The organism is Butyricimonas sp. RTP31003st1_G1_RTP31003_210430 (assembly GCF_040920905.1).
GTDB classification, from domain to species: domain Bacteria; phylum Bacteroidota; class Bacteroidia; order Bacteroidales; family Marinifilaceae; genus Butyricimonas; species Butyricimonas paravirosa.
The window spans coordinates 4,280-61,950 of sequence record NZ_JBCOSQ010000016.1 but is presented as its reverse complement, the minus strand read 5'-3'; the positions used below and the strand labels follow the sequence as shown (position 1 = coordinate 61,950).

Genomic DNA, 57,671 nt, shown 5'->3' with positions numbered 1-57,671 from the left:
CTTTGATCCGTTTGTTTACATCAACATCCTGCAAATACACCACCTTCTTGCTCGAAGCACACGAAACAAACAATCCCGCAGCCCATATCAACATGATCACGTTCTTTATCAAATGCATATTTTAATTATTTACAGATACAACTTTTTATCTCACTCACAATATAAGCTACATCCTCATCCGTCACACAAGGCCCGGCTGGAATACACAATCCTTTCTCAAATAATTTCTCCGAAGTTCCGTCCACGTAACAAGGATTGCCCGCAAACACCGGCTGCAGATGCATTGGTTTCCAGAGTGGCCGGGTTTCAATCTCTTTACGATCCAAGAACACTCTCAATTCTTCACAATCCACTCCTGTCTCCTCCTTATCTATTAGTATTGTACATAACCAGTAATTTGCATTAAACCGCTCGTCTGGATTCGATTTCAACTCGATCCCTTTCACATTGGCAAATGCTTGTTCGTATAACTCATGTACACGACGGTGATGAGCTACATGCTCTTCCAATACAGTCATTTGTCCCAACCCGATCCCGGCACAAATATTACTCATCCGATAATTATAGCCTATCTTCTTGTGTTGATAGTAAGGATACGGTTCCCGTGCCTGCGTAGCGTAAAACATCGCAGCCTTTTGGGATTCTTCATTAGGCACTACCAACGCACCTCCCCCCGAGGTCGTAATCATCTTGTTCCCGTTAAAACTCAACGCCCCATATACCCCGAAAGTACCACATTTCTGCCCCTTATATTCCGATCCCAACGCCTCTGCAGCATCCTCTAATACGGGAATCTCATATTTCTCGGCCACGGCACAAATCTCGTCCATCTTGGCAGGCATCCCGTACAAATGCACCGGGATAATCGCTTTCGGCTTCCGTCCGGTTTTTGCCATCCGGTCTCGTATAGCTTCCTCCAGCAACACGGGATTCATGTTCCAAGTATCCTCTTCCGAATCCACGAAAACAGCCGTTGCCCCCAAGTAAGTCACCGGATTCGCTGAAGCACAAAACGTGAAACTCTGACAAATCACCTCGTCCCCCGCTTGCACCCCCAATAATATCAACCCCAAATGTAAAGCTGCCGTTCCCGCACTCAACGCCACCACCTGTTTCCCCTCATCTTCAACTTTCAATTTTCCATTTTCAATCAAGAAGCCCCGAAGGGATTTCTCGAAAGCGTTTACGTTCGGCCCCAATGGAACCACCCAATTCGTATCAAAAGCCTCTTTAATAAAGTCTTGTTCTTTGCCACTCATGTGTGCCAAGCAAAGATAAATTCGTTTTCGATCCATACATATAAACAGTAAACGTCCCACCACGGGCCATCACGAGATTTATTCATCCCGTCCCGCTTGAAACTCTATATTGAAAAATTTTTAATGATTATTCTACCTTCAACCCGCCGATCAAAATATAACGTTCCCGAACACGATGTCACCGTGCCCGGGATATATCCCCCGTCCCTTCGCAACCTTCGATATTACCTCCACAGATCGAACAGCCTCCTGCTTATCACTACGTGGGAAAGTAGTTATTACCTTCACTCCCGGTATAAAAGAATCTCCCGAGAACACCGCACTCTCCGTGTAATACGTCAAACAACTTTTATCATGGCCGGGAGTCTCCAATACCATCAAATACTCCCCCGGAAACAACTCGACACGATCTCCATCATGTAAAACGCCCACGTAATCTCCCTCGAAAACAATCGGGTCATCATGGTATCTCGAAAAATTCAACTTCTCCGAATACATTCCTTCTGTCCCTGCTTCCGACGTGTACACCACACATTGCGGGAACAAATCAACCATCCGGTTAATTCCGTACAAATGGTCATAATGCGTATGTGTTAGAAAAATACCCCGAATTGCTCCCTTTTCTCCTATATACTCCAACACCGGCTCAACATCTCCCACATCCACCAACCAACACCAATCCGCCCCTCCCTCTCGCAACACGTATGTATTAGAGCTAAAAACAGCATTTACAATTCGAATAATATCCATATTTACACAATACTAAGAGATGAATTTCTCAATTCGTTCCGTCAAAAGGAACAGTCGTTGCTTCCCCTTCTTTTGATATTCCTTCTCCCATGAAAACTTTCTTCACTGTCAAAAACAAAATTTTTAAATCTAACCAAAAAGAAACATGATCCACATACCACACATCATATTCAAATTTTTTTGTCCACGATATATTGTTCCTCCCATTAATCTGTGCCCAACCGGTAATACCGGGACGCACCTCATGACGCCGAAACTGTTCATCCGAATATAAGGGTAAATATTTCGGTAATAAAGGACGAGGCCCTACAAAGGCCATGTCTCCCTTTAACACATTTAGCAGTTGCGGTAATTCATCTATCGACAAGGAGCGAACCACCCTTCCAACCTTTGTTAGACGTTTCTCGTCAGGCAATAATTTTCCATCCTTATCACGCTCATCAGTCATCGTTTTAAATTTTATAACCTTGAATGTTTTAGCATTTCGTCCAGGACGTTCTTGGGTAAAAAATACACCAGAACCCCTATTGGCAAAATATAAGAACACAACAATAAGTAACAAAAATGGCCATATTAAGAATAACACACAAAGCGTTACTCCAAAATCAATAATTCGTTTAAAAAAATGACGATACATACATTTTCAATCTTTATTACAACTTTATATAAGGTTGTTGGTTCCAATCAAGTAATTTATCCGCTTGTTCCACGCTTACAAAATCAAATTGGGAAACTAAACGACAAAATTTGGGGAAACAATTCTTCAAGCCATAATATTTTTTTATATACCTAGACAAGGCTGATTCCCCTTCAAAAGACCGATATGTCTTTTTCTGGGCATAATCAAAATCCTTGATATGGAAATAAGTCATGACATAATCATTTTGTTCCACGAATGATTTTATTTTCATATAAGGGAATAAACGAAAATACCCACCCCCTGAATAGACAATCTCGTGGCCGAATATTTGAACCGGAGCGATAGGAAATTCTTTTATCATTTCTCCTTTCACTTCTATTATAGAAGGAACTTTAGTCTTGTAGCTAGGAAAGCCACCATAACTTCTTGTTGCAGGAAATATCGAGCAATCATATTTTATTCCATTTTCAAGCAATACTGACAATATCCAACTATTTTTCTCCGTAATAGAAAAAGCAGGAGCCCTATACGCATCAACCTTCCGACCTATAACATTTTCTATTGTCTCTATTGCCACCCGAGTATCTTCCTCCACCTCTTCAAAAGACATATCATTCAAAAACTTATGACTATATGAATGACACCCTATATGATGTTTTCCCGCATCTATTCGACGTATCACGTCCGGATTTCGTTTAGCAACTTCTCCCAAAACGAAAAAAGTTGCATGAATATCACGCTCCTCTAACAAATCCAAAATTCGATCCAAATAATTATTCAAGCGGTGCAACCACTCAGAACTATTACCAAGTTGATAATGCTCATAGACCCACCAATCTTCAATATCAAATGTTAATATATTCATAGTATCTATTTGTAATATACAAAATCTAAATCTGAATCTGCCGATGTGATTAAGATATTTGTATCTTCCCACATTTCCGGATCCCCCGTTGCCGTGTATAATTTTTTTGACATCTTAATTGTTAATGGTTGAAAAGAAATCAAAGCATAATTCCTTGAAGTTAATGTAATAACAGCTCCTATTTTATTCAATCTTGCCAATTTAACGACCGCATACATCATTCTTTTCTCCATTTCTAAATATTTACATCTAAAATCAACTAACGCCAACATCTTAATCTCACTAATACATGTCTTCCGCACAACCAAATACCCCTCACATTTACCTTTTACAAAATATGCATACAAACAATATTCTTTTCTTCTATAAATATCTACAAATCTCCTTTTTAGAAATTCCTTATCTCTAACCAATTCCACATTCTCTCCCATCCAATAACCATCTTTAGGAATATCAAATCGCTCTATATCTTTCACCTTCTCAAAAAGTTCGTTCTCAGTTAACCTAAAGGTTTCTGGATAGTTTTCCGTAGAATTATCTTTACAAAGCTTTAACTTCCTAAAAATAGAATTTATTACAAATCGATTCAAAGAAACATACACTCTCACGGGCGCTAGTTCAGTAAATACGTCCATAATCTTAGGTTGTATTTTCCATGCAATCTTTGTAAATCCTGTTGTATATCTGTTATTAAAACGATTTATTTCGCCATATAAGATTTTACTTAATCCCATTCCTCGTGCTTCCTTTACAATAATTGTATTACCCTCCCAGAATATTTTCTTCTCTTGATTGTTATTTAATATTTTTACAAAAAAAGCCGTAGTACAGCCAACAATTTCAGCCCGAAACAAAAGAAGTAACACTTTGTTCCAATCACCTGGTTCTTCCTTATCTAGATTCTTTAACCACCAATCTAAATAAAATATATTTCTTGTGGGAAATTCTTTCACCATAAAAGCTAAAAGCTTTTCATGCCATTCTGGAGTATAAAAAACCTTTTCAACCTCTTTTACATCTAAATTTTCCATGACTACAATCCAGCTTTTGATCTACGAAATGAAGAATTAAACATTTTTTTTATTCCACTGTAACCATTAAAACACATTGCTTTTACATCTTTATATCCCCCATCTTGATAATATAAATTTTTCCCTAAAAATTTAAACCAAGACGGTTTTACCTGAAAACGGCTAGAAGAAGCTAAAAACCACATAATATCTAATCCTAAAAATCTCAATTCTTTTCCCGGCTGATAGATGTATTCTCTTATTATATTACCTGTTAGATCCTGCACAATAATATTTGGAAAGTTTATGCCCGATACAGCTGCCGCCCTAAGTGAGGCTGGCACCCGAGGATTAATTTCTATTATTTTATATTCCCCCGTTTGAGTTCGTAAAACATCGAAATCTGCGAAACCGACCCATCGCAACTTCTCCAATGTCTTTACACAAATTGTTAGTAATTCGTCATTTTCTATCGTTCTTCCAAAAGAACTACTCCCCCCTTTTATCGGATAATAGCGTATAATTTCTAATATGGTATAATTAATTATTTTACCAACTGCATTCCGATAAATCATCACATTATAATAAGGTCGACCATCTTGTTCTATATATTCTTGTAATGTACACTCTCCAAAAACACCATAAATGTGTTGATATTTCTGCTTTAATTCCATCTCATCACGTACTAGCGTTATCCCTCTTGCACCAACGGAAATATTAGGTTTTATTAAAGCAGGGAAACCAACAAACCTCGCAACTTCATTCAAATTTTCTTGCGCCAAAGCTCTTGTTCTAGGATGAGGTAATCCATTTACCTCGCATAATTGAAGGAGTTTCCATTTATCATTTGCAATAGAAAAAACATCATAAGAAGGAATAGCACATTTAGTTATAGTTTTTGCCTCTATTTCTCGTTTATTTCTACTCAAAAACTCCGCCAAGCTATCACTCATCGGAATTATCACTTCACATTGGCTCTCAATAAGAAGCGTACAAATATATTTTAAATAGTCCGTTGTAGAAATATCTACATGAGACGGTATAAATTTATCAACAAATTTCGAATGTGAAATGGCTTCATTTTTAGATGACAAACAAAAAACATCATATCCTACCTCTTTCAAAGAACGGGCTACAGACAGCGCTTGTAAACCACCACCTAAAATAAAAACATTCATTACGCACTATTTAAAATACTTTCTATAAATATTCATTCCAGGCTCATTCACTTGAGCATCCACGACATGCCAATCATCATTCCCTTCAATAAAACAGACTCCCTCATCTGTCACGCAAATATCCCAACCTATAGAATGAATATTATAAAAATACCTGTGCAAAATAATCGCATTCTCTATCATTTCATCCCACTTCGGAATCTTTACCCCTCCAAACGCTATATTAGAATTAGGATGAACCCGTGTCTTTTTTTTCTGAACAGGCATAAATCCGAATTCATTCATAATCCCTGTTTTTATATCAACAGGTACAATGATTCCACCACTAAACCCATTATCTTTTACTCTTCCATTTTGCCCAAACCTTGCTAATGCTGCGATAGGAACTATTTCCGTTCCGTCACAAACAGTCACCAAACGTATTGTATTTATAGAATATTCATGATATTTAGCTATATCTATAAATTGTCGTTCTATTTTATCTTGTACAATCCACGTTCCATTTTGAATTTTATGTTTAAAATCTCCAATATGTACTTGTTCATCTAAAATAAATATTTTACCATTTTCGATTTTAAGAATAAAATTATCAGCATCTTTACCTCCTACAGCATTTTTACAAAAGCACGAGAAATTATTTTTAAGAAATTCATCATAACCAATAATCTCTTTCTTTTCTAAATCTGTTACAATTCCATTATTGATTAAATACCTATTATGAGGAGTAGCAAATCCCAGTGTTTCTAATAAATTTCCAAAATAAAATTTATTCATCAATAAGCAAGAAGCATTATAAAACTTCCACTGTTTTTTTACTTCATTCTTTTTACGTCGGGCATTCGTCCAAGTCACTTCTCCCACAAAATCATACATTTGTTTAACCTCACGTCGATCAAACCCCCACATATAATAGAAATTATTTAGTTCTCCTTTACGAAGTATCCATAGTAAATGATCAAGAAATATCCTATATTTCTTTTTCCGTTTACATTCCGGATAAAAAGATTGTCCACAACAATATTCTCGAAAACGCATCATTAACACAATCGGAAAAACCAAACGTCCCCCTAGTTGCATTACTTTGTAAAAAAAGAATCTTGCTGATGAATAATAATAATCAAAATAAAGAACTATTTTCTTTATACCACCAAAACTTCGTATGTTTCCCATTTCTTATTAACCTAAAAACACTCCGACTTATTTTATAACAACCATCTCTGAAATGACCATCGGCTTCGTTTTTATCCACATTGTTCCCCAAGTCAACCCCAAACCAAAAGATGACATTAACAAACTCTTTTCTCCTGTCATCAACTGTTCCCGTAAACGAGTCACCATTAACGAAGGAATTGAAGCTCCTCCCAAATTCCCGAATTCCTCCAAGTTATAAGGAACCTTCTCCAAGGGTAACTTCAATTTCTTTACAATCCGATCCACAATCATTTTATTCGCTTGATGAATCAAAAAATAATCCACATCACGTTCCTTGTCTATCCCGTAATCTGTCATGAAAGTTTCTATCGACCTGGGCGGTTTGGAAATAGCGAAAGAGAATACATTCATTCCATTAATCAGAGTATGTAACGGTGCTCTAACAATCCCGTTTCCGAAATCTTCATATTCGAAAGATTCTTTCGTGACCGGGTGACGAAATCCCCCGTGAGGAGTCATCAATGCCTCGTATCCTTTCCCGTATGTGTGAAAATCGACAACAATATCACTCGCCGTCGGATCGTACTCCAACGCCATCGCCGTGCCACAATCCCCAAACAACGGCACTCGACTTTTATCTTTCATCGACCCCATTCGCAATGCAGTGTCACCAATCAACAACAAAGCACGTTTCACGTTACCCGAAGATAACAAATTGCCTCCCGTCGTTATCGCATACATACAACCACAGCATCCCATGGGAATATCCATAGCAAAACAATCTTCCGAAAGTCCCAACCGATCTTGCAACAAACAAGACGTGGGAGGGGTCTTATAATCACCCGTTACCGACTCGAATATCAAAATATCCACGCTCTCCCGTTCCCATTTAAGGTCGGCCAATAGTTGTTCTGCAGCAGCAAAACACAAATCCGAGGCACAAACATCCTCCGGTGCTATATGCCTCTGTTTAATACCAACTGTATTATTAAACACCCCGGCCTCTTCTGGGGTAAAAAAGTCAAAATCCGTCGTGTAAACTACGTTTCGGGGGACAGCAGCTGCCACCCCGGTAACCCTCACGTTTTTTATCTCCCATCTTGCCATAAATTTCAACGTGTTTAAATTTCTACTCCGTATTTCTTCAATATCTCTTTACCCGCCTTATAGGATGTGAATCCCATGATGTCTTCCGGCTCGAACATAACATCAAACGCTTCTTCCAACAAGGCCACTATATTCAATTGATGCACAGAATCCCATTCTTTCACGTTATCTTTTGAAAAATCATCATTTAACGCACCTTCAAGTACACCGAAAACTTCAATAAAAACCTGTTTATATTTCTGTTCCATCACTCTCTTCAATTTAATTATTTAACACCTTATATAATATTTTCCCCACATTATTCCTTGGTATCTCCGGGATCACCCGAACCTCGAAAGCAGAAGCCACAATACCGGTTTTATCAATCAGCTCCCCTTTCACCTGTTCTTGATATCGGAGATCGGTTATATACACCATCATCTTTTCATCCGTCCCCACGCAGGCACACTCTATCGGATATTTCGACTTTACGATATATTCACATTCGTCCAATCCAACCCGCATCCCAAAAAGTTTCAAAAAACGTCCCGTACGTCCTACGATATAATAGAAACCATCCTCGTCCCGATAGGCCAAGTCTCCCGTTTTCAAACATCCATTTCTCGTATCCCCAAGTTTCAAATCTTCCTTACATGAGGCGTATCCTAATGTCACGTTTTTTCCCCGATAACATAATTCTCCTTCTTGATTATTCCCTTCAATCACATCTCCCAGATCATCTACTAGAAAGAGTTCTCCATTAGGTACCGCTTTACCGATACTACCACACTTCAATAAAGCATATTCCGGTGGTAAATATGCCATTCTAGCAGTACCCTCGGTCTGTCCGTAAGTGGCAATCCAGCGTTTTCCGGTCTTTTGTGCATACTCCACGAACTGAAGATTCAACTCTCGTGATAATTTTCCACCTCCCTGGGTTAACAGCTCCAAATCGGGTAAATCCATCTTGAAAAAACGCATCATTCGTAAAATCTCGAAACTGTAAGGAACCCCAGTAAAACTTGTCGCTTTTTCTTCCTTCAGAAATGTCCAGAACTCCCTCTGTGTCATGTTCAAATCTGTAGCAAGGATTGTTGCCCCCACGTATAAATGACTGAACACTATCGACAACCCCATAGTGTAATACAACGGCAATACAAGTAACGGCCGATCTTCACTTTTCAATTTAAAAAAAGTCGATATATTCAGAGCTGACGCTTCCACATTTTCGTAACTATGACGTACGAGCTTCGGACTCCCTGTTGACCCCGATGTGGGAAGAAGATGCGATAATTGCTCGTTAAGAGGGTAATTATTCTTACCCGTTTTCAATAGCGAATAATTAAAACAAATTAATTTTCGCTCAAAATCGAACCGCCCGGAATCCCGATTCGAAAGACACACGTATCCGGGTTCATAGATTTCATTCAACCTTTCCAGTAATTCTGGATCAATCTTCGGGTTTAACAGTAAAGGAACAAGTCCCGCCTCCAATAACCCTACACTCCAAGCAATTCCTCCCACATCATTACCAGCTAGAACGAACACAAGAGAACGACTCGGAAGTAGTCGCTTTAATTCTTTGGAAAATTCCGTCAGTTCACCATATGTCAACTTCTCCCCGGCTGAATCTATTACTGCCAAAGAATTTTCCTTATGCTTATCTATATTCAGTATCATAACTTTTAAATCGAAGCACAACCATCAACACCAAGCACTTGTCCTGAAATATAAGAAGCTCTTTCTGAAGCGAGAAAAGCACAAGCATTAGCCACATCTTCCGGTGTTCCCAATCGTCCTAGAGCGATTCTATTTATTCTTTCGTCTATCTTGTCTCCCGTGGCCTCGTACAATTCAGTAAACCGTTCTGTCTTCACGATCCCCGGAGCTACCGCATTTACTCGAATCCCTTGCGGAGCAAGCTCTTTAGCAGCCGATTTGGTCAAAGATATAATGGCTCCTTTCGTTGCTGAATAAGCAACCTGTCCCGGTGATCCCAATACAGCGGTCACGGAAGCAATATTCACGATCGAACCACATTCGTTTCTAGCCATAAAACGAGCGACCAACTGCATCAATTCTAACGCAGCAATCACATTCACCCGAAACATCAATTCAGTCTCCTCTCGAACGATCATCCCTATTTTCCGGTTAAATACCACCCCGGCATTATTCACTAACACATCTAATTTCCCCTCTTGCTTGTAAATTGCCATCAAGGCTTTTTTCACACCGCCACTATCTGTTATATCACAACAAACAGGTATTACTCTTGTTGCGTAACGCTCGGAACAAATCTCTGCCCATTGATCCATTACCCCCTCCCGCCGATCAAAAGCGTAAACAACAGCACCATCCTCTGCAAAACGTTCCACGATCGCTTTCCCGATACCTTGAGCAGCTCCCGTGATTATACAAACCTTACCTTGCAATAATCTTTCCATTCAATACAATGTTTTTCCGCCATCAATAATTAACGAATGTCCAGTAACAAAAGATGAGGCATCCGACAACAAATAAACAATCCCGAGAGCAACCTCTTCTGGTTTTCCATACCGTTTCAATGGATAAGTTTTCATATCCTTCTCCCGATCCTCTTCTGAATATTGCTTACCCGCAACCAAATTAGTTTCTATCATACCAGGATTAACACTATTACAGCGAATCCCCATGGAAGCCAACTCTAAAGCCGCATTTTTCATGAACACATGCAAAGCACCCTTGGAAACGCCATACATAGTATTTCCATGAGCCACGGTATAAACCCCTCCAATAGAAACAGTAAAAACAATAGATGCACCTCTCCCCAGTTTTTTCTTCCTCAACAATTTTTGCGTTAAATATATTGGGGCAAGAGCATTAATAGAAAGAATCTTTTCAATATCTACCCGGTTTATAAATTTTACTGGTAACGGTTTTGTTATCCCTGCATTATTTACCATTCCATCCAAAACAGGAAGAAATGTCATCATTCTTTCCAAATCCTCATCTATCGTCAAATCACAAGTAATCATCCGGTGCTCTCCATCTCCCTTTTCCAGCAAATGCAAGGTTTCCGCCAATCCGTCTTCCCGAATATCTGTAATAATCACGGAGGCTCCCATTTTAGAACACTCTATTGCGGTCGCCCTTCCGATACCGGAAGCCGCTCCCGTTACTAAAATAATCTTACCGGAAAGTGAAAACGGGTTATATGACATATCCACTATTGTTTTATCTTCACGTTATTAAAAAGATCAGCTATCGTATTAGCATTTCTGATATCCTCTCCTTGAATAGTTATTCCATATTCTTCATCCACCATAGCAATAACTGAAAGTGCTATCAATGAGGACCATTCGTCTAACTTTTTAAATTCAGTCTCCACAGTAAACACGGTCACATCCGTCTCATCAAACAATTCTGCAAAAAGTTCAATAAACTTAGAAATCTCCATAACTAAATATTTTATATTATTAATCTATTTTAAACTTCAATCCTTTTTGCAGGATTCCCCATCACGGTCGTTCCTGCTTTTACCTTTTTTATCACAAAACTACACGCACCTACCTTCGCTCCTGTTTCAACGATCACCTTATGATTGATTACCGCAGAAGTATGAATCACGGTTTCATCCTCAATTTTTATTCCTCCCACACAAGTAACATGCGTATCTATTCGGTTCCAATTCCCGACAACAGCATCATGCCCGATAACACTATAACTTTGGATCAAATTATGATCTCCGATTTTAACATCTGCACCCAACGCCACATAAGCTCCTATCACATTACCCGTGCCTAATTTTACATTCGTTCCAACACGAGCCGTAGAATGGATAATATTAATAAACTCCCCTCTCCGACTCAAAATTTTCTCACAACACATCTTCTTCACATTCCCTCCCATTGAGCAAGTAAAGACATCGTCTTCTTCCGGACAATATTCTTCAATAGTACCTAACATCGGTGGATACCCCTCAAAACCCTCTAACGCATTAATATTGTCATCAATAAAGCCTTTTATCACAAACCTCTCTCCATACCCTACGCATTCTCTCACCCAGTCATAAAAAGTTCGTCCCATTCCACCGGCACCAATGATTATTAAGTTTTCCATTATTTACTATTTCTCATTAAGAAGTTAAGAAAAAAAATTACTATGATATGTCGTCAACATTACTATCAAACAACGAAGCACATCCGAACAAATTCAAGACCCCCTCTCTGTCAAATGGCGAATATATCTGACTCATTTTTTCTTTTTGAGACTCACTCAATTCTGCCTCCAAGAAAAGACCAAATTCCTCTATATCATGAACATAATAGAATCCATCATTATAATTATCAATTAATGACTTGGGATGTAAATCAGCAAAACATATTTTAGCAACTTTTTTACCCAAACTCATCGCTTCATATAGAACAGTTGAATGTTCGCCCGCAACATAATCATACTGCATAAGTGTTACAAACGAGCCAATTTTGTTATCTACAACTCTGACATTGGGAATTGTTTCAATCATAGCACTTTGCTCTGACGTAAATCGCTCATGCGGATGGAGACGTATGTCAAAAAAATAATCGGGGAAGGCTTTTGCTAATTCAGAGACAGCCGCTATTATCTTGTCCGATATTTCGGGTTCCGATGCAAATAAGATATGCATATACTTTTTGGGTATAACAGAAAGTGTTTTACGAAGATAGTCTCGATAAGCCCATCCTATTACTTTTATTCTTTTACAATCAATTCCAAATTGAGATCCGACCCACATCTTTCCAAAAGCCAGAAAATAGTCAGGAACAAACATTTCATCAACAGAGCCAGAATAAAGAACAGTCTCACTCACGGTAATACCATGTTGAAACTCAAACACCGGTATTCCAAGTTCTTTACATGCCACCATTTGCGAATAAAAAGTCAACCTAGCAACCCCGAAAAAATATTTCACACGTTTTTTCCTAAAAATTCTTTTGTATATTCTTCTCTTGATATCAAATCTAGTAAACAAACGAACAATTTGCCAAAAATCTTTCCGCTGCATAAAAAATGATTTTTGAGCCGCATCAAAAAGTTCCAAATAAACTTTTCGATACCTCACATAATAAAACGGAGAAATTAAAATCTCCAACAAATTAATTGAAAAGTCTATCGCTTCCGTGTACACAATTGAATCTTGATGCAAGCGCGGTTTCTGGTGTACACCTGAATTTCCACGTTCAAAACATATATAATTGTCCAACTCTAACTTATCAATGACTGGATCAATAAATTTATCCACCCATATTCCATCCACACAATCCAATCGCGTAAAATTTGAGAACCATATATCCACTTGTTTCCGTCTTAATGAAAAACTGATATACTGCCTTAGTGATGTGAAAAACGTCAATAATAATCTCTTGAAATTAAAATGGGCATGATTTGACATCGGGGCAATGCCACAAGTTTTTTCTATACGAAGATTCCTGTATCTTCTCCTTACTACACTCCATATGGATATTCCATGTATTTTATACTTATACAGCGATTTTTCATCTTCAACAATACGGAGTAATTCCTCACTTCCTTTTGATAACCGTGTCATATCCTCAGCTGAATCTCATTTATCATTTCTTGCTCGGCCGTCCATCATATAATCTACAAATCAATGATTTCCGGTTTATTAAAAATTCTCTTGAACGAATGAAAAATTTCTTTTATTGTCTTCCCATTTAAAGCAATATAAACAACAAAAGGTATACACAACAAATAGGTTATATTACAAAGAATCAGGATCACAGCTACAATAAATGGAAATAATAGTCGTAATGGGAAACAATCTTCAAAAACATTCATGATACTTCTATCCAATTTTAACTCTTTTCGACCATAATATACACATAAATAAGCATATAAAAAATAAGTCAAAAGCGTCGGCAATATCGTATATTGATAATTTACCTGTAAAAATTTCACAAAAAATACACCCAGTAAAACATTTATTCCCAAAGAAAATATTGCAATGAAAGCCAGTACTCTTTCTTTATTTCTTGCCATAAGAAATGTAGAGTAACCGAAGGAATTTGTGAAAAGCAACATTGTTAAACAGGCCAAATTAATCATCAACAATGTACCTGCGTATTTAGGTACAAAACGAATAAATACAGGAAAAACAATCATTGCCAAATACATAATCCCATGAAACAAAGCGACATAATTTACCCTTATCAGTCGAATGGTTGAAGAAACAACTTCTGCATTAGAAGAACGATATTTATTTAATAACTTTGCAGAAATCAAATAAGAAAAAGCCTCTAATAATTGTAAAACAGCATATCCTAACAAATAGGCAAATGTAAAATAACCAAATTCCATTACAGTATAATTAATACTAACTATTGTTTTGGTAGAAATCATAATAAAATAGAAACCAGAGTTATATAAAAATAGAAAGAATCCCTTATTAATTATTTTTTTGCAATCACAAAATCGAAACTCTCCTTTAAAAGTAATTCCTTCCCTAAAGGAATAAAATAAAAAAATAATGGAATAAGCAATGACGTATGCACCTAACATCCATTGTAATAATGGATAACCTTCTTTCAAAAAAACGACCACAAAAGTCAACAATACAACGAAGGTTTGATGAAAAGCTATTTCCAGTAATTTATTTTTAACCCGATAGACTTTACTATAATACAAGTTAAAATAATTTATTATGCCACATAAACAAATCCAATAAAATAAATTTCCAAGTTCATATTTTTCAAAAAAAGTTATTCCAACAATTCTCTCATACAAAGCAAAACAGATAATACCAACTCCTAATACTCCGGTCAACACAAATCCACTCTTTTCAAATGCATCTCGCCGATATAAGTTTTCCCTGTTCTGAATTTGAAAAATTTGAGCAGCTTGAGGTATTCCAAAATTAATTAAATTAAAATAATTCAATAGCAACATTAAATATCCCCAAACACCATAATAGTAAGGTCCCAGCCGATTAGCGGCATACATTGATACAAAAAAACTCATTCCATATGTAACATATCGCGTTAACATATAAAGCATCACCTTATTTTTCAATATTAACGTTACGCCTCTTAAAATTCTCATTTCAATTCATTCATACGATGAGACAAATGATAATTATAAACACAAACTGCTAGAAATACCAAAAAGTAAATATAAGGCTGCTGCATCATCCATGCTCTATGAAGATAAATCAAAATCATCGCACCAATAAGACAAATTCTAAGACGGAAAGGGGTATTTAATAACGATGTATAAGCCCATAAAAGTGACAAGAAGAATCCAATATACCCAAGTCTAAGCAACATCCCTCGATAATCAGAAAGGACAATTTCATCATTAGTAGTTCCGAATCCAAACAACAATTTTGATGAATGAAGAAATTGTTCATAGTAAAATGCACCTGTTTGATTAATTCTCTCATCTAACGCATTAGACAAAGAATTTGTTGATTGGTAGGCTTCAAAAACACGCTCTAAATTTCGTTCATAAAACAAATATATTAATTGCTCCTGTAACTCTTTACTCAAAAATAGGAACATAAGAAACATCATGAATAAAATTGAGATGTATATCCAAAGTTTTCTCAATCCGGCTTTATTATATACAAAATCATAAATTTCACCCAAAACTGCAAGTACGAAAAAATTCATCGAGAATGTCAAGATACCACACACTACAATTCCTATATTAACTTTCTGCTTCAAAAATCGGTCTATCAAAAAAACGAATCCCAAAATAATTGCAAAGTGTCCTGGCTCCTGCAAAGGCCCACAAGCCCTTGGTATCATCGAAGAAATGTAACTATGAATCGTTACAAAACAACCATATATATGATAATTTAGATCTGCCAATTCATGAACGTTAGAACGAGCTTCTACAACATAATAAGGAATATACTGTATTAAACCTGTTACAAAAAATAGGGTTATAAGGATAGAACCTATTGCAAAAAAAATAATGATTTTTCTAAATATCAAATACAGGTTATTCAAAGTATCATTTTTCCAAAAAACTAAAAGCATAAACGGAAAGACAGCAAAAAAACGTGCTAATATTCCCCATATTCCTATATCTATTCTAAAATTTAAATATATGAAAAATAAAAAGCTCGAAAACATCAACCACACTCTAGGAATTGTAAATATCATTTTTTTTCTATTGTACAAAAAAAACGATGCTATCACAACCACTCCCCCCGCAAATACTTTCAAAAAATTTTCGTATGAATTCCAAATAAAAAATGAGTCTAAAACGGTAAATAACCATAAAATACCTGCACCTACAGCAAATTTTTCAACAACACTTATTCGCATGCTATCTAATATCATCCTCGGTTAAAATATCTCCTCGTTGGAAATCGCGACGACTGATTTTTGTCATTACTACATCATAATATTTTGGAGAAAGCCCAAAACCCGGACGAAATGAACGTACGTTCTTTTCAGTAAAAGCTTCCCCCTTTTTTATGTCATGAAAAGCATATAAAGAACGACGTTTACGACGTTCCGTTTCCGAGATATCATATTTAACATTGCCCAGAACTTTTTCGACATTACGCACATTCTGTACCATTTGTTTAAACTCGTATGGTTCCATTGAAAATGCTGCATCTGGTCCCCCCACAGAACGAGAGAGAATAAAATGTTTTTCAACAATGGTTGCTCCTAAAGCAACCGCTACCATTGGCACTAAACTTCCCATTGAATGATCCGAGACTCCCACACGAACACCAAAACGATTTTTCATATCAGGTATTGTCTGCAAATTAGCTTTCTCATAAGAAGCCGGATAATCAGATGTACATTTTAGTAAAGAGATATCGTTATTCCCCTCTTCACGGCATACTTTCAAAGCTAAAGCAATATCTTCCTCATCTCCTACTCCCGTTGAAAGAATTATCGGTTTCTTTTTTTTTGCTATATAACGAATTAAAGGAACATCATTAATTTCAAAAGAGGCTATCTTATACAGCGGAATATTCATTTGATCTAAAAAATCAACTCCAGCACGATCAAAAGGTGTAGAAAAGAAAAGTAATCCTAATTTTTCAGCAAAAGCTTTCAATTTCGGTTGCCATTCATAAGGTAACATTCCTTGCTTATAAAGATCGTACCTCTTAATACCATCCCATAACCCTCCTCTTATCGGGCCAAAAAACTCATTATCAACATCCATAACGAGCGAATCCGGCGTATAAGTCTGAATTTTAACGGCATCTGCCCCAGCATCTGCCATTGCCTTTATCGTTTTTATCGCCAAATCATAATCATGATTATGATTCGCAGATAACTCTGCAATAATAAAGGCCTCTTTCTGATTTAAGAATTTCTCTATTCCCATTTTATAGGATTTTCCCTATTAAATTTCACAAATTGATTTATAAGTTTCTCTCTCCTAATTTTATTGAATCTAGATTTAGGAGTCCGTACTATAACATATTTCTCTCCATTAATATGTTCCTCCCCTTCCTTTTCCGCTCCAAAAAAGAGAGAGAGTTGATAGGCATTTGTATTACCGAACAAGATATGACTAACTAAACAATCAAAACCCAAATAATTAAATATTAACTGTTTATAGTGGTAGTGCATCTCTAAACCTAACCCTGTTCCATCTAAATCCGGAGCAAGATAATATCCTGGATCACATTCTAATCTTAAATAGTCAACATTTACAATACTTAGGACTCCAATAGGTTTATTTTCTCGAAACATCAACCAATAAAAAGCATCCTCTCGGATTTTCAATTTTCCAAGGAACGTTAAATGATTCTCCCAAGTAATCTTATTTTGATTTATCATCCATTTCCTCGTTTTATCATGATTTCTCCATTCCCAAACAAGTTTAATTTCTTCTTTAGAAAGAGAAACAAAGTTCTTATAAGAATAAATACCTACCGTATAGACTCGATCTCTATCTATCAGCATAATTTTTTAAACAAATTAATATAACGTTCTTTTATATCATAAAAATCTAATGATGCCTTATGCCTATTTTGCATATTATTTAACGTATCTTTTAATCTTATTTTCAAATCATTATCCAGCCAATATCCTATCCCATTCACTAGATTTTTCCCGACTAACAAATTATACAGTCTCATCTGATTATCGACATAATACCCCGCAATTACATTTACTCCCCTCGATAAAGCTTCTAAACATATCGTACTACTCGACAATATTGCCAAAGATACACGATCAAACAACATTGCAACTTGCTCTGCCGATAGATCTACATGAATAAAAACTTCTTTCTCTTGCAATGCCTTGATTCGAACCGATGAAAAAGAGGTTGTCAAAATGACATGAACTTCACAATTCGAAGCATACGATTTTAGATAATCTACAACTTTTTCAGTCATAAAATATTGATCCGTTCCACCAAAACAAATGACAATACCATTTCGATTTACAACTCTATCTGCAAATTTCTCCCTAAAAGGTTTCCTAAGAATCGCCCATTCTACTCCACAGAAAATTTTTGTATATGGTTCTACAGAAAAAATACAAGGATTGGTTTCTGCAAAATTAAATAACAAATCCGCATAATAATGTCGATCATTTGTCCCAAAACAAATTAACTTACATCCTTTCTCCTTTATTTGCTTTTGATACTCCGAAGTAAAAAAATAATTGTCTAAAAACACTATTTCATCTCCACACAAATAATCCAAAAAGATACTTAGTTTAGAATCATCACTAGGTAACGATATAAGTTTACAAACTTTTTCAACCTCATTTATCTGATACAATGTTGGCTCCTGTGTAAAAAACGTACATTCAAAAACATCTTTCAACATATCGGCAAGAGCCAAGGTGCGAATAAAATGTCCCCAACCAATTTTAATTCCAGCATCTGCCCTAAAGAAAAGTTTTCTCATACCCGCTCTCTACGCCTTAAGTGAAAAAAAGTTTTTAACAAAATAGCATATCTAGACTCTTGTGACAAATAAACAGAAACCATCGGATCAACATGATGATTAAATATTCCATAATCTCGTATAATACAAGATAAACGACTTGCTATTTTTTTTCGCTGAAATGCTTCTTTTGCTGTTTTTTTATTACCTCTTAATAAATTTACAACAGCACACAAACGATAATAAATACGTTGTCCAGCATGAGTTAAAAAAAAGTATTTTCGTATCAATTTATGATACTTGGAAAGTCCTTTAGGATCTTTCACTATTAATTTACTTTTAGGATCAAAAACTCGCCATTCACAACGAGAGAAAAATGGAATCTCTAAAATCGGAGGAAATAATCTTTCAAGTACCTTAATGATAAATATCGCATCTTTTTTACTATCTATTGGAATAAATGCTTTTTCTATTAGATTGGGTTCTGCCAGAATAGCAAATGAATATCGATGCTGATTTATATAGTTTATCATAGATGAATCAGATCCTTTTCTTTTCTCGAAACTTAAAATAGTGAAATAATCCTTATCTACCAATTCTTCCTCACTAGAAATATCATACAGTTTTAAGATATCATGAATTTTATTTTTCAAATGCAATCTATATTTATTACAATCATCAATTGTCGTATTTAGATTTTTTTCCATATAATAATTGTCTAAAAATGCATTTAAAGAAAAAGTATGCGATTTAAAGGAATCAATCCAATCAATATTCCGATATAACTCACCATAATAACCAACATTCAAAAACCTTTCCTCTAGATTTTCAAAAGCTGACATCACATGGTTCGAACTTGAATAAACACTTGCATAAAATCCATACTTATCAATATATTTATCCCAGTATAAATCCACAGGATCAGGAGTACTCCAATCCATTATTTTCAGAGGTAAATTAAACCTTTTCGAATAAATCTTATCTACTTCTAAATCTCCATTTTTAGTATTTGTCAATTGGCTATTACCTACTCCATAAGTCAATACAGGTTTACAATCATTCGATAAGAAAGCAGCTAATATCATTCTTGCATCAAGTCCCCCTGTCATACATACACCAATATCCCCGTCAAAACATTTGACAACCTTTCGTGTAATTTCTTGGAGATCCGAACAAAACTCATCAACTAATTCTTCTAAAGGTCGTTCACTTATCTTGTATGGACTACTGAGGTATAGTTGCTTTTTACAGAACGATCCTTTCTCAATATCTATTTCTAAATACTCATTACCTAATAATTTCTGAATCTCGTTAAATACTGTACCATTACCCAAAATATTATATTGAAAAATTTGCTCGATAACATTAAATTCATTTACTCCCAATTCTATCGGAAGAGCTAAAGCGATTTCATATAAACAATTACTTATACACCATTGCCCCTTATTCTCATAATAATACGCATTAAAAATATTATTAGCATCACAAAAAACATAAACTTTTTCAGACTTTTTTAATGCAAATAAATAATTCCCAATGAGATTTTTACGAATTTCCAAAAGATCTCCAGAAAAATCATTATAAATCTGTTTTAAAGCTATAGCCCCAATACTTTCTTTATAAATAAATGTACCGACACCTGATATAAAATCATTTCCAAATTCGCAATAATTTTCATTATCAATTTTCAGTTTTTTAAATGCAATAACAGATATATTATCCTTTTCAAAACTGGAATAATTATGAAATCCAATTTCCAAATTATGTTTCTTGAATTCAAGAAATACATCTTTATCATTTCCTAAAAATAATCTTGCCATAATTCAAAATTAATATACTCTTACAATATTGATCTGGATAATTTTTACAATTGCATTACAACAAAAACATACTTACATAACATTCAGAATATTACATGAGAAAATATTAATTTAAGCGATTAAAACCAGAATGACATACTGGTCCACTTAATTCCTTCATCACATCCCTTCCATCTTCAAACTCTCTAATATCAGCAAATAATTTATCTAATTCATAAAAATACCCTTCCAGTATCTCCGGTGTATGACAAAGACAAGTATACATACTATTCCCAACTAAATAACCCTTAGCTAACATTTGCTGAGTAATATAGGTCTTATAAGCAAGCTTTTTTTCACTATTAAACGAATATCCGGCAAGAGCAGGTATTCCCCACTGAGTAATGGATATTTCGTGTTTATCCGCAAGTTCTTGCCATCTTTTCTTGTTACTTTCTCCAATCTCCGTGATTTTTTCCCAAGATTTTTCTCTTTCCATAACATTCAATGTAGCCAAGGCTGCTGCAGGTCCAATCCGCTCTGTCCAAAATGTACTACTAATAAATGTTTTTCCATCTGCAACTTGCATTATCTCCTTTTTGCCAACAATCGCAGAGATTGCATATCCGTTACCTAAGGTTTTACTATAAATCGCCATGTCTGGTTCCACCCCATATTTTTTATAAAGTCCACCAAATGTCTCCCGAAAACCACTTGTACATTCATCAAAAATCAATATGATACCCCTTTCATCACAAAGTTCTCTAACCTTTTGAAGAAAATTATTCTCAGGTCCCATATTACGCTGTACTTCCATTTTAATTACGCCAATATCGTTTTTAGTAACAACATCCAACAATCCTTCAAAATTATTATAATAAAATGGGATAGTGTACCCTTTCAATACATCCGGGACCCCGGCTGTATCAAGTCCTGCCAAATGTAAATGATTCAAATTACTGTGATCCGCTATATTCGCAGAAAGATACCAATCATGCCAACCATGATAACCACAAACAGCAACTTTATCTTTTCCACTTGCGGCTCGAGCTATTCTAATCGCAATTGCATTTGCTTCTCCTCCTGTTCTCGCCAAACGCACCATATCTGCCCAAGGGTCTAAAGAAAGTAATCTTTCTGCCAATTGTACTTCCTCCGGACAATTAAATGTAGACATATTTCCATCACGAATAACTTTCATAACAGCTTCATCAACCTCATCATTTCCATACCCTAAAGTATTAGTTCCAATCCCCATTATCGTGACATCAATATATTCTTTACCATCCAAATCCCACACTTTACATCCTTTAGCTTTGCTAAAATATGATGGCCATTGTTCCGGTAAGAACATCTCCGGTCTTTTGGATAACAACATCGTTCCTCCAGGAATCAATGTCTTTGCTTTTTTGTAAAGCTCTTGTCCTTGTCCCATATAATTACTTTATTTTTTTATCGTTATTTATTGATTTCACATATCCTTCATTACGCTCATACATTGAATTTATCTTCAAAATTTCAGGATGTACTTGAAGATATTCAACATATTCCTCACAACTCTTATCATAACCAAGAGCTTCAATAAGCCTCTTCACTAATTCAAAATCTTCTGCAGTGTCAACAGTCATCCTATAAGTAGAATAATCTTCTTTGCAATACAATTTTTCTGATTTAAAAAGAGACCCTCCTTTTACCGTACCATTCTTCCATATATATGACGTAACATGTTCTCTTTCTGATTGCATTGTGGCCTCATCATATGCTTTTAACAATGCAGAAAACTTAAATACCTCCACATCCATACCATCTGGGAATGATTTTGTATCTGCAGATACATAATCAAAATTACCATTTATCGCTAATTCAATAACTCTGTCTACAATTAACGGATCAATCAAAGGGCAATCTGAGGTAATTCTCACTATATAATCAGGATCTTCCGGCAGAGCAGCGTGATAAAATCGATCAAGAACATCATTAATAGAACCTTGATAAACATCAATGTTCATCTTTTTTGCAATATCAACTATATATACTGCACCAGGTTCTGTTGTTGTTGCCACTTTAAGCTTCGTGATATTTTTTGATTGGAGTAATCTCAAAAGATGTATTTCAAGCAAAGTTCGATCATTAACTGTTTTTAATATTTTGGCTGGAAGACGAGTTGAACCATACCGAGCCTGAGTAATTGCTAATACTTTCATTTTATTTCCAATTTACAGGAGACAATAACTCCTTTTCCTTTATTTCTATCGAACGAACAAAATCAATATCCTTAGGTGAAATATTATAACCGAGATTTTTTATATTTGACTCCAATTGTTCTATAGTATCAACACCTATTAAAACCCCATTCGTGTATTCCGAAGAATACACATACCCTAAAGCCAATTCTTCTATTTTTAGACAATGAACTTTACAATAAGAATGTAAACTTTCAACATATTTCCTTAGAGGGAGTAATTTCCCCTCAAGATTCTTCAATGGTTTAAAAAATAACCCTTGAAGAAAAACAGATCGAACATGAGTTTCAACATTTCTTTCTTTTAATAATGGAAAAAATTTCTCAAACTGTCGATCAAAAATATTGTACGGGAATTGTAATATATCAAAAGCAATATCTCTATCAAGCAAGAACTTCAATTCATCTACATTATAAAGTGAAAAACCTATTTTTGTAACTTTTCCTTCTTCTTTCAATAACAAAAAATCTCTCCATATCTCTTGTTTCTTTCTAAAAAAATCAAAATGATGAATCAAATAACCATAAAGTTTTTTTTGATTCAAGGTATATAAAGATTCCTCAAAGATTGTCTTTACAGAGCGAGAAGATCGAGGATATTTAGATATAATACGAAATTTCATATCATTCTCGTTCAATACTTCACCAAGAACCTTTTCACTTGTTCCGTAAGCACTAGAGGTATCCAATATTTTAATTCCTTTATTGCTAGCTAATGACAAAATCGTTTCTACTGACTCTTTTGAAACTTGGCCAGACTGATTATTAACACCGTAATTCAATCCGAATTGAACCGTACCCAAAATTAATTTAGTTGAGCTATCCATATGCTTCTGCCAAATATTGTTTCATGATTTACTTTCTCACAAATTCTAGGACTCGGTCAATCACATATTCTTGTTCCTCTTCCGTCAATGTTGGGAACATCGGTAAACTCAAACAATGTTCGTAGTACTTCTCTGCCACAGGACAATCTTTTTTCTTACATCCCAATTGTTGATAATAAGGTTGCATATGTACCGGCACATAATGAACTTGAGCGTATACGTTATTTTTCCGCAGATGATTGTACAACCCAAACCGATCCTCAACTTGAATAATATAAAGATGGAAAGCGTGATACACATTCCCAAACACCTTAGGTGTAACAATACCTTCAACTGCCTGAAAAGCCTCATAATATCTATGAGCAATCTCTTGTCTACGAATCAAACCATCGTTTGCTCGCTTTAATTGCGAAATTCCCAAAGCTGCTTGAAAATCCGTCATCCGATAATTAAATCCCAGTTGTTGCATCTCGTAATACCATCCTCCATGATTCTCATGTAGGGAAGTTGGATCTTTCGTGATCCCATGCGTGCGGTACAAACACAATTTTTTATATAATTCCTCATCATTCGTCGTTACCATACCACCCTCTCCCGTGGCAATATGTTTTACCGGATGAAAAGAAAACACGCTGACATTCGCATATTGACCATTCCCACAATATTGCTTTTCTCCCCGTTCATCCATAAAATAACCTCCGGGAGCGTGACAAGCGTCTTCAAGTATCCATAAACCATATTCATCTGCAATCTCTCTCATCTCTTCTAAATTCTGGGGATAACCTGCGAAATCGACCGGAATAATTCCTTTAAACGTACCTTTAGGATTTTCAACCAACAATTGACGTAATTTGACAACATCCATCAAATAAGTATCCTTATCAATATCACAAAACACAACCTCTCCTCCACAATAACGAACACAATTGGCACTAGCTGCAAATGTCATTGGAGTCACGATCACTTTATCCCCCGGCTTAACTTCCAAAGAAAAAGCTGCCAAATGTAACCCGGCAGTAGCATTATTTACCGCTACTGCATATTTAGCCCCCACGTACCGGGCAAAAGCATACTCGAATTCCGTAACTTTCGGTCCTTGCGTCAAATAATCAGATCGCAAAGTTTCGACCACGGCCCGGATATCCTCATCTGTGATACATTGACGACCGTAAGGAATCACTTTATCTATCATCTTACCTCAAAATTAGGATCAACAAACCTTCTAATATTCTCACGCATACTCTCCACAGTCTCCCATTCTATATTGTTATCTGAACTATAATGAAATCCATCTGGAACATAAACAGCATGATGGTGTTTTATATATTCTTCTCTCGAATGATTGAACGAAACAGAGGGCATAATTACATAGTACTTACCCAAATCAATGGTATCCAAAGCATCCGTTACTGTTATCATCTCTTCATGCAATTTCTCTCCCGGCCGGATGCCGACCTCTACTTGCGGTAAAGTTGGTGCAATTGCAGTTGCAACATCCTTGATATGATAAGACGGAATTTTAGGAATAAAAATCTCTCCCCCCAGATGATGAGCGATAGCATACATTACCAAATCAACTCCCGCTTCTAATGATATATTAAAACGAGTCATCCGCATATCAGTAATTGGCAATTCTTTTGCCCCATTATTTCGTTTATTAATAAAAAACGGGATCACGGAGCCTCTGGACCCCATTACGTTTCCATAACGAACAACAGAAAATCGGATATCTCTACTCCCCTTTATATTATTAGCAGCTACAAATAGTTTATCAGATGTCAACTTGGTTGCCCCATATAAATTAATCGGTGCACAAGCCTTGTCCGTTGATAAAGCAACAACATGTTTTACACCCATCTGCAAAGCAGCATTAATCACATTCTGTGCTCCATGAACATTAGTCTTGATACATTCTTCCGGGTTATACTCCGCTGTATCAACTTGCTTGATTGCGGCCGCATGAATAATCACGTCGATTCCCTCACAAGCCCGTTTCAATCGTTCTCCATCACGTACATCTCCAATAAAAAAACGTAATTGAGGATAACTATTCTCTGGATACTTTTGTTTCAATTCAAACTGTTTCAACTCGTCACGCGAATAAATCACAATTCGTTTTACATTTGGATAATCTCTCAAAATCGTTTCAATAAATTTTTTTCCAAAAGATCCCGTTCCCCCGGTTATTAACACAGACTTATTATTCAACATAATACGCTAATTAATTATATTATTGTTATTTCTTATTTATCCAACCTTTCATACACCGAATTCTTCGACTTAAACTCCGGCACCACCTGTTTCATCAATCGCACGGAATCTTCCACCTTCACCGCCAACGCCAACTCAGCCAACTTATCATAAGTCTCTAACACCTCTTCTCGCTTGTACTCCCGAACCTTAGCCACCCGAATCTTATCATGTCCCGTAGGTACCGTATTTTCCTCGTTACTTAGTACTTCCTCGTACAGTTTCTCTCCCGGCCTCAGACCGATAAATTTGATCTCAATATCTTCATTTGGCGTATACCCGGCTAATCGAATCATTCTTTCTGCTAAATCCACAATCTTCACGGGATCCCCCATGTCAAAAACAAAGATCTGATTTCCTGTACTCATCGTCGCCGCATCCATCACCAGACGACATGCCTCCGGAATCGTCATGAAAAAACGAGTGATCCTCGGATCGGTTACCGTAACCGGCCCACCTTGTTCTATTTGTTTTCGAAAATACGGTATCACACTACCGTTACTTCCCAACACATTCCCGAATCGGGTGGTCACGAACCGGGTCTTTCCCCTGATCTCTCCTCGTTCCATCGCCAGCCCCAAACTCTGCACATATATCTCTGCCAAACGTTTCGATGCCCCCATCACGTTAGTCGGGTTTACCGCCTTGTCCGTCGAAATCATCACCATCATGTCCACCCCGTACTCCACACAAAAGTCTGCCACGAGTCTCGAACCAACCACGTTCACCCGAACGGCTTCGCAAGGATTCTCTTCCATCAACGGAACGTGTTTATAGGCCGCAGCATGAAACACTACCTGCGGATGAAATTTCTCAAAAGCTCCTTGCAAACGCTCTTTCTGCCGGACATCACCGATAAAAGGGGTAAATTTTAGGCTTGAAAAATTCCGTTCCAATTCAAGACGGAGTTCATGCATCGGGGTCTCGGCATTATCAAACAATACCAAATGAGCTACACCAAAAGTTGCCAGTTGACGACACAACTCGCTACCGATACTTCCGGCTGCCCCCGTTACCATCACGACCTTTCCGGCAAAATTCGCCTCAATCTCCTTTGTGTTTATCTCGATTTCCTCCCTACCAAGCAAATCCTCGATCCGGATTTCTCGGATAACAGTTTTCTTCAACCCGTCACCCAAAACGTTTATGGGTGGAGCCACCAAGTTTTTCACTCCATAAGCCTGACAGTAACATACCAACCCTTCAGCCTCCCGTTGAGCTGTTTCCGGAGAAGGAAATAGCAGACCATTTATATTGTATTTCTTCACGAAACAAGCAAAATTAGCCTCGTCTTCAAAATAATAAACCGGCAGTTCCGAAATGGAGTAAGACTTAAGTCGCTTATCCGGATTCACGAATCCCACCACGTGATAATGCTTACTCGTGTGCATCCTTTTCTTCAACGCCACACTTTTATCATCCGTCCCGTACACCAACACCCTCGTTTTACTTGAACGATACAGCGATATTACCAAATCATAAACAAGCACAAGCATCACCCGGAACCCGATAAGAACCACCGTTGTTACCAGAAAATCAACAAGAAAACACGCAAAAGCATGGTTATTGAACATCCGGGAAACAACAAGAGAAACTAATCCTAGTAAAAGCACCTCCTTAAAAAAGATCGCAACGCCCATCTTCCCGATACTTTTTATGGTGGCATGGCGAATTATATTTTTGTTCACTCCCAACGCCATAAACACGAGCAGACTGATCAAGAACGATCCCACAATAACGAACAAGTAAGCATTCCTTGACAAGTCGACAATAAAATTGTCTACAAAAAGAAGAGCCACGAATGAACTTCCCACGGACAACAAAATATCCACGAAAAGAACCGTCCAAGAATTAACGTACTTTTTTCTCTCGCACAAACGATCACAAATGGAATGAATGGAGTATCTCATTTATACCAAACTTCAAAAAGGAGCGTCCCCTCCGGTATTAATAGCTGATCCGGCTTAGAAGTACCGTTGAGGGAGACGCTATAACCGGGGGTTGCATCTCCCGGAATCTGAGATTTATATTGTGAATCACGTCTAAATTATTCCTTCTTACCATACAATTTGTCATGGATTGCAAACTCCCGCCTAGCCAAGATACAAAACACCCGGCCGAACAACTCCAGATCGTCACGAGTAGACAGGACAAAACGTTCTATCATTTCCTCCTCCTCCTGCTTTACACTGACGGCCAACCGAACTCGCTCTTCGGCCAATCGTACCCGTTCCGGTTCCGGCAACTCCATTGCCCCGACAACATCTTCATAAAAACAGAATGTATCCCACCATGCCATCAATCCCTGACGGCCCAAATCACGAATAGAGCCAAGCGCCTCGGAAATCAGGCTACCAGCCAAAACCCCGTTCTCCATTTCACCCGTGAAATAGTAACAATTACATAACAATCGGCAAATATTCGGAGTACGACACGGTAAAACAATTTTGTCACTTCCCCACGGGGTAAGTATGTCATAAGCCGCATCCAACGCCGTGTTTAAGAAATTCAAGTCTGAATATAACTGGTAAGCATCCATCAAATCCACCACGTAACCGGCCCGAACATCTGCAGGGAGGTTTTTGTTTCCAGCCAGAGGCTCTATAAACCGGGCGATCTCACGCACTCGTTCATGAATTTCATACGTCTCCCCGAAACTCTCTTCCAACCAAGGATAGACGCGAACCATCGAGTACACGGACAAGTAACCATGCAAGAATCCTGACAACGCCGGGGAGGGACAACGCCCCATTTCTAACTCACACGACCGTTTATACAATTCGTGAAATAAACCTTTTTCCATTTTTTTGTATCACTCTATTCTTTCAAGAAACGAACTTGGAATATAAGAAGTAGCAATAGAGGCTACCCCATCCAAACGAATAATTACACGTTTATGATTTTTCAAACGTACCAACTCACCTTCCAATCCTTGCAAGGGACCTTTAATAACTCTTACCCGATCACCCCGTTTGATTCCTTTGTTCAAAACCTCCACGCTACCAGTTGAGAAATCCAACAAAAACATGAAATCCTGCATTTGTTTATCCGGAACGATCAGCGAATGGCGTCCCTCAATATCTTTCAAATAAACAATATTCAACGAATGATCATTTATCAAGGAAAAACTTGTTGCCTTATCCGTCCGGATAAATATTAACCCATGAATCAAAAGTACCCGGATCTTTTTACGTCCAACGGGTGTTTCTCGCACCTGTTCTTCCTGGGGCAAAAAATTCTCGATCCCCAGTTCATCCAGCTTTCTTTTGATCAATAATTCCTGATTTACACGGGTATAAGCAGCATACCAGTTTAACTTGTTACACGCAACCATTATTTTTATTCTTTCCCTATTTTCTAGCGAACGATGATTTTCTCTGTCTCTGTAATCCCCGGACACACGAACCGCCCGGACGCGCTTCGCGCACTAACCCTGTCACGGGTCCTGATTTACGGCCATGTGTTCCACGCACTTCACTTTACACAGCAACAATGCATGAAAGCTGTCTGCACGAACGATTCATTTGAATTAAAAAACGATCGTTTAATGATATTAACAAAACAGATCTGTTAAATTGATAACCTAAAAGTGTAAATATCTAATTACAAGAATCCAAAAAAAATTGACAAATAGATGGTGATATTTAAAATTGATGTATATTTGCAGCGCATTAAACGATCGTTTTTCGATCTTTACAGCATACTAATAAACAACAAATTACCCTCTTTCCCTACCCAAAAATTCTTTACAAAAAACAAATAATATTTTCTTGAAAAAAAAATTATCCATTTAACACTATATGTTCTCCATAAAGGCATACAAAAGCCACCGTAATAATCTCCTCTCTCCCATCTCACGCCCTTTCATCGCCCTTTCATCGCCCATTGTCAATAGAACTACAAGTGCGAATGAACTCCCCTCAAAGACTTACATCAGATTATTACATGATTATTACTATCTTTTTACCAATAATGACATCAAAATAACCACGATGCAAAGGAACGTGTACTTTAAAGCAATAGATTGACCATTTTTCTCTACCTTTGTTCAGAATTAAAAGCAAACAAGATGCTAGACCACAAACTCACGATCTTTTATCACACGGCAAAACATTTGAACACGACAAAGGCCGCCGAGATATTACGGCTTTCCCAGCCGGCCATTTCCAAAAGTATCAAAGAACTGGAAAAGGGATTGGGGATCACTCTTTTTGATCGTGAGAAAGGGCGGTTGATGCTTACCCCTGCCGGAAAATACCTTTTGGAACAAAGCGAAGAACTGATTGAACGGGAACGCATCATCACCTTCAACCTGCAGCACATGAAAAAAGAGTTCTCCGGAACTTTACACATCGGAGCCAGTACCACGCTATCCCAGTACATTTTACCCGAATACTTGGCCCGTTTCCGGGAAACTCATCCCTATATCGAAATAAACCTGATCAGTGGTAACACCTACCAGATCGAGCAGGAATTGCTGGATAAAAACATCCAACTCGCCTTCATTGAAGGTGTACCCTCGCAAACGGACATTCACTACATCCCTTTTTTAAAAGATGAAATCGTCCTGGTTACCTCGGCCAAAAATGATTCCCCGGAATCGATCACGAAAGAACAATTGAAGACGTTAAAATTCGTCGTTCGGGAAGAAGGCTCCGGAACATATAATATTATCCAGCGCCAGCTATCCGCAGCCGGGATGTCTATCAACGAGCTAAACCAACAGATCGTTATCGGAAGTACCGAGGGAATCAAACAATACCTCAAACACTCCGATTGCTACGCCTTGGTCTCCGTGTTTTCCATCCAAGACGAATTGTCCTGTGGCCTGCTAAAAATCATCGACATCGACGACCTCGAAATCTCCCGCACGCTCTATGCCATTCACAAGCAGGGCACCATTGACCCCTACGCCGAATTACTCCTGAGATTCTGCGAATCCCGGAATCGAAAGTCGAAACGATGATAGACAATTTAGGTATTTACTGAATATACCTAATATTTTCGTTACCATATTGCTAACAATACAATTGATGTTTTAGTCACTTTTTTGTGTTTTCCCGCAATATATAACCTGTTTAATCAAATATATTCCTAAATAATTTGTACCTTCGTATTTATGTTGAATAGACACATGAATATGGAGCGTAAATTACTGAACCGAATCAAAGTCGTTCTCGCAGAGAAAAACAAGAGCAATAAGTGGCTCTCGGAACAATTGGATAAAGATCCTGCTATAATCTCCAAATGGGTTACCAATACAACACAACCCAATGTGGAGACGCTAATTCAAATATCCAAAATTTTGGGAGTAACTGTGGATGACTTATTGAGAACGGAACAATAAACTTATGGGAGCAATCAAATTATATAAGATTGATGTAAATGCTTTTAAGTTAAATGCAGAATTGATAAAAAAGTAAAATGGCTAAGAAACAAAATAAACCGGTAAAGGAAGAAAACCTTGAATCGATACTTTTCAGCTGTCGTAATAGTCTGCGTGGGCGTGCAGCAATGACAGATAAGCGTGACTTGCTGTTGACTCTTGTATTCCTGAAATTCATAGGAGAACGATTCAAACAGCAAAAGGAGAAAATCAGGCATGAAATAGTGGAAGTGCAGGGTATTAATGATACAGATTTCATCGAGTTGCAACTTTCGCGCCCTAACCAGTATATGCAGGATGGAGTGTTTTTCCTGACAGACGAAACATTTTGGGACGAACTGATTCTTACTTCGCCTACCAGTATGGCTATTGCTTTCGATACGGCTATAAAAACTTTGGATGACAACGAACCCAAGCTGAAAAATGCCCTCCCGCAGCAAATTTTCACGAAAACAGCCCTTGAACCGGGAGTTTTGAAAAGTGTAGTGGATGAAATAAACAAGATAGACCTACAAAAATTTAATGACCACGACCTCATAGGACGTGTATACGAGTATTTCTTACAGGCCTTTTCCATCAACGCAGACAAAGAGGAAGGAGAATTTTATACGCCACATTCTATCGTGGAACTTATCGCCTCTCTTATTGAACCTTTTGATGGAACGGTCTATGATCCTTGCTGTGGTTCGGGAGGTATGTTTGTTCAAGCGGCAAAGTTCATCGAGGCTCATGGTGGAAACACGAAAGCTGTCAATGTGTATGGGCAGGAATCAGAACCGGCAACCTATCGCCTTGCAAAGATGAATCTGGCTATCCGAGGCATCTCTTACCATTTGGGCGATAGAGCCGTGTCCACGTTCTCCGATGATCAGCATAAGGAACTCAAGTTTGATTACATCATGGCAAACCCGCCGTTCAATTTGAAGAAATACGCCGAATATGGAGGTTTTGAGACTGATCCTCGGTGGCAAGGCTATGGGGTTCCTCCTGCCAGCAATGCCAACTACGCATGGATTCTTCATATCCTAAACAAACTGAATGTCAGTCGTGGAATAGCCGGATTCCTGCTTGCCAACGGAGCTTTGGATGATAGCGATACGCGGGAAATACGCAAACAGCTAATCGAAAGCGACAAAATAGAAGCTATTATCGTTTTGCCGCGAAACATGTTCTATTCTACCGATATATCCGTCTCCCTTTGGATTTTGAACAATAACAAGAAAGGTGGCCCTTGGCATGGCAGGCAGCTTCGTAACCGTACCGGAGAGGTCTTGTTTATCGACTTGCGAACTTGGAACAATAATATATACGAAAAGAAATATGTCCGTCTGTCAGAAACGGAAATCAACAGAGTAAGTCAAATATATTTCAATTGGCAAACCGAGAATTTTGCCGAGTATGCCGAGCCAGAATTATACTATGCTGCGCATCACGACGAAATTCAAAAAAAGGGATATTCCCTCGTACCTTCCAGATATATTGAGTTTATTGACCGCGATACGGAAATAGACTATAAATCTGCTCTTTCTGAAATGAGTTATAAATTTGATGTGCTGAAGAAAAGATGGGATACAAACGAAACGGAACTCGTAAACGCTTTCAAAGTATTAGGGTATGGAAAAGAATAAGTTGCAACATCATGATATAGCAACCGATAAACTCTTTGATGATATTCGAGGCATCATAGAACAAGGTCGGGGGCGGGCATACGCAGCAGTCAATCAAATTGCGGTACTCACCTATTGGCACATCGGACGGCGGATAGTGGAGGAAGAACAGCATGGGAAGGCCCGTGCACAATATGGCACCCGGTTGATTAAAACATTGGCAGAGCAACTGATGCCTAAATACGGCAACACGTTCAACAAGCGAAATCTGGATTACTTTCGTCAATTCTATTCGTGTTTCGATAACTTGGAGATTGTGAACACGTGTGTTCACAATTTGACATGGTCGCATTTCCGCTCGATTATACAGGTTGCAGACCCAAAGGCCAGAGAGTGGTATGTAAAAGAAGCCTCAGAACAGATGTGGAGTGTGAGGACACTCAATCGCAATATCGGTACACAATACTATGGTCGCCGTATGGCTTGTGCAAGAGAAGGATTGACATTACCATCTCCCGATATTGAAGCCAGTGATCCATTGGAGTATATAAAGAATGATAACCCGACAATAGGCATACTGCTCTGCACTGAAACCGACAAGGTAATGGCAAAATATTCTGTCCTCAACGGTAGCGAGCAGCTTTTTGCCGCTAAATATATGGCATATATGCCGACAGAAGAAGAGTTAAGCAGGGAGATAGAACAGCAAAAACGTTTCTTTTTGGAACAACATGGAAAGGGAGAGTGATATGAGGACTGGTAATGTAAAATGGGTTAGGTTGGGAGAGTACATCAAGCAATGTGATAAAAGAAACTCCGCAGGTGGCAACTATCCTGTAATCGGTATAAATCGAGACAAAACATTTATGCCGACTGTTGCAAATTTGGACGGAGTTGATATAGCCAAATATAAAATTATTACAAAAGGAATGTTTGTGTTTAGTGGTATGCAGACAGGGCGAGACATCTGTATTCGCATTGGGCTATACGACAACGAACAACCTGCTTTAATTTCTCCTGCATATACAACTTTTGTCATCAACGACGAAAAGAAAGTCTTGCCAGAATACTTTTTCATATATTTTAATCGCACCGAAAGTGATCGTTATGGTTGGTTCATTAGCGATTCCAGTGTTCGAGCCAACTTGGACTGGCCACGTTTCCTTGATATTGAAATTCCGTTGCCATCTCCTGACGAACAGCAGAAGGTGGTGAATGCATGGAAAGCACTTCGGGAAATCAAAGAACAAAACGAGGCTAAGGCTGTTCCACTTATGCAAATTTGTCAAAGTTATATACACAAGGCAAAAAAGAATAATGTAGATAAGTATCGTATTGGTAATGCGATAAAAATTGTAGATACGATAAATAAAGAAGGGTATTCCTATGAGGTTTTGGGGTTGAATAATAATAAAACATTTATGCCAACAGTAGCCTCAATAGACACTATAAATACAAGCAAATATAAGGTTATTAGAAAAGGTGAGTTTGCATTTAGTGGTATGCAGACAGGCAGAGATAAATGTATTCGTATAGCATTGTATGATAAAGATCTTCCGGCTCTAATATCTCCTGCTTATACAATTTTCGCTCTTGATGAAAATGAACCAATTCTTCCAGAGTATTTCATGATGATATTCAAAAATCCGGAAATGGATAGATTAGGTTGGTTTTACAGTGATTCAAGTGTAAGAGCAAATTTGGATTGGAACAGATTTATTGATATTGAAATACCGAAACTTTCTATTGAGTTACAACGTGCAATCGTCAATATCTACAAATGCGCTAACGAAGCCAAACAAATAGCCGAAGAAGCAAACAGACTTTCTCGTGAGATTTGTTCTGCATTGCTTCAACATATCATACATTCTTAAATAGCAGCGGTCATGGCAAATAAAGGGAAATATTATGAAAGTCAATTCGAAGAAGCAACTATCGCTCTTCTACGAGAGGCACATTGGCAATATACATTCGGTGATGACATTCACAGGAAATATACCGACCCACTCATCGAAGAGGATCTTAGAAATTTTCTTGCCACTCAATACAAAAACAAGAAATTGACGGTTGCCGAAATTGACGGTATTGTCGCCAATCTACGCAATACAGGCGGGCAAAATGACTATTACGCTCTTCGGAATGCTTTTTTGCTATATCGTGATGGTTACGACTTTACATACAGCGATGGGCGGAATAATCCATTCCGCCTGGAATATATCGACTTCGAGCATCCCGACCATAATATTTTCCGTTGCGTCAATCAGTTTGTCATGGAGCAAGGCCGTGAGAACCGTCGCCCCGACATTTTGCTTTTCATAAACGGCATACCCGTCTGCATCATTGAACTGAAAAATCCGACCAAGCAGAATGCCACCATACGCGATGCTCATACGCAGATTTGCATTCGTTATACGCGAGATATTCCGACATTGCTGAAATATTGCGCATTGGCTGTAATCAGCGATGGTGCAAAGAACGCTTTGGGTACGACCTACACGCCATTTGAATTTTTCTACGAATGGAAAAAGATTGAGAATGAAGACAAAGCCGGAAAAGGACTTGACACACTTCGTACGCTCATTCGTGGAGCGCTTTCACCGGAACGTATATTGGAGATATTACGGGACTATGTCTATTTCCCCGATCCGGTAAAAGAAGACGACACGACTGAAATCGTATGCCGCTATCCGCAGTTCTTTGCTACACGCAAACTGCGAGACCACATCCTGAACCATTTACGTTCTATCGGAGGTGATGGCAAGGGTGGGACATATTTCGGAGCCACAGGGTGTGGGAAAACCTATACCATGTTGTTCCTTGCCCGCCAACTGGCTTTGCGATGCAGAAAACAACTAGGTAGCCCGACTATTCTCATCATAGTGGATCGGGAGGATTTGGAGACACAAAGCGGAAAACTGTTCTGTCGTTCGAAGCAATATCTTGAGGATGAAGCAGTAAAAGTCTTCGAGACAAGGCAAAAACTTGCAGAAGAGATGAGTATGCGCAAGACCGGAGGTGTTTATATTACTACCATCCAAAAATTCGCAGAAACTACAGGATTGCTGACAGAACGTTCCAATGTTATCTGTTTGAGTGACGAGGCTCACCGTTCCCAAAACAATATCGGCTCGAAACTGTCCATACAAACCGAAGGAGAGGCCGATAAGATCGGAGCGAAAATCACATACGGCTTTGCAAAATACTTGCGGGATGCGTTGCCGAATGCTACATACGTAGGTTTTACCGGAACACCTATTGATGAAACCATACATGTATTTGGAAAGGTAGTAGATCAATATACGATGAAAGAATCGGAGGATGACGGAATCACCGTCCCAATCAAATATGACCCTCGATTGGCTCGTGTGTTCCTTAATAAAGAACAAGCAGAGAAAGTAGAAGAGTATTATCGTCTATGTTCGGACGAGGGTGCAACACCGGAGAATATTGCCAAGAGCAAGGCCGCCATGTCAAGCATGGAGATGATTATCGGTGATGAAGATGTCCTGCACCGTGTTGCAAAAGACATTATCGAAGATTATAAGCGTCGGACTGAGACAACAGACCGTTTGCAAAAGGCTATGATTACTTGCGCTGACCGCAAGATCGCATTCAGACTGTATAAAATCATGCGAGAGATGCAGCCTGACTGGTTCAAGAAAAAGAAAGCATTGAACGAACTTGTATTGACAGCAGACGAAAAGAACAAACTGAACGACATCGCATTTGTCAATATGGTTATGACCAGAGATAAGGATGATGAAAAGGAACTTTACAATCTGCTTGGAGACAAGGAATATCGTAAATTTCTTGATACGGAGTTCAAATCGGAAAAGTCAAATTTCCATATTTCCATCAATGTAGATATGTGGATCACCGGATTCGATGTACCTTGTTTGACAATGCTTTATAACGACAAACCATTATCGAAACATTCGCTTATTCAGACCATTTCGCGTGTCAATCGTAAATTCGGCACAAAAGAATGTGGTTTTATTATCGACTACATAGGCATCCGCGAAGAGATGAAGAAGGCCATGAAAAAATATGGTGGAGAAGTCGGACCACAAGAAGATTTGGAGGTTGCACATGAAGTATTGCAGAACGAACTGCAACTTTTGCAAGAGCGATTGTCTGGAGTAGCATTTGACCGTTTTTTCGGGAACAATGACCTTGCCCGCCTTCAGTTTATTCAGGAAGCTGCTGAACATATCCTTGCAAACAGTGTTGAACGGAAAGGAGAGGTTTCCTTCCTCAAACTTTTCAAGGAACATGTCAAACGCCTGCGCTCAGCTTATAATATCTGTAACCCAGCCGGCATTCTGACTGAAGAGGAGGTTGCATGGAGCCAATGTTTCATGGGCATCTGCTCATACGTAAACAAAATGACCACTACAGAGCACGACACGGAAAGCATGAACAGGTATGTGGAACAGATGGTTCAGGAAGCAATTCTTGCAAGCGGTGTGGAACGAGTAATGAATGAAGGTGTTGAAGAAAATATTTTCAGTGACTCGTTTGCCAAAGAGGTGGATGAAATAAAAATGCCGTTCACCAAGTTCCAGATTCTCTGTAAACTTGTCGCCAAAGCCATCAGAGCATACAACCGGACAAACAAGATACAGGCCGAACATTTCCAGAAAATGCTTGAAGATACAATAGATGCCTATAACACACGGGACAGGTTGACATTTACCAATGATGTGACACAGAACGTCGTGGACGATGTATATGACATTGTTTCATACAAAATCAACGGGCTGTCGAACAAATTGATGAACATTCTGAAAGAACTTAAGGCTGATAGTGAGAAATTCAAGGAATTGGGTATCACTTTCGAAGAAAAAGCATTCTTTGATGTCCTTGTTGAAGTTCGAGATAAACACGGTTTTGAATATGCGGATAAACGTTGTATTGAGTTGGCAAAGAAAATCAAGACTCTGATTGATGATACCGCTGTTTATGCCGATTGGTTGAATAACGACAACCTGAAAAATAAGCTCGCTAGTCAACTCACCTACCTTCTCTACAAAGAGGATTATCCTCCTCAATGGGATGAAGAGGTCTTTCAAAAAGTATTGGAGCAGGTAGAAAATTATAAGAAGAATAATTAGTAACATTGCAATTATTGTTCATTGTGTCCATTGAGATTGATATGAAACTATTGAAAGAAGCCATATCACGTGCTAATAATTTGATAGATGAGATTATTAATGATGTAGAATGTTCTATTGTGCCAGACTTTCTATGAAACGGATAACTTTCCTATCTCAAATTTGCAAGGACGAATAATATATTACTTTTAGTTATACCATCTGAATATTTCTTATTTCCAAGATTCATATATTTGAGAGAATTTTGCACCGAACAAATAACTAAAGATTATGAGCAAAATTCAACTGAACAAAAATCAAAAGGAAGTACTTTTCATCGTAGCTTTATTTCTTGTACCATTTCTTGATCCGGGCTTTGCCCTTTTACTAGGTCTAATTTTATCGCTGACTATCGGTCACCCGTTCTTGGCAATTAATAGCCGGATCACCCATATACTTCTCCAGATTTCCGTTGTAGGACTAGGTTTCGGCATGAACGTGGAACAAGCCATCGAAGCCGGGAAAACAGGAATCCTGTTCACTATATTTTCCATTGTCGTTACCATCGGTTTGGGATTGTTCTTTACCAGCAAACTAAGAGTCAACCGGGACACCGGATTCCTCGTTTCCGGGGGAACCGCCATCTGCGGGGGAAGTGCCATTGCCGCCTTGGCTCCTGTCATTAAAGCCAAAGACAAGGACATCACCGTGGCCATGGGAACCATTTTCATGCTTAACGCCGTGGCACTATTCATATTCCCAATAATCGGACGCTGGCTGGAAATGGACGATCATCAATTCGGATACTGGTGCGCTATTGCCATCCACGACACGAGTTCCGTGGTCGGTGCAGCCAAAACATACAGCAACGAGGCTTTGGCTATCGCCACCACGACCAAACTGATTCGGGCACTTTGGATCATCCCGATCTCACTGATTGCCGCCTTCTTCTATAATAAAGGAACAAACACTAAATCAAAAATATCCATTCCTTACTTTATTTTCTTCTACATTGTCGCCATGATCATCGCTACCTACACGCCGCAATGGGGACATTTCTACACTCAGATTGTGGGATTCGCTAAAGTCGGAATGTTATTCACGCTATTCCTTATCGGTGCCGGACTCTCTAAAGATACCATCAAACAAGTAGGTTTCAAACCGATCCTGTTAGGCATCATCCTTTGGATTTGCATCAGCACACTATCGGCTAGCGTGATCATGCTACTATGATGGGGGTATAAAGTTCATAAGGTTTATAAGGTTCATAAAGTCAAAGCGTCCTTACAGGACGCTTTGTCTATTGCAGCTAGAACAACCATTAAACACGGTTCGAAGGACTCCCGTCACTTTACAAACCTTATAAACTTTACGAACCTTATGAACCAAAATAATTTTTTTTCAAATCTTTTAAAAATAAGTAATACAGATAGTATATATATTTGGGAACGTATTGAAAATCATATCAAAATTATCTAACGAAAATTTTTATGACAATGCGTGCAAATTATTTTAATCTATTACTGGTACTGCTGATGGGTGTTCTTCCCATACAATTGCAGGCCTCGGAATCCGACAAAAATGTGATTCTGTACACTCCCTACACGAAAATCGCTGTTCCACCGGGAGAATCTGTAAACTACAGTATTGACGTTATCAACAACTACGATGTAGTTAAAAACGTGAACTTATCCGTGAAAGGACTGCCACGAGGCTGGAATTACGAACTAAAGGCCGGCACGTGGACCATCAGTGAACTTGCAGTCCTACCCCACGAGAAAAAGAACGTTTCGTTAAAAGTGGACATCCCGCTAAAAGTCAACAAAGGGACTTACCGTTTCACGGTTGTTGCAGAGGGACTTGGAGAACTCCCCATCGCGATCACGGTCTCCAAACAGGGTACCTACCAAACCGATTTTACCACGAATCAACCCAACATGCAAGGGAACTCCAAATCCTCGTTTACCTTCAATGCCACGCTGAAAAACCAAACGGCAGAACAACAGCTCTACGCGCTGATGGCACAAGCACCCAGAGGCTGGAACGTGGTCTTCAAGGCAAACTACAAGCAAGCCACATCGGCCCAAGTTGAACCGAATGCCACACAGAGCATCACGATTGACATTAACCCTCCGGCCAACGTTGAAGCTGGAAGTTACAAAATTCCGGTACGAGCAACGACAAGCACCACCTCTGCCGAGCTGGAGCTGGAAGTTGTGATCACGGGAACCTACCAGATGGAACTGACAACACCCCGTGGCCTGCTCAGCAGCGAGATCACCGCGGGAGATAACAAGAATATAGATTTAATTGTCCGGAATACCGGATCGGCAGAACTAAAGGACATCCAGCTATCTGCCAACAAACCGGTTGACTGGGAAGTAACCTTCGAACCGGCAAAAATCAATCGCTTGAAAGCAGGTGAAACCGCTAACGTCACGGCCACGGTAAAAGCATCCAAAAAAGCTCTTCCGGGAGATTACGTGACTAAAATATCTGCCAAAACCCCGGAAGTAAACTCCTCGGCAGATTTCAGAATTGCGGTGAGAACACCCATGATCTGGGGTTGGATGGGCGTACTGGTCATCCTTGTCGCCTTGGGATGCGTGTACTACCTGTTCCGCAAATATGGAAGGAGGTAGATCATGAGCGAGCCTATCATCGAACTTCATGAACTGACGAAAAAGTACGGGAAATTCACCGCTGTTGATCACGTAAATCTATCCGTCCGGAAAGGGGAAATATTCGGGATTCTCGGCCCGAACGGGGCCGGTAAATCCACGACAATCCTAATGATGCTCGGATTGACGGATCCGACTTCCGGAACGGTACAGGTCTGCGGGATCAATTCAACCCGGAACCCGATACAGGTACGGGAAAAGGTGGGTTACCTGCCGGAAGACGTCGGATTCTATGATGACATGACAGGTATCGAGAACCTGTTGTACACGGCCCGCCTGAACCGGATCCCGGAAGCGGATGCAAGAACCAAGGCCAAGGAATTGCTCGAACGGGTAGGGCTACCGGTTGACACACAGAAGAGAGCCGGGAAATACTCCCGGGGTATGCGCCAACGTCTCGGACTGGCGGATGTGCTGATCAAGCAACCGGAAGTGATTATCCTTGACGAACCGACATCCGGTATTGACCCGGCAGGGGTTCAGGAATTCATGGATTTGATCCGGCAGTTAAGAGAAGAAAACGGACTGACCGTGCTATTCTCTTCCCATCATCTGGATCAAGTTCAGCAAATCTGTGACCGGGTAGGCCTGTTCGGGGGAGGTAAACTCTTGGCAGAGGTCAACGTCAACGAGTTACAAAACGAGGAACACGGGCTCGAAAATATGTATAACCGTTATTTCGGAGGAGGAAAAAGCCATGAATAAAATACAAAGTCCGTTCTGGGTTATTGTCCGTAAAGAAGTCGCCGACCATGTCAGAAGCTGGAAATTCATTATCCTGATAGCCATTATCGCGCTGACTTGCATGGGTTCCCTCTACACGGCATTAACCAATATCGGAGCAGCCATCAAACCCAATGATCCCGACGGTTCATTTTTGTTTTTGAAACTATTCACCGTATCCGACGGCACCCTGCCCTCGTTCGTGATCTTCATTAACTTTCTCGGACCGTTATTAGGCATCGCGCTCGGGTTTGATGCTATCAATTCCGAACAAAGTAAAGGAACGCTTAGTCGCATCCTGTCCCAACCCATTCATCGGGATTACCTGATCAACGCCAAATTCGTGGGAGCCTTGATCGTTATCGGGAGCATGTTACTAGCCCTGGCACTTCTGGTTATGGGATTCGGGCTAATAGCGATAGGAATACCGCCGACAGCGGAAGAGTTTTTACGCATTATAGCCTTTGTGGTGGTTAGTATTATTTACGTGGCCTTCTGGCTGAACTTATCCATTTTCTTTTCGATAAAGTTCAAGCAAGCCGCCACCTCGGCTCTGGCATGCGTGGCCGTATGGTTATTCTTCAGCGTCTTTTACAACATGATTATCAACTTGGTCGGTAAAGCCATCAGTCCCTCGGCCATGGCTAGCGCCTACCAAGTCATCAGTTATCAGAAATTCATGCTCAACCTGTTACGCTTTGCCCCGAGCATGCTCTTCAACGAGGCAACCACGACACTACTGATGCCCTCGGTTCGTAGCTTGGGCCCCTTGACCATGGAACAAGTTCATGGGGCAATCCCCAGCCCGCTACCACTGGGACAAAGTTTAATGGTTGTCTGGCCGCAACTCTCGGGACTGATTGCTGCCACCGTCATCTGTTTCGCACTCTCGTATGGTTCTTTCATGAGAAAGGAGATCAGATCCCGATAAAAAAGAGGTGTGTCAAAGGATTTTTGACACACCTCTAGTTTGTAAAGTTATAAAGTTGAACCTTCGGTTCTAAAAGTTCATAACGTCCGTTAACTTTAGCGGTTAGCTTTGTCGACGGCAGCCAGAGCTGCCGCTAAACATTGTTCGAAGGCCTCTATTAACTTTACAAACCTTATGAACTTTATAGACTTTACAAACTTTCTCCCCTCGAATTTGTGAATTCGTAAAAACCACATTATCTTCGCACGACTATAAAAAACGAGTATGATTAAAACTTTTATACTGGCAGTTCAAACTGCACCTACAAACAATGCTGGAATGAATCTATGGGATATGGTCGTGATGGGCGGCTGGTTGATGATCCCCATATTTATATTGTCTGTTATCATTATCTACATTGCTTGCGAAAGATTCTGGCTTATCCGCAAAACAGGGCTAACGGATGTCCCTTTCATGGAAAAAATACAAGAAACCTTGAAAACCGGAAACACACGTGTCGCACTCGAAGAATGTGAAAAAGAAGGCTCTCCACTGGCACACACTATCGCCAAGGGGATCAAAATAAGCAACGAAGACCCGCAAGAAATTCGCCAGGCCATGGAAGACACGGCCAATTACGAGGTCGCCAACTTGGAACGAGGTCTTCCGACCTTAGCCACTTGTGCCGGAACCGCTCCCATGATCGGATTCTTGGGAACCGTGGTCGGGATGGTACAATCTTTTTACGATATGTCCATGGCCGGAAACAGCATCGACATCGGCCTTCTCTCCCGGGGTATCTACACCGCCATGATCACCACCGTGGCCGGGCTGATCGTCGGAATCATCGGTCAATTGGCTTACAACTTTCTGGTTGCCCGTGTTGACAAAATCGTTTTCCGCATGGAACACTACTCCTCTGAACTTATCGAATACCTCCGTCCCAAAAAATAATTTTCAATTATTTCGTCATGGCAATAAAACGTAAAAGCAAGATCAACCCGAATTTCAACATGTCGTCCATGACCGACATATTCTTCCTATTGTTGCTATTCTTCATGATATCCTCGACGTTGATTAATCCCAACGCATTGAAATTATTATTACCCAAAAGCACGAATCAAACTTCGGACAAACCTGTCACGGTCGTGTCTATCGACAAAAACTACACGTTCTACCTGAACGAAAAAGTAATCCCTTTCTCCATGCTAGAGCGCCGACTCGTGGAAGAACTACGGGAATTGGAAGATCCGTGTATCTCTCTTCAAGCAGATAAATCTGTTCCCTTGGAACAAATCGTGAAAGTGATGAATATCGCCAAAGATCACAACTACCGCCTTATCCTAAGCACGGAACCCGAATAGCCTCTAAAAATTCATACTACCGGATTAACACAGAACAGGTTCACGAAAAAAAATAATCGTGTAGCTGAAACCTATCGTCCAAGTCGGCGTATACAACCTCACAAGTGAGCAAAACTTGACATTCATCGCTTGTAATGATTATCTCGTTGTAGATAAATATATTAGCAACAATTGTTAAACTAAAACTAACACAGTATGAAACGTTTATTATTTTTATCATTCATCGGGCTGTTTGCACAGTTTCTGGTATCATGCTATCCCGGAGGCGCTGACAACGTGGAGGAGATGGACGTTGCCATAACGAATTATGACAAAAATGCGGACTTCACCAAGTACACCACATTCTCGCTCCCCGACACTATTGTTTATTTCGTGGCAAAAGGAGAAACTCCGAACCACGAATTCGATGCCCAAATCTTACAACTGGTAAAAGACAATTTTACCCAACTCGGATACTCGTACATCGAACCGACTAGCGAGGAGGATCAACAACCGAGTTTCATTGTCACCGTATCAGCTTTCTCTAACGTGAACTACTATTATGGCTCTGACTACTGGTATAACTACTGGGGTTGGTATCCGGGCTGGAACTGGATCTGGGGTCCGACATGGGGTCCGGGTTGGGGTCCTTCATACCCGTGGTACCCGGTAACGGTATACTCTTACAGAAGTGGTTCCATCGTGATTGACATGATCGCAACCAACCAAGAAGCCAGCTCAACCAAGAAAGTTCCTGTACTCTGGAGCGGTATCGCCGACGGTTTGCTACAAGGATCAAAACAATCTATTATTGACAGAATGGAAACAACGATTGACCAGTGTTTCATCCAGTCACCATACTTGAAAAAATAGTAGGATAGATCATTAATTGTCAATTTTAAATTTAAACGATTATGAGAAAGTTATTAATTATATCGCTCATACTATTCGGGCTTAGCCCATTAGTAAAAGGACAAATGCTGAACTTAAACTACCAGATGTCTGTTCCACTTGGAAAAATGAATGACTATGCCGGCAAAATGAGTTTCCGGGGTATGGATCTTGAATACCATCATTTCCTAAACGAGAAATTCTCTATCGGGGGTATGATCGGTTGGAACACGTTCTACAAGGACAAAGGTAAATTAACGGGAGACTTCCTGTTCAAAGGCAGTAAAGATATACACACGATCACCGGTTATCAATACCGTTACATCAACACGGTACCCATCATGGTGATGGGACGTTACTGGCTGACAGATCAAAACACCATGTTCAGACCTTACCTAGGACTCGGACTAGGTACCAGTTGGACAGAACTAAAAACCGATCTGGGACAATTCACTGCCACGAACGCAAGATGGCAATTCGCTTTCGCACCCGAAATAGGTACCATTATCCCCGTCAATGACCAATTTGCATTCAACATTGGGGCTAAATACACCTACGGAACCAAATCCGGGAAAGTGGAAGCCATGCAAAACTTCACGATCAGTGTCGGTATCGTCTTTATGGGAAATTAAACAGGTTAAACAACTAGGTAATCAATAGGGGAATGGAGCCGTGGCAATGTCACGGCTCCATTTACTTTAATCTCCATTTTCCTGACAATAAAAAAGTGTTTCGTTTTGAACCAAACCCGTGCGGGTATGGCTATGGACAAAATAAGTTCTATTAGCTTATTTTACACCAATTATTTGGAATACACACAAAACGAAAAAGGATATGAGAATTAAAGAAAATTATTATTTGGTATTAATCGGATTCGTGCTAATGATTTCTTCCTGCAAGAACGAGACATCGCAACCGATAAACAAGGAGTACGCAACCCTTGTCGTAAAAGACAGTAGTAAAACCCTATCAACATCCTACTCCGCAACGATCCGGGGAAAACAAGATGTCAGTATTTATGCAGAAATATCGGGCAAAATCACCGATATTAAAGTCACGGAAGGACAAAGGGTCAAGAAAGGACAGATTCTATTCGTTATAGACCAGGTACCCTATAATGCAGCCCTGGGAGTGGCAGAAGCCAATTACGCGGCAGCAAAAGTCGGGGTCGCCTCCGCCCGTTTAGACTATGACAACACGAAGGAGTTATACGACAACCAAGTTGTATCCGATTATGAACTCCAAACGGCCTTAAACCAGTTACACACGGCAGAGGCAACTCTGGCACAAATGGAGGCATCCCGCATCAACGCGGCAAACAACCTTTCCTACACGGAAATCAAAAGTCCATCAGACGGGGTGATCGGTACGATTCCCTATCGCCAGGGAACACTCGTTAGTTCAACGATGTCCGAACCGTTAACAACCGTGTCCGACAACTCAGAAATGTACGTATATTTTTCCATCAACGAAAACAACCTGCTTAACATGGCACGGGAGTACGGAACTCTGGAAAAAGCTCTGGAACAAATGCCCGATATTCAACTCAAATTGAGCGACGGAACCCTGTACAACCAAACCGGACGGGTGGCCAGTATCAGCGGTGTCATCAACGAGAACACGGGAACGGCATCCCTACGGGCAGTCTTCCCCAACCCGGACCGACTTCTTCATAGCGGGGCAAACGGGAGCGTGGTTATCCCCGAAACTTACACCGATATTATTCTAATTCCACAAGAAGCGACCTTCGAGTTACAAGACAAGGTTTTCGTTTACAAGATTATTGACGGCAAAACCAAGTCAACACAAATTACCGTTTCTTCCACCAATGACGGTAAAGAATACATCGTACTCGACGGGTTAAAAGTCGGGGATGAAATTATTGCATCCGGTGCCGGACTGCTCAAAGATGGAGTCCAAGTGAAAAGTGTAAACACCACGTCTCCTGAAAAATAAAAGAAGCCATGAAAGAAAATAGATTTATACAACGCCCCGTACTGGCTATTTGTATATCCATAGCCATCGTATTCTTGGGGTTACTGGCATTGCAATCCCTGTCTGTAGAAAAGTTCCCGGACATCGCTCCGCCTACAGTTCATGTCTCCGCATCCTACATGGGGGCAAGCGCGGAAACCGTCCAGAAAGCCGTGATCGTCCCCCTGGAAGAAACGATCAACGGGGTAGAAAACATGACCTACATGGAATCCTCCGCATCATCAGGTTCCGCCAGTATCAACATTTACTTCAAACAAGGAACAGATCCCGATCAGGCAGCCGTGAACGTGCAGAACCGGGTATCGGAAGCACAAGGACAACTACCGAGTGAAGTCACCAAAGTAGGTATCACGGTCGGGAAGAGACAGATCAGTACTCTTGCCATTCTAGGTATATACAGCCCGGACGACTCATTCGACGAGTCATTCATTACAAACTACATCAATATCAATATTGCTCCACAGATACAGCGTATCGAAGGCGTCGGGGAAGTCCGAAGCATGGGAGCCACGTACAGTATACGAATCTGGTTAAACCCGGAAACGATGGCCCACTACAAACTTGTCCCGGCAGACATCACGACCGTGCTGGATGAACAGAACATTGAAGCCTCAATGGGTTCTTTCGGAGAAAACTCTGACAATGTATTCACGTACACGCTGAAATACAGGGGACGTTACCAGACCCCGGAAGAATTCGGTGAACTGGTGGTACGTTCCACCGCAGACGGAGAAGTCCTAAGGTTAAAAGATGTCGCCGAAATCGAATTGGGAGACCAGAGTTACAGTTATGCCGGAGGGATCAGCGGACACCACGGAGTGACCATGATGATCAACCAGACTGCCGGTTCCAACGCCACGGAAATCAACTCTCAAATAGAAACATTACTGGAAGAATTATCAGAATCGTTCCCCGCGGGACTTGATTACCTATATCTCCAGAATACCAATGATTTCCTTTTTGCCTCTATCGGTGAAGTTGTCAAAACATTGCTGGAAGCCATTGTTCTCGTCGTACTGGTAGTATTTTTCTTCCTTCACGACTATAAACTAACCTTAATACCCACACTTTCACTCCTCGTATCCCTTATCGGAACTTTTGCTTTCATCTACTTGATGGGATTCAGCTTGAACCTACTCACGTTGTTTGCCCTGGTACTGGTGATCGGAACAGTTGTCGACGACGCCATTGTCGTCGTTGAGGCCGTACAGACTCAAATGGATTCGGGAGAAACAAACTCTGCCACTGCAACAAGTCACGCCATGCATGACATCACGGCAGCAGTCATCACGTCCACGATCGTATTCATGGCTGTATTCATCCCCGTATCCTTCATAAGCGGGACAAGCGGAACATTCTACAAACAATTCGGTCTGACAATGGCCGTTGCCGTTGCAATCTCTGCCGTCAACGCCCTGTCATTAAGTCCGGCACTAAGCGCACTATTACTTCAACGGAAATCCAAAGACCGCAAACTGACCACCCTCGTCAAAAAAGCATACAGTATTTCCTATCTGGCACTGTACAACAAATACCAATCCGGATTGCGCCTCATGTTTAAACGGAAATGGATTGCCGGAATAGCACTCGCTTGTTCCATTGTCCTTGCCGTTCTCCTGATGAATAACACGAAAACCGGTTTAATTCCCGATGAAGACACGGGTACCTTGTTCGTTTCCGTCAGCACCGCACCCGGAAGTAATATGCAATTCACGATAGGGGTCATGGACCAGATTGAAAAGATTGTTCTGTCCTATCCCGAGATAAAAGCCTATTCCAGAGTAGTAGGCCATAGCATGACAGGTGGTTCCGGTTCATCCAGCGGGATGCTTATTATCCAGCTCAAGGATTGGTCCGAACGGAAAGGTGACGAACATTCCTCCACGGCAATCATGAATCGACTCAACCGGGATATGCAACAAGTTACAGAGGCCTCGGTCTTCGTCATGGCTCCAAGTATGATTGACGGATACGGTACGGGAAATGCCGTGGAACTCTACCTGCAGGACAAGAAAGGCGGGGAAATTAATGATTTCTATGATGTTGCCCAAAACTTTCTCAGCGCACTGAACCAACGCCCGGAAGTCATGTCCGCTTTCAGCTCCTTCAGAGTGGATTACGTACAATACGTGGTGGACGTGGATGCAGCAAAATGTAAGCGGGCCGGGATCTCCCCCTCCGATATACTGGATGTCATTTCCGGGTACTACGGTGGAATCTATGCCTCCAACATCATTCGCTTCTCAAAAGTATACCGGGTCATCATCCAAGCCAGCCCGGAATATCGGCTGGACACACATTCCCTAGACAACATCTATTTCAAAAACGGGGATGAAATGGCCCCGGTCAGCCAATATGTAACACTAACCAAAACCTCCGGTCCGGAAAGTCTGAGCCGTTTTAACCTGTTCAACTGTATCTCGGCCAACGTAACCATGGCCAACGGATACAGTTCAGGAGACATCATCAACGCCATCAAAGAAGTGGCACAAAATACATTGCCGGAAGGATACGGCTACGAGTTCGGAAGTTCCTCCCGTGAACAAAGCCAATCAGATAATACAGTATTTATCCTTATCGTTTGTGTAGTATTCATCTATCTGTTACTTTGTTCTCTCTACGAGAGTTTCTTTGTCCCGTTTGCCGTTATCCTCTCCGTGCCTTTCGGAATCCTGGGATGTTTCATCGCGGCACAGGTATTCGATGTCGAAAACAACATTTACCTGCAAACAGGTATGATCATGATCATCGGTCTGCTGGCAAAAACAGCCATCTTGATCACGGAATATGCAGCCCAGCGTCGACAAACCGGAATGAGTATTGAAGATGCGGCATTCGACGCTGCCAAAGTCCGCCTGCGTCCCATCTTGATGACCGTACTTACCATGATCTTCGGTATGTTGCCCCTGCTCTACGCCAGTGGTGCGGGAGCTAATGGGAATCGTACTTTGGGAGCCGGAGTTGTCGGGGGCATGATCATCGGAACAATAGCCTTGCTATTCATCGTTCCTCCCCTTTTCATCATCATGCAAAGACTTCAGGAAAAATACGGTTTTATCATTCACAAAAAGAAAGAAGAACGTTATGAATAAAATAATTATTTACAAGATACATCGCACCATCGTTTCATGTATTTTCATACTCACGATGGGGAGCTGCGGCATATACGAGACATTCCAAACGCCTCGCTACGATATAACAGACAAGGCCTACGGGGACATCATTTCCCCGGATACTGCCTCAACAGGAAATATACACTGGCAAACCTTTTTTCAAGATGAAAAACTACACGCTTTGATAAGAACCGCCTTAAAGAATAATGCCGATATGCAAAGCGCAATCTTGAAAATTCAGGTAGCACAAGCCTCTCTCAAAGCATCAAAATTGGCATTTCTCCCCTCGTTCAACGTTTCACCCAGTGCAGATTTCGATGGTTCCTGGGACGTTCAATTACCTGTAAATGCAAGTTGGGAAGTCGACTTGTTCGGGAACCTGCGTAACGCCAAGAAAAGAAAACAGGCGGCTTACCTCCAATCAGGAGCTTACATGCAAGCTGTACGCTCGCAATTGATTGCCACGGTAGCCTCCACCTATTACACCTTGTTATCCCTCGATGCACAATACAAAATCTACGAGGTAACAGAACAGAGTTGGAAACAAAACGTGGAAGTCACCCGCCGGTTGATGAAAGCCGGGAAATACAATGCCGCCTCACTTTCACAAACAGAGGCAAATTATTACAATGTATGTAATAACCTGATCGATATCCAACAAGAGATTCAACAAACGGAAAATCAACTTTGCGCCTTACTCGGGGAAACACCCCACCCGATCGAGCGAGGAGAACTCGCTGACTGGTTGGCTCCAGAGGTGATTCATGTGGGAGTACCACTTCATGTTCTCTCCAATCGTCCGGACGTAAAACAAGCCGAGTACACTTTGGCTCAGGCATTTTATGCCACGAACGAGGCTCGTGCAGCCTTCTACCCCGCTTTGACCATATCGGGAAACTACGAATTCCGACACTCGCTATACGATATTGTCGGGTCGCTCGTACAGCCCCTATTCCATAGAGGGACACTAAAAGCCAATCTTGACATTGCCAAAGCCGAACAGAAAGAAGCCGATATATCTTTCCGTCAAACAATCATTGAAGCCGGCATCGAAGTGAACGACGCCTTGGTTGCCGTGAAAAGCGCACGGGAAAAAGCAGAAAATTACTCAAAACAAGTAAAACATCTACAAGATGCGGTGAAAAGCACCCAGTTACTCATGAAACACGGGTCGACCACTTACCTGGAAGTGTTGACAGCCCAACAAACCTTGTTGGAAGCACAAGTAAATCAAGTGACCAACCACTTGACGGAAATTTCCAACACGATTACGCTCTATCAGGCTCTCGGAGGAGGGAGATAGTTTCATAGATTGAAATACGGATCGAATCATTTTTTTGTATTCATCCGTATTTCTTATTTTTGTACTATAAATTAAACAAGGATATGGCAAACATCGACATTCTTTCTTCCCTGATAACCAACAAACAAGTCGAACAAGAGGTATTGTTCGCTGAATTACAAGCCGATAGTTTCGACCACACCGTCCTGCAGCAATTCCCACCCATATCCAACATCATTATAAACATTGTCATTTTAAAAGGAACGCTTCAAATTGTCATTGATAACATCCGGCATAAATGTACCCCTTCAAACAATAATATCGTCAACATTAAACCGGTGAACACCATCACCCAGATGACACCGGGTAACGACTTTAAAGGACACATCATCATCCTGCCCAAATCATTCATGGACAGAGCAGATCACGGGGTCAAACCGATCCCCTTCCGGGATGTCCTTTCCATGCGTTTTCAACACACGATCACAATCCCCAAGGCCGGAATCGAAATTTTGGCAGACTATTTCCGTCTCATCGTGGAAAACTCGCAAACCAATGAAAGCCCGTTAAACCGAAGTATCTTCGAACATGCAGTTTTACTGTATCATTTAAAGGTTGCACAAATGATCTTCGCGGAGATGGAAAAACAACAGAAAAAAGGATTAATCTCTCGCTCTTCATTACTCTGCAATCAATTTACCCAGCTTCTCACGCAACATATAGAAGAAGAGCACGAAGTTTTGTTCTACGCAGACAAACTGAACATCACCCCTCATTACCTCACAAAAATAACACATAAATATATCGGATTTGCGGCAAATAAAGTGATCGCCAATGAACTAATCACCCAAGCCTCACTACTACTCCGGAATCCGGATTACACGTTGCAACAGATTGCCGACCGCCTTCACTTCTGCGATCAATCCTCGTTCGGAAAATTCTTTAAAAAACATACAGGAAAAACTCCCGCTACTTACCGGGCTGATACCAACATTCCGATAGAATAATTACTGATTCAGCCATTGCTTGAACTCTTGAATCCTCTCGGAACTCACGATTGCCTCAATTCCGGCAGGAGGTGCCGGGGTTAACACGATCTTGATTCTACTGTTGGAATATTTCACCATCTCCTTGATCGAATTATAGCTGATAATAAATTTCCTGTTGATCTTGAAAAACTGTGCCGGATTCAATTTCGTCTCTATACCACTGATCGTTTGATCCAAGATATAATTTTGCCCGTCACGGGTGAAAAGTACCAGATATTTCCCATCCGCCATGAAATAGGCAACATCCCCCACCGTCACGGATTTCATCTTCGTCCCCACGGTAACCAGGAAACGCTCCTGATACACGGTCAACGATGCCACGGGGAAAGGAGCATTTACCGGGGAAAGAGATTCCAGTTTATTCAATGCTTGCTGTAATTCCTCTTTATCAAAAGGCTTTAATATATAATCAATCCCCTGATATTTGAATGCCTTGAGCGCATATTCATCATAAGCCGTGATAAAAATAACCGGTACCGTGATCTCCACCTGCTCAAAAATATCAAAACTCTGCCCGTCCCCCAGATGAATATCCATGAAAATCACATCGGCTTTATTCTTCTTCAACCATTTCACGCTCTCGCTCACCGAATCCAGTTTCGTCAATATCGTGATCTCCGGGGCTACCTCTCCCAACAGCCGTTCCAACTCTGCCGCTGCAAGATATTCATCTTCAATTATAATTGCATTCATAGGCTATTTTTATCAATACTTTCTCCGGATTCTTTCATCCATCGTTTCTGTATTCACAAAAATAACGAAAATAATTCATGTAGCAATAAAAACAGCCGTGGGGAACCACCCCCACGGCCTTCCAACTACTAGATCAACCTAGTAACATACAAATTAATTGTGCAAATTCGGATTAGATTCCGTTGCTACAGTTGGGAACGGAATAACATAACCGACGCCTCCTGAACCCAACGTAATCGTCGAAGTATTACCACTTGGATTAGGTTTCACGATTTCCGGTTGAGTTGTACGTCTCAAATCAAACCAACGATGTCCTTCTATAACAAATTCCCGGGCTCTTTCATCTGCAACTTCTTCCAACAATTGCTGTTGATTCATAGAATTTATTTCTACAGATTTCTCGGCATACAATTCCGGGGTTAAACGTTTCTCCATTAATGCTTTCAAGCGATTTTTTGCCAAATCCAATTTACCATCCACATGAGCTGCAGCCTCTGCTGAGATCAAATAAATTTCAGCTCCCCGGAAAGAAACCTTCAAATTATCCCCGTTTCCTTTCACTAATTTATAATATTCTCCGTCTTTTACAAAGAATTTAGCTGGACGTAAATCTCCATCTTTATATTTACTCATATACTCCGGAAGCACGTACAAGTCACGCACATCACTACTACCCACAATCTTTTCCAAATTCATCAAAGATTCTTTAGAAGATGTCACGTAAGGCAAAGTTGCTTGAGGATCATTAAAATCTTCCAATACACACGTAGGAATCAATTCCTCTGCCAAACTTAATGCCTGTTCCCACTCCGAACGATACAAACGAATACGAGCTTCTAAAGCTAAAGCAGTCTTTTTAGAAAAACGATATTTCGTTCCTTCCGGTTGTTCTTCCACTTTCCACAAACTTTTTGCCTCTTCAATATCACTCAAAATTTGTTCATACACTTTCTCAACTGTCGAAGGAACATAACGTTGCTCAATATCAATTGAGGTTGCAACAGGTATCCCCCTATCAGAACTAGCAGTATTCGCATTATAAGTTTTAGCATACAAATTCAACAATTCAAAATGCATGAAAGCCCGTAATGTTAACGCTTCTGCCATTACCTGTTCACGAGAATCATCTTGCGTGTCAATTTCAGCACTCATCACATCTGCAATCACACTATTCGCATAAAAAATCGTTTTATACAGATCTCCCCATGGATAACTTACCAAAGAGTTCGATGCGTTATCGTTCCATAGAGCAATATTGATGTAACTAGAATACGTCTGTCCACTAGATACAGGAAACAACTCATCAGATCTAACTGACAACAAATACTTATAAGCTGGAACTGTCGTGTAAGCAGATGTAACCAATGCTCTAAATTCAGTCACCTTCTCTGGTATCACCTTTCCCGCAGGAGTTATGTCCAAATAATTACAAGAAGACAGAACTACCACAGAACATATCGAATATATTACATTTTTAATTTTCATGTTTACCGTGTTTTAAATTAGAACGTTAAATCTATTCCACAAGAGAATGTTCTAGGCAGAGGTTGCGTATAAACATTTCCCCAAGTTTCCGGATCAAAATACCCTTTGTAACTAGAAGCGATCACGAACGGATTTCTTGCTTCTACACTAATGCGGGCTACACCAAAGCCTAACTTCTTAAGAACATTATCAGGTAAAGAATAACCTAAACGAATACTATTAACTCGCAAGTAACTCATATCCTTAAACCAGTAATCATAGTTTTTAAATCCGGCATTCGTGTCATCCATCCACGTGTAAATAAAATCATTATCTGAATCCATCCAATATGAATGGTTCATGATTCTTGGATATATTCCATTGGGATTAGAAGGAGACCAGATATCCGCAACTCTCTTCGAATAGTTCGTACCCGGAGACATGCCAGAAGGAGAATAGAAGGGAGTTTCCTGCATTGTCTGATCTATTACGAAACTTGTACTAATCGTCAAATCAAAATTCTTATAATAGAATTTATTTATAAAACCTCCTGTAAACTTAGGTTCTGTCGTTCCCGCATAAGTAAACAATTTACTATACTCCTCGTTTGTTAAAGTACTTGTAGGAAGTCCTTCCGAACTATAATCCAAAGCAAAGAAATCCTTTAATGACACTTTTTGTCCATCTTTCCAGAACATTTGGTATCCATTCTCATCCACTCCTGCTGTATTCAATTTGAATAAAGCACCGACAGAATATCCTTGTAATGAAGGCATCCGCTCATTTTCCCGTATTGTAATTCGATCCACGTTACTCTTGTTATGAGCGATATTGAAATCCATTGCCCAACGGAAATTTTGAGTTCGAACATTTACCGTAGATATTGTAAACTCAAATCCTTTATTTGTAACCTGAGCCCAGTTCATCGAGGTAAAATCAAAACCATTCTCCAAAGGTAAGGAACGTACTCCAATCAAATCTTTACTCTTACGATAATACCCATCAATACTGAAGGTGATTCTATTATTCAACACCCCCATATCAACACCTAAGTTCCAGTTTGAGGTTTTTTCCCAACGCAATTTCTGATTAGGTGGAGAGGTCACGGTAATAGTAGGTTCACTTGAATCCCCAAGACCAGAGGTTTCTCCCCAAGTACCAACTATATAAGGAGATGTATTTTTATCCACATTACCTTGCAATCCGTAAGAAAGTCTCAACTTCAAACTAGACACCCATTCAGCATTATCCATAAATCTTTCTTGATCCACATTCCATGCTGCAGACAGAGCCCACAAAGGTAAATATTTATATTTATCTGAAACACCAAACAGATTCGATCCATCAAAACGCATACTTCCAAATACGGTATACCGATTGTCGTAACTATAAGATGCTGTCATATAATAAGACAAGTAACGATTTTCATATTCCGTTCTTTTATACTGCTGATATAGGGTGCTCGAAGAGTAGTCACTCCCATCAGGGAAGTTAAGCGGTTTCGTCGTTAAGGCTTTAGAATCATACCCAAATCCTTTTGTGTGAATCTGAGTTGATTTATTACCCCGCATTTCATAACCAACCATCACGTTTACAGCATGTTTATCTGCAAAAACATTATTAAACTCACCCTGCAATCTCCATTGATATTGCGACATATCATCTGTCCAGTTCTGAATAATTCCACCTTCCGGAATCCAATAACCATCTTTAAATGAATAGGCTGTTTCCCTATATTTACGTACATAATAGGTATCCTTATCCGCAAACTTCTCTGTTTGAGAATTTTCTATTTGCAATCCTAATAATGTAGATAACTTTAACCACGTGAACGGCTTGTACTCCAATGAAATCAATGGCTTTACGGCTAAATTTTTCAAAGAATAATCCGTATTCTCCCGCTCTTCTACCATATTAAATGGTACATATCTCTCTCCTGCCAAACCGGTAACACCTTCTATATCTGGGTCATATATATACATTCCATTTTCATCCTTTACTTCTAAATAAGGATTAACGGTTCTGGTATAATTAGCAGGATTCGTGAAACCACCCAAGTCTGTAATATAACTTTTACGCGTACTCTGTGCCAAGAATAAAGATAAACTCACTTGAAGGTTGTCACGTAAATCTATATCTGTCTTCAATGTTCCGTTAAAACGTTCGAAACTCGTACCAATTGTCGAACCTTGTTCATTGTAATAACCCGCAGAAGCAAAATAACGTGCTCTTTCGGATCCACCTGTCACACTCAAATTATACTGTTGATTCACAGCTGTTTGATACATTTCATCCCCCCAATCGACATTTTTTTTCCGCAACGTATTAATTTCATCCTGCGCCTCTTGGGAAATTGCATTAAAACCACCTTCACGATACGTATCCCATTGACCGTAATTATTTAAAATACGAGCAACTCCCCCCTTCAAAGATTTTTCCATATCAGGATAATCAATACTTGCCATGTTTAGCTCGAAATCAACTTTCTCAGAAGAATTCATGTAATTCAACTTTCCTAAATCGGGCTTTACAGTCACGAACATTGCCGCAGATGCATTCACCCGCATTTTACCAGCTTTCCCTTTCTTCGTCGTTATAACAATAACACCATTTGCAGCACGAGCACCATAAATTGCAGTTGCAGCAGCATCTTTCAAAATAGTAATATTTTCAATATCAGCGGGATTCACGCCAGCGATTGAAGTATTATACAAATTATCAATATTATCCTTGTCGCTGAAATTTGTTGGAATATCGTTTCCTTCCAAAATCATTCCATCCAAAACCCAAAGCGGGTCGGTCCCTCCACTTAATGATACCGTACTCCGAATACGCATCTTACTCGGTGCTCCTGGCGCTCCATTTGTTGGTATTGCAGTCATACCAGCAACTTGTCCTTCTAATAATTGATCAATACTGGCAACACCGATCCGTTTAATATCATCCATTTTTACGGTTTGAATCGCAGAAGTTACCTTACGTTTTTCAATAGGTTGGTAACCCGTCACCACCACCTCGGTCAACTGCTCCTGGTCCGGTTGCAACATAACCTTAAATTCCGTGGTCTTCGTCACGTCCAGTTTCGCATTTTTATAACCGACAAAACTAACCACCACATATTTCACCGCTTTCGGCACTTTCAATTCAAACTTTCCGTCAAAATCAGTAATCGTTCCCTTCGGGCCGAGATTCTTAGCCTCTGCCGCATCCGGGTCTATCATTACCGTAGCTCCAATCAAAGTCTCGTTCGTCACGGAGTCCATCACGACTCCTTTGATCGTACGATAGTCGCTCTCGCTTTGGGCAAACAGCCAAAGCGGACACAATAACGCAATTAATAATAAACTTTTCTTCATGCTAACTTATTTAATTTGTATGTTATAAGGTGTAAAATCATCACATATTCAACGCCTCTTTCACCCGAATAATCAAATCCTCGTAATGATTACGAGTTTCTACATTACCCGTGTTTCGTTTATTTTCCGCTAATTTTAAAATTTTCAACAATTCGCCTCTCTTCACCGATAC

General features: G+C 39.8%; 51 protein-coding genes (1 of these 51 cut by a window edge). 18 read left to right on the top strand and 33 right to left on the bottom strand.

Annotation, left to right across the window (positions count from 1 at the left end; genetic code table 11):
- The 30 genes from AB5542_RS07030 to AB5542_RS06885 form a co-directional block, all read right to left on the bottom strand.
- Positions 1–118 carry the 5' portion of a polysaccharide biosynthesis/export family protein gene (locus AB5542_RS07030; protein WP_270544116.1) on the bottom strand. Its footprint begins 653 nt before the window's first position, so only the first 118 of its 771 coding nucleotides appear in the window; the start codon lies at positions 116–118; its stop codon lies off the left edge, out of view.
- Between the two features lie 7 nt (positions 119–125).
- Entirely contained in the window at positions 126–1,295 is a 1,170-nt protein-coding gene (locus tag AB5542_RS07025; RefSeq protein ID WP_279038800.1) for a DegT/DnrJ/EryC1/StrS family aminotransferase, read from the bottom strand.
- 114 nt (positions 1,296–1,409) lie between these two features.
- A complete protein-coding gene (locus AB5542_RS07020) occupies positions 1,410–2,009 on the bottom strand; it encodes an MBL fold metallo-hydrolase (protein ID WP_279038801.1) in 600 nt (199 codons plus the stop codon).
- Between the two features lie 28 nt (positions 2,010–2,037).
- On the bottom strand, positions 2,038–2,646 hold the full coding sequence (locus tag AB5542_RS07015) for a sugar transferase (RefSeq protein ID WP_279038802.1): 609 nt from the start codon (positions 2,644–2,646) through the stop codon (positions 2,038–2,040).
- A gap of 16 nt (positions 2,647–2,662) precedes the next feature.
- A complete protein-coding gene (locus tag AB5542_RS07010; RefSeq protein ID WP_279038803.1) occupies positions 2,663–3,514 on the bottom strand; it encodes a polysaccharide deacetylase family protein in 852 nt (283 codons plus the stop codon).
- A 5-nt stretch (positions 3,515–3,519) separates the two neighbouring features.
- A complete protein-coding gene (locus AB5542_RS07005; protein WP_279038804.1) occupies positions 3,520–4,545 on the bottom strand; it encodes a hypothetical protein in 1,026 nt (341 codons plus the stop codon).
- A 2-nt stretch (positions 4,546–4,547) separates the two neighbouring features.
- Positions 4,548–5,702, bottom strand: a complete 1,155-nt coding sequence (locus AB5542_RS07000; protein WP_279038806.1) for an ATP-grasp domain-containing protein — start codon at positions 5,700–5,702, stop codon at positions 4,548–4,550.
- Positions 5,703–5,708: 6 nt separating this feature from the next.
- On the bottom strand, positions 5,709–6,872 hold the full coding sequence (locus tag AB5542_RS06995) for a sugar-transfer associated ATP-grasp domain-containing protein (RefSeq protein ID WP_340279472.1): 1,164 nt from the start codon (positions 6,870–6,872) through the stop codon (positions 5,709–5,711).
- A 27-nt stretch (positions 6,873–6,899) separates the two neighbouring features.
- Positions 6,900–7,961: a 3-oxoacyl-ACP synthase III family protein gene (locus AB5542_RS06990; protein ID WP_279038809.1), complete on the bottom strand. Its 1,062-nt coding sequence runs from the start codon at positions 7,959–7,961 to the stop codon at positions 6,900–6,902.
- A gap of 14 nt (positions 7,962–7,975) precedes the next feature.
- On the bottom strand, positions 7,976–8,209 hold the full coding sequence (locus AB5542_RS06985) for an acyl carrier protein (RefSeq protein WP_279038810.1): 234 nt from the start codon (positions 8,207–8,209) through the stop codon (positions 7,976–7,978).
- 13 nt (positions 8,210–8,222) lie between these two features.
- Positions 8,223–9,620 (bottom strand): AMP-binding protein, encoded by a 1,398-nt coding sequence (locus tag AB5542_RS06980; RefSeq protein WP_279038811.1) that lies wholly within the window; start codon positions 9,618–9,620, stop codon positions 8,223–8,225.
- A 5-nt stretch (positions 9,621–9,625) separates the two neighbouring features.
- Positions 9,626–10,384, bottom strand: coding sequence for an SDR family NAD(P)-dependent oxidoreductase (locus AB5542_RS06975; protein WP_279038812.1), 759 nt, complete (start codon positions 10,382–10,384; stop codon positions 9,626–9,628).
- Complete coding sequence (locus tag AB5542_RS06970; protein WP_279038814.1) at positions 10,385–11,140, bottom strand: SDR family NAD(P)-dependent oxidoreductase; 756 nt, start codon at positions 11,138–11,140, stop codon at positions 10,385–10,387. It abuts the gene before it with no gap.
- Between the two features lie 5 nt (positions 11,141–11,145).
- On the bottom strand, positions 11,146–11,376 hold the full coding sequence (locus tag AB5542_RS06965; protein WP_279038816.1) for an acyl carrier protein: 231 nt from the start codon (positions 11,374–11,376) through the stop codon (positions 11,146–11,148).
- 29 nt (positions 11,377–11,405) lie between these two features.
- Complete coding sequence (locus AB5542_RS06960) at positions 11,406–12,038, bottom strand: sialic acid O-acetyltransferase (protein ID WP_279038817.1); 633 nt, start codon at positions 12,036–12,038, stop codon at positions 11,406–11,408.
- Between the two features lie 40 nt (positions 12,039–12,078).
- Positions 12,079–13,224: a hypothetical protein gene (locus AB5542_RS06955; protein WP_279038818.1), complete on the bottom strand. Its 1,146-nt coding sequence runs from the start codon at positions 13,222–13,224 to the stop codon at positions 12,079–12,081.
- A 335-nt stretch (positions 13,225–13,559) separates the two neighbouring features.
- Entirely contained in the window at positions 13,560–15,017 is a 1,458-nt protein-coding gene (locus AB5542_RS06950; protein WP_279038819.1) for a lipopolysaccharide biosynthesis protein, read from the bottom strand.
- Positions 15,014–16,249, bottom strand: a complete 1,236-nt coding sequence (locus AB5542_RS06945; RefSeq protein ID WP_279038820.1) for a hypothetical protein — start codon at positions 16,247–16,249, stop codon at positions 15,014–15,016. The genes AB5542_RS06950 and AB5542_RS06945 overlap by 4 nt, the downstream gene beginning before the upstream one ends.
- 1 nt (position 16,250) lies before the next feature.
- Positions 16,251–17,276, bottom strand: a complete 1,026-nt coding sequence (pseI, locus tag AB5542_RS06940; RefSeq protein WP_279038821.1) for a pseudaminic acid synthase — start codon at positions 17,274–17,276, stop codon at positions 16,251–16,253.
- Positions 17,267–17,860, bottom strand: coding sequence for a UDP-4-amino-4,6-dideoxy-N-acetyl-beta-L-altrosamine N-acetyltransferase (gene pseH / locus AB5542_RS06935; RefSeq protein WP_279038822.1), 594 nt, complete (start codon positions 17,858–17,860; stop codon positions 17,267–17,269). Before pseH ends, pseI begins: the two co-directional genes overlap by 10 nt.
- Positions 17,854–18,816: a hypothetical protein gene (locus AB5542_RS06930; RefSeq protein ID WP_279038824.1), complete on the bottom strand. Its 963-nt coding sequence runs from the start codon at positions 18,814–18,816 to the stop codon at positions 17,854–17,856. Before AB5542_RS06930 ends, pseH begins: the two co-directional genes overlap by 7 nt.
- Positions 18,813–20,615 (bottom strand): hypothetical protein, encoded by a 1,803-nt coding sequence (locus tag AB5542_RS06925; RefSeq protein ID WP_279038826.1) that lies wholly within the window; start codon positions 20,613–20,615, stop codon positions 18,813–18,815. The genes AB5542_RS06930 and AB5542_RS06925 overlap by 4 nt, the downstream gene beginning before the upstream one ends.
- Positions 20,616–20,721: 106 nt before the next feature.
- The gene (locus tag AB5542_RS06920) at positions 20,722–22,029 is read right to left on the bottom strand and encodes an aminotransferase class III-fold pyridoxal phosphate-dependent enzyme (protein ID WP_279038827.1); all 1,308 of its coding nucleotides are present in this window, start codon (positions 22,027–22,029) and stop codon (positions 20,722–20,724) included.
- A gap of 4 nt (positions 22,030–22,033) precedes the next feature.
- Positions 22,034–22,798 carry a glycosyltransferase family protein gene (locus tag AB5542_RS06915; RefSeq protein ID WP_279038828.1) on the bottom strand — a complete coding sequence of 255 codons (765 nt, stop codon included), beginning with the start codon at positions 22,796–22,798 and terminating at the stop codon, positions 22,034–22,036.
- A 1-nt stretch (position 22,799) separates the two neighbouring features.
- Entirely contained in the window at positions 22,800–23,663 is an 864-nt protein-coding gene (locus AB5542_RS06910) for an aldo/keto reductase (RefSeq protein WP_279038829.1), read from the bottom strand.
- Positions 23,664–23,691: 28 nt separating this feature from the next.
- Positions 23,692–24,855, bottom strand: coding sequence for a UDP-4-amino-4,6-dideoxy-N-acetyl-beta-L-altrosamine transaminase (gene pseC, locus AB5542_RS06905; RefSeq protein ID WP_279038830.1), 1,164 nt, complete (start codon positions 24,853–24,855; stop codon positions 23,692–23,694).
- Positions 24,852–25,874, bottom strand: a complete 1,023-nt coding sequence (gene pseB, locus AB5542_RS06900; protein ID WP_279038832.1) for a UDP-N-acetylglucosamine 4,6-dehydratase (inverting) — start codon at positions 25,872–25,874, stop codon at positions 24,852–24,854. Before pseB ends, pseC begins: the two co-directional genes overlap by 4 nt.
- 32 nt (positions 25,875–25,906) lie before the next feature.
- Positions 25,907–27,823: a polysaccharide biosynthesis protein gene (locus tag AB5542_RS06895; protein WP_279038834.1), complete on the bottom strand. Its 1,917-nt coding sequence runs from the start codon at positions 27,821–27,823 to the stop codon at positions 25,907–25,909.
- 137 nt (positions 27,824–27,960) lie between these two features.
- A complete protein-coding gene (locus AB5542_RS06890) occupies positions 27,961–28,716 on the bottom strand; it encodes a hypothetical protein (protein WP_278702117.1) in 756 nt (251 codons plus the stop codon).
- Between the two features lie 9 nt (positions 28,717–28,725).
- Entirely contained in the window at positions 28,726–29,247 is a 522-nt protein-coding gene (locus tag AB5542_RS06885; protein ID WP_027201723.1) for a UpxY family transcription antiterminator, read from the bottom strand.
- 735 nt (positions 29,248–29,982) lie between these two features.
- On the opposite strand from AB5542_RS06885, the gene AB5542_RS06880 reads away from it, so the two are divergent.
- The 18 genes from AB5542_RS06880 (at position 29,983) to AB5542_RS06795 (ending at position 51,944) form a co-directional block, all read left to right on the top strand.
- Positions 29,983–30,879 (top strand): LysR substrate-binding domain-containing protein, encoded by an 897-nt coding sequence (locus tag AB5542_RS06880; RefSeq protein WP_087422540.1) that lies wholly within the window; start codon positions 29,983–29,985, stop codon positions 30,877–30,879.
- A 174-nt stretch (positions 30,880–31,053) separates the two neighbouring features.
- Complete coding sequence (locus AB5542_RS06875; protein ID WP_168044558.1) at positions 31,054–31,260, top strand: helix-turn-helix transcriptional regulator; 207 nt, start codon at positions 31,054–31,056, stop codon at positions 31,258–31,260.
- Between the two features lie 77 nt (positions 31,261–31,337).
- Positions 31,338–32,927: an N-6 DNA methylase gene (locus AB5542_RS06870; protein WP_279038836.1), complete on the top strand. Its 1,590-nt coding sequence runs from the start codon at positions 31,338–31,340 to the stop codon at positions 32,925–32,927.
- A complete protein-coding gene (locus tag AB5542_RS06865) occupies positions 32,914–33,654 on the top strand; it encodes a PDDEXK nuclease domain-containing protein (RefSeq protein WP_270544146.1) in 741 nt (246 codons plus the stop codon). The genes AB5542_RS06870 and AB5542_RS06865 overlap by 14 nt, the downstream gene beginning before the upstream one ends.
- A 31-nt stretch (positions 33,655–33,685) precedes the next feature.
- On the top strand, positions 33,686–34,780 hold the full coding sequence (locus AB5542_RS06860; protein ID WP_279038837.1) for a restriction endonuclease subunit S: 1,095 nt from the start codon (positions 33,686–33,688) through the stop codon (positions 34,778–34,780).
- A gap of 12 nt (positions 34,781–34,792) precedes the next feature.
- Positions 34,793–38,020: a type I restriction endonuclease subunit R gene (locus AB5542_RS06855; RefSeq protein WP_279038838.1), complete on the top strand. Its 3,228-nt coding sequence runs from the start codon at positions 34,793–34,795 to the stop codon at positions 38,018–38,020.
- Positions 38,021–38,290: 270 nt separating this feature from the next.
- On the top strand, positions 38,291–39,232 hold the full coding sequence (locus tag AB5542_RS06850) for a YeiH family protein (protein ID WP_279038839.1): 942 nt from the start codon (positions 38,291–38,293) through the stop codon (positions 39,230–39,232).
- A gap of 263 nt (positions 39,233–39,495) precedes the next feature.
- On the top strand, positions 39,496–40,641 hold the full coding sequence (locus AB5542_RS06845) for an NEW3 domain-containing protein (protein WP_279038841.1): 1,146 nt from the start codon (positions 39,496–39,498) through the stop codon (positions 40,639–40,641).
- 3 nt (positions 40,642–40,644) lie between these two features.
- Complete coding sequence (locus AB5542_RS06840) at positions 40,645–41,385, top strand: ABC transporter ATP-binding protein (protein WP_279038843.1); 741 nt, start codon at positions 40,645–40,647, stop codon at positions 41,383–41,385.
- Positions 41,378–42,334, top strand: coding sequence for an ABC transporter permease (locus AB5542_RS06835; protein ID WP_279038845.1), 957 nt, complete (start codon positions 41,378–41,380; stop codon positions 42,332–42,334). Before AB5542_RS06840 ends, AB5542_RS06835 begins: the two co-directional genes overlap by 8 nt.
- 264 nt (positions 42,335–42,598) lie before the next feature.
- A complete protein-coding gene (locus tag AB5542_RS06830; RefSeq protein WP_087422529.1) occupies positions 42,599–43,267 on the top strand; it encodes a MotA/TolQ/ExbB proton channel family protein in 669 nt (222 codons plus the stop codon).
- Positions 43,268–43,284: 17 nt separating this feature from the next.
- Complete coding sequence (locus tag AB5542_RS06825; RefSeq protein WP_027201730.1) at positions 43,285–43,677, top strand: ExbD/TolR family protein; 393 nt, start codon at positions 43,285–43,287, stop codon at positions 43,675–43,677.
- Between the two features lie 195 nt (positions 43,678–43,872).
- The gene (locus AB5542_RS06820) at positions 43,873–44,529 is read left to right on the top strand and encodes a DUF4136 domain-containing protein (protein WP_027201729.1); all 657 of its coding nucleotides are present in this window, start codon (positions 43,873–43,875) and stop codon (positions 44,527–44,529) included.
- A gap of 41 nt (positions 44,530–44,570) precedes the next feature.
- The gene (locus AB5542_RS06815) at positions 44,571–45,179 is read left to right on the top strand and encodes an outer membrane beta-barrel protein (RefSeq protein WP_087422527.1); all 609 of its coding nucleotides are present in this window, start codon (positions 44,571–44,573) and stop codon (positions 45,177–45,179) included.
- A gap of 202 nt (positions 45,180–45,381) precedes the next feature.
- On the top strand, positions 45,382–46,503 hold the full coding sequence (locus AB5542_RS06810; protein ID WP_279038847.1) for an efflux RND transporter periplasmic adaptor subunit: 1,122 nt from the start codon (positions 45,382–45,384) through the stop codon (positions 46,501–46,503).
- Between the two features lie 8 nt (positions 46,504–46,511).
- Positions 46,512–49,634: an efflux RND transporter permease subunit gene (locus AB5542_RS06805; RefSeq protein ID WP_279038849.1), complete on the top strand. Its 3,123-nt coding sequence runs from the start codon at positions 46,512–46,514 to the stop codon at positions 49,632–49,634.
- A gap of 16 nt (positions 49,635–49,650) precedes the next feature.
- Positions 49,651–50,958, top strand: a complete 1,308-nt coding sequence (locus AB5542_RS06800; RefSeq protein ID WP_410518809.1) for a TolC family protein — start codon at positions 49,651–49,653, stop codon at positions 50,956–50,958.
- Between the two features lie 83 nt (positions 50,959–51,041).
- Positions 51,042–51,944, top strand: coding sequence for a helix-turn-helix domain-containing protein (locus AB5542_RS06795; RefSeq protein WP_118260707.1), 903 nt, complete (start codon positions 51,042–51,044; stop codon positions 51,942–51,944).
- Here AB5542_RS06795 and AB5542_RS06790 read toward each other — a convergent pair whose 3' ends face one another.
- The 3 genes from AB5542_RS06790 to AB5542_RS06780 all read right to left on the bottom strand — a co-directional run bounded on the left by AB5542_RS06790 (position 51,945) and on the right by AB5542_RS06780 (position 57,499).
- Positions 51,945–52,679, bottom strand: coding sequence for a LytR/AlgR family response regulator transcription factor (locus tag AB5542_RS06790; RefSeq protein WP_087422521.1), 735 nt, complete (start codon positions 52,677–52,679; stop codon positions 51,945–51,947).
- Between the two features lie 153 nt (positions 52,680–52,832).
- The gene (locus tag AB5542_RS06785; RefSeq protein WP_279038852.1) at positions 52,833–54,164 is read right to left on the bottom strand and encodes a RagB/SusD family nutrient uptake outer membrane protein; all 1,332 of its coding nucleotides are present in this window, start codon (positions 54,162–54,164) and stop codon (positions 52,833–52,835) included.
- A gap of 17 nt (positions 54,165–54,181) precedes the next feature.
- Complete coding sequence (locus tag AB5542_RS06780; RefSeq protein ID WP_288215416.1) at positions 54,182–57,499, bottom strand: SusC/RagA family TonB-linked outer membrane protein; 3,318 nt, start codon at positions 57,497–57,499, stop codon at positions 54,182–54,184.
- Positions 57,500–57,671 lie beyond the last annotated feature (172 nt).

Coding starts and splice junctions, on each gene's coding strand:
- pseH (WP_279038822.1), bottom strand. CDS start 17,860: ATGCTGATAGATAGAGATCGAGTCTATACGGTAGGTATTTATTCTTAT.
- AB5542_RS06990 (WP_279038809.1), bottom strand. CDS start 7,961: ATGGCAAGATGGGAGATAAAAAACGTGAGGGTTACCGGGGTGGCAGCT.
- AB5542_RS06805 (WP_279038849.1), top strand. CDS start 46,512: ATGAAAGAAAATAGATTTATACAACGCCCCGTACTGGCTATTTGTATA.
- AB5542_RS06790 (WP_087422521.1), bottom strand. CDS start 52,679: ATGAATGCAATTATAATTGAAGATGAATATCTTGCAGCGGCAGAGTTG.
- AB5542_RS06880 (WP_087422540.1), top strand. CDS start 29,983: ATGCTAGACCACAAACTCACGATCTTTTATCACACGGCAAAACATTTG.
- AB5542_RS06785 (WP_279038852.1), bottom strand. CDS start 54,164: ATGAAAATTAAAAATGTAATATATTCGATATGTTCTGTGGTAGTTCTG.
- AB5542_RS06970 (WP_279038814.1), bottom strand. CDS start 11,140: ATGTCATATAACCCGTTTTCACTTTCCGGTAAGATTATTTTAGTAACG.
- AB5542_RS07015 (WP_279038802.1), bottom strand. CDS start 2,646: ATGTATCGTCATTTTTTTAAACGAATTATTGATTTTGGAGTAACGCTT.
- AB5542_RS07005 (WP_279038804.1), bottom strand. CDS start 4,545: ATGGAAAATTTAGATGTAAAAGAGGTTGAAAAGGTTTTTTATACTCCA.
- AB5542_RS07010 (WP_279038803.1), bottom strand. CDS start 3,514: ATGAATATATTAACATTTGATATTGAAGATTGGTGGGTCTATGAGCAT.
- AB5542_RS06885 (WP_027201723.1), bottom strand. CDS start 29,247: ATGGTTGCGTGTAACAAGTTAAACTGGTATGCTGCTTATACCCGTGTA.
- AB5542_RS07025 (WP_279038800.1), bottom strand. CDS start 1,295: ATGGATCGAAAACGAATTTATCTTTGCTTGGCACACATGAGTGGCAAA.
- AB5542_RS06920 (WP_279038827.1), bottom strand. CDS start 22,029: ATGGGACAAGGACAAGAGCTTTACAAAAAAGCAAAGACATTGATTCCT.
- AB5542_RS07000 (WP_279038806.1), bottom strand. CDS start 5,702: ATGAATGTTTTTATTTTAGGTGGTGGTTTACAAGCGCTGTCTGTAGCC.
- AB5542_RS06830 (WP_087422529.1), top strand. CDS start 42,599: ATGATTAAAACTTTTATACTGGCAGTTCAAACTGCACCTACAAACAAT.
- AB5542_RS06875 (WP_168044558.1), top strand. CDS start 31,054: ATGGAGCGTAAATTACTGAACCGAATCAAAGTCGTTCTCGCAGAGAAA.
- AB5542_RS07020 (WP_279038801.1), bottom strand. CDS start 2,009: ATGGATATTATTCGAATTGTAAATGCTGTTTTTAGCTCTAATACATAC.
- AB5542_RS06960 (WP_279038817.1), bottom strand. CDS start 12,038: ATGGAAAACTTAATAATCATTGGTGCCGGTGGAATGGGACGAACTTTT.
- AB5542_RS06980 (WP_279038811.1), bottom strand. CDS start 9,620: ATGATACTGAATATAGATAAGCATAAGGAAAATTCTTTGGCAGTAATA.
- AB5542_RS06780 (WP_288215416.1), bottom strand. CDS start 57,499: ATGAAGAAAAGTTTATTATTAATTGCGTTATTGTGTCCGCTTTGGCTG.
- AB5542_RS06845 (WP_279038841.1), top strand. CDS start 39,496: ATGCGTGCAAATTATTTTAATCTATTACTGGTACTGCTGATGGGTGTT.
- AB5542_RS06910 (WP_279038829.1), bottom strand. CDS start 23,663: ATGGATAGCTCAACTAAATTAATTTTGGGTACGGTTCAATTCGGATTG.
- AB5542_RS06995 (WP_340279472.1), bottom strand. CDS start 6,872: ATGGGAAACATACGAAGTTTTGGTGGTATAAAGAAAATAGTTCTTTAT.
- AB5542_RS06895 (WP_279038834.1), bottom strand. CDS start 27,823: ATGAGATACTCCATTCATTCCATTTGTGATCGTTTGTGCGAGAGAAAA.
- pseB (WP_279038832.1), bottom strand. CDS start 25,874: ATGTTGAATAATAAGTCTGTGTTAATAACCGGGGGAACGGGATCTTTT.
- AB5542_RS06925 (WP_279038826.1), bottom strand. CDS start 20,615: ATGGCAAGATTATTTTTAGGAAATGATAAAGATGTATTTCTTGAATTC.
- AB5542_RS06870 (WP_279038836.1), top strand. CDS start 31,338: ATGGCTAAGAAACAAAATAAACCGGTAAAGGAAGAAAACCTTGAATCG.
- AB5542_RS06855 (WP_279038838.1), top strand. CDS start 34,793: ATGGCAAATAAAGGGAAATATTATGAAAGTCAATTCGAAGAAGCAACT.
- AB5542_RS06850 (WP_279038839.1), top strand. CDS start 38,291: ATGAGCAAAATTCAACTGAACAAAAATCAAAAGGAAGTACTTTTCATC.
- AB5542_RS06975 (WP_279038812.1), bottom strand. CDS start 10,384: ATGGAAAGATTATTGCAAGGTAAGGTTTGTATAATCACGGGAGCTGCT.
- AB5542_RS06865 (WP_270544146.1), top strand. CDS start 32,914: ATGGAAAAGAATAAGTTGCAACATCATGATATAGCAACCGATAAACTC.
- AB5542_RS06820 (WP_027201729.1), top strand. CDS start 43,873: ATGAAACGTTTATTATTTTTATCATTCATCGGGCTGTTTGCACAGTTT.
- pseI (WP_279038821.1), bottom strand. CDS start 17,276: ATGGGAATAGAGAAATTCTTAAATCAGAAAGAGGCCTTTATTATTGCA.
- AB5542_RS06965 (WP_279038816.1), bottom strand. CDS start 11,376: ATGGAGATTTCTAAGTTTATTGAACTTTTTGCAGAATTGTTTGATGAG.
- AB5542_RS06930 (WP_279038824.1), bottom strand. CDS start 18,816: ATGAGAAAACTTTTCTTTAGGGCAGATGCTGGAATTAAAATTGGTTGG.
- AB5542_RS06915 (WP_279038828.1), bottom strand. CDS start 22,798: ATGAAAGTATTAGCAATTACTCAGGCTCGGTATGGTTCAACTCGTCTT.
- AB5542_RS06985 (WP_279038810.1), bottom strand. CDS start 8,209: ATGGAACAGAAATATAAACAGGTTTTTATTGAAGTTTTCGGTGTACTT.
- AB5542_RS06890 (WP_278702117.1), bottom strand. CDS start 28,716: ATGGAAAAAGGTTTATTTCACGAATTGTATAAACGGTCGTGTGAGTTA.
- AB5542_RS06945 (WP_279038820.1), bottom strand. CDS start 16,249: ATGCGAATAAGTGTTGTTGAAAAATTTGCTGTAGGTGCAGGTATTTTA.
- pseC (WP_279038830.1), bottom strand. CDS start 24,855: ATGATAGATAAAGTGATTCCTTACGGTCGTCAATGTATCACAGATGAG.
- AB5542_RS06835 (WP_279038845.1), top strand. CDS start 41,378: ATGAATAAAATACAAAGTCCGTTCTGGGTTATTGTCCGTAAAGAAGTC.
- AB5542_RS06810 (WP_279038847.1), top strand. CDS start 45,382: ATGAGAATTAAAGAAAATTATTATTTGGTATTAATCGGATTCGTGCTA.
- AB5542_RS06795 (WP_118260707.1), top strand. CDS start 51,042: ATGGCAAACATCGACATTCTTTCTTCCCTGATAACCAACAAACAAGTC.
- AB5542_RS06840 (WP_279038843.1), top strand. CDS start 40,645: ATGAGCGAGCCTATCATCGAACTTCATGAACTGACGAAAAAGTACGGG.
- AB5542_RS06825 (WP_027201730.1), top strand. CDS start 43,285: ATGGCAATAAAACGTAAAAGCAAGATCAACCCGAATTTCAACATGTCG.
- AB5542_RS06815 (WP_087422527.1), top strand. CDS start 44,571: ATGAGAAAGTTATTAATTATATCGCTCATACTATTCGGGCTTAGCCCA.
- AB5542_RS06950 (WP_279038819.1), bottom strand. CDS start 15,017: ATGAGAATTTTAAGAGGCGTAACGTTAATATTGAAAAATAAGGTGATG.